Origin of the sequence: Lacisediminimonas profundi (assembly GCF_008831265.1) — a bacterium.
Classification (GTDB): Bacteria; Pseudomonadota; Gammaproteobacteria; order Burkholderiales; family Burkholderiaceae_D; genus Lacisediminimonas; species Lacisediminimonas profundi.
In genome coordinates, this window is the sequence record NZ_VTTH01000002.1 from 510558 (window position 1) to 567865 (window position 57308).

Here is a 57308-nt window from a genome sequence, read left to right on the forward strand (position 1 = left end):
CGAGAAAACGCGGGCTGCGGTTTGGGTCGCCATCGAGAAGATTGGCTATATCCCCAATCGCCTCGCTGGCGGCTTGGCCTCGAACACGTCACGCACCATTGGAATGGTGCTGCCGTTCATCGATAACCCCGCATTTGCCGAACGCGTCCAGGGCGTGACTGACGTGATCTCGGCCGAGGGCTACACCTTGCTTCTCGGCCTGAGCGGCTACTCTCCCGAAACCGAGCTCGAGCATGTGATCTCATTCCTTGGACAGCGCGTAGCCGGCCTGATACTCACCGGTGCCGTGCATGCTGAGCGCACCTACAAATTGCTGGCAAATGCGGGCATCCCCGTCGTGGAGGTTCCGCTGATCTCGGGGCGCCTGATCGACATGGCAGTGGGTTATTCCAACGTCGACGCCAGCTACGCGATGATGGAGCACCTGACACGCTGCGGCTATCGCAAGGTCGGGCTGATCTCCACCCCAGTTGAGAATGACCAGATCACGAGGGATCGCCGGGCGGGTTACGAAAAGGCCCTGGCGGATTTCGGGCTCGCCCACGATGAGACGATGAAGATCGAGGCCAGGGGTGGCGTGGTCAACGGCGAGAAGGCTTTTGTCGAACTGCTCTCGCGCCATCCGGACATTGACGCCGTGTTCTGCACCACCGACATCCATGCAATCGGCTGCATGCTGGAGGCAAAGCGGCGCGGAATCGAGGTGCCGGCGGACTTGGGCATAGCGGGCTTCGACGATATTGAGCTCGCGCAGGAATTTTTGCCGCCGCTGACTACGGTCCGGCTTCAGCGCTACGAAATTGGCCGAAACGCCGCCCGCATGCTGATGGACACTTTCCGCGGCAACAGTCCGGAGCAACGCACCATCGACCTCGGTTTCGAGGTGATCGTGCGCGGCTCCACGAAAAAGCCGCGGAAATAGCCGATCGCAGCCTTTCTCAGTTGAGCCGGGCCCCGCTGTCGGCATCGAAAAGATGCAGGCGCTCGGCGGGCAAGCGTACCGGCACCCGGTCACCGGGCTCGGCCGAGGTTCGTGTCACCAATACCCGCAAACGTTGACCATCCATGCTGCCGATCAGCAGCGTCGTCGTGCCGAGTTGCTCGCAGACTTCGACCTCCAGCCAACCGGTGGCGGTGGACGATGACGCTTCCAGCGCCAGCTCGACATGGTCCGGCCGGATTCCGACCTTGACCTGCCTGCCCCCGCTCAGGCCGTCCAGGCGTTCAGCGGAAATCGAGCAAGTCGCTCCCTTCAGCATGCCGTCCTCGACCCGCATGTCAAGAATGTTCATCTCCGGCGAACCGACAAACCCGGCCACGTAAAGGTTGTTCGGCCGGTCGAAGATTTCCAGCGGCCGCCCCACCTGCTGCACCCTGCCGTCGCGCATGATCACGATCTGGTCGGCAAGGGTCATGGCCTCGACCTGGTCGTGGGTCACGTAGATCATGCTCTTCTCGATGCGTCGCTGGAGCTTGAAGATTTCTTCGCGCATCTGCACGCGCAACTTGGCATCGAGGTTGGAAAGTGGTTCGTCGAGCAGGAACACCTCTGCGTCCCTGACGATCGCGCGCCCGAGGGCTACTCGCTGCATCTGGCCGCCCGACAATTGCTTGGGCCTGCGCGCCAGCAGTTCGGAGAGCCCGAGCAACTGTGATGCCGTGAGCACGCGCGATTCGATCTCGGATTGCGGCACGCCACGGATCTTGAGGCCGAACCCCAGGTTTTCGGCGACGGTCTTGTGCGGGTATAACGCATAGTTCTGGAACACCATGGCAATGTTCCGGTCCCTGGGATCGAGATGGGTCACGTCCTGCTCGCCGATCAGGATACGACCGCTCGACACCGATTCCAGGCCGGCGATCATGCGCAGCGTCGTCGTCTTTCCACAGCCCGACGGCCCGAGAAAAACCGTCAAGCCACCTCGCGGAAGTTCCAGGTTCACGTCCCGCACCACCTCCACGTCGCCAAACCGTTTGTACACCTGCTCCAGTCGTACTACTGACATCACATTCCTCCAGGCCTTTAGCCCTTGATACTGCCCGCCGCAAGCCCATGCACGAGGTACTTGCGCACAAAGATCGAAAACAAGACCACCGGCATCATGACGAGAGTCCCAGCCGCCGCCATCCGCCCCCACTCCCATCCGACATACTGTATGAACCCGACAATCGCCACTGGCGCTGTGGATGCCTGGGTGCGGGTGAGGATCAACGCGAAGAAGAAGTCATTCCACGACTGGATGAAACAGATCACCGCAGTGGCAGCCAGGCCGGGCCCGGCCAGGGGCAGAGTCACCTTCAGGAAGGTCTGCCAGGTGGTGCAGCCGTCAATCGCCGCGGCCTCTTCCAGTTCGCGCGGGATGGCGTCGAAAAACGGCTTCATCATCCAGATCACCAGCGCAAGGCTGAATGTGAGATAGACGATGACGAGACCGGTGCGGGTATCGTGAAGGTCGAGGTAGCGGTATGTGATGTATAGCGGAATGGTGAACGCGATCGGCGGCGCCATCCGCGTGACCAGGATCCAGAGGCCGATCTGGCGCGCGGAACGAAACTTTCCCCGTGATAGCGCATAGGCAGCCGGCACCCCGAACAGCATCGCCAATATGGTGGCCGCAGTGCTGCTGATGATGCTGTTGATGAAGGAAAGCGGGAAGTTCCCCTTCCACAGCGCCAGATAGTTCTCCAGCGTCGGCATGAACAGGAAGCTGCTGCTGAAAAGTTCTTCCTTGGGCCTGAATGACACCTGGATCAGCCAGAACAGCGGGTACAGGACCAGCAGCAGCAGGATCAGGGTCGCGACATCGCCCAGCCACTTGGGATGCCGCTGCCGCCATGTCAATTTCGGTTCAGTTCGGAGCGCCATTTTTCGGGGTAGTGAGGCCATATATGAAGTAGCTGATGAGGAACACCGCTGCCAGCATGGTCGTGGCAATCGCGCTGCCATATCCCCATAGCGAGAAGGTGAACGCCTGCCGGTAGACGTAGAAGTTGGTCACCTCGGTCACTTCACCCGGGCCACCGTCGGTCATGATGAAAATCAGCGGGAAGGCCTTCACGCTATCGATCAGGATGAAGAGGCCCGCGACGACCAGCGTCGGCATGATGAACGGCAGCCGGACATGCCAGAATATCTGCCAGCGGCTGGCGCCATCGATCCGGGCCGCCTCGATCGGACTTTCCGGCACCATCTGCAGCGCCGCCAATGACATCAGCATGGCGAAAGGAAAGTGCTCCCAGGTGCCGGCAAATACGATCGCCCAGAGCGCGGTGGATGGATTGGTCAACAGCGGCCCGACCGGCAGTCCGATCCAGGCCAGGGCCCGGTGGATCGGACTGATATCGACCGTAAACAAGGCCAGCCAGGTGATGCCCACCACGATCGGGGGCAACACCATGGGTATCAGCATTCCCGAGCGCGCCCATAGCCTCATTCTGGTGTTTTCGTTGAGCAGCAGGGCAACACCAAGGCCTGCAAGCATTTGCAGCACCACTGATGCGATGGACAGTTTGATCTGCACCACGACGGAGTGCGTAAAGCGCGGGTCCTCGAGCATCTCGACGTAGTTCGCAAAAGGCTTGTCGAAATTCCACGCCGTGCCGGGCACCGCGAGATTCAGCGGCGTCAAGGAGGTCAGCACCAGGTACAGCGCCGGCGCAGCGGTCAGGACGACAAGAATCGCCAGCGCCGGAAGCAATCCGACGAACAACTGGCGATCCCGTCTCTCGGACCAGCCGCCCGGCTTGATGCTCAAAGATGCCATTGCCACGCCCTAGATCTTGATGCCTGCGCGCTTCAGGTCGGCGATGGCAGCTACTTGCGCCTGCTTCATCGACTCCTTCGCGCTCATCTGACCCGAGATGATCCGTCCCAGGGCTTGATTGAGCTGGACGTTGATCTGCGGGTAGGCCGGGACCGTCCGATATTTCATGTGGCCCTGTTCGCCAAGCTTGATCGTGTCGAGCACGATCTGCCCGGTGTCCTGGCCGTTGACGGTGATCAGCTTGCGGTATTCGGGAGCGTCGAAGATCGATCGGCGCGTCACCGATCCGAGCCCCTTCTCCTTGACCATCCGATTGAGAAGCGCCTTTGAGGTAGCCCATTTGATGAACTCCCAGGCGGCATCCTTGTTCTTCGAGCCAACCGGAATTCCCCAGCCGTGCGACGCGATCCCGGGGAACCTGCCCTTGGGTCCACGTGGATACAAGGAGAACCGAAGCGTGGACGCCACCTTGGAGTTGGACTCCATCATGGACATGCCGCCGGAATGCGTCTGGAGCGAGTGGTTGGCCTTGCCGGCCCGGATCAGCTCCCCGGTCTGCCCATAAGACATGCCACCTGCGCCAGGCGGGCCGAACTTGCTGACGATGCGCGCCAACTGCTCGGCTGCCACGATCGCCTCGGGTGTATCGAGCGTAGGCATGAGGTCATCCGGCGGTGCGCGGAACACGTTGCCGCCATACCCTTGCAGGAACGGCGGGTACCAGAAGCCCCAGTGATTGTCAGCCAGGAAGCCGTCCACGCCGTCCTTTTTGTGAACGACGCCGAGGCTGCGTTCGAGCTCGTCGAAGGTATCGGGCATCGCCAGGCCGTTCGCCTTGAACAAGTCGAAGCGACTGGCAATGGCCATTCCCGAGTCGGTCACCCAGGGGATGCCGTGCGTGACGCCTTTCCTGTCCTTCAGGGGACTTACGGCGCCTGGCAGGAAGTCCGCGAAATCAAAGTCAGCAGCCGTTTTGTTGCGGTCGTTGATATAGGGATCAAGCGGCGTCAGCCAACCGTTCCCGATCCACCGGTTGGTGAACACGAAGGTGATGTTGAGGACGTCGTATCCGCTGCCCTTGGTCGACAGTTCGAGGTCGGCGCGCTGGTTATACACCTGCAAGCCCGGCGTGTCGTAATTGACCTTTGCGCCGGTCGCCTCGGTGAATTCACTGATGTAGTCGGCGAGCAGGGCCGGATACCGCGCGCTCCAGCACGACACATTCAGCGTCACGCCGCTGAAGCGCTTGGCCTGCGCCATGACAGCCGGCGCAGCCAGCCCAAGACCAGCCGAGGCCAGCGCCGCGGCACCTGCACCGAGCAGCTTGCGCCTGTGCGGACTGAGCGGCCCTGCATCGGGGGACAAGGACATCGCCCCCTCCCCCGCAACTGGATCGCATCCGGACTTCGAAGAAAGGGTCGTCTTGGGCACCTGCGTCATGTTCGTCTCCTGGCTATGTGTGGCCTGATCTACGGTCAGCTGCGTCGGATCGATATGCGAATCATTTTTCGCCCATCGACAAGATTAATGTTAGCGTTACCAAATCATATCCGTCAAGTGACTTTTCAGATATTTTTTTGGATCAATTTGAAGACAAATTGGCTCACCATCGCACGTATTTATCACTATGAGCGGCTGCAGAATCAGGCGCCCTGCAACCGAGTGACACACTCCAAATGATAGCGGACATCATTTTTAGGAGCATACTGTCAATCGGCCTCAGTCAAAAATCATCCGTATCGTGGTGAGCGATGCGCATGAGAACTTGTTGTGCTGTCAAATTGTAATGTCAGCGGTCAACAGGGATTGGCATTTTTCTCATTTTTTCTGGCATTTTGCAGCCCTGCCCGCAGTGAATCGCTGGTCAGCGTAAAGCGACGGTGGCGCTGCATGATCCGGTCGAGGATGGCATCGCCGCACGGCCCGGCACAGGCGCGCAGGCAGCCGAAAGCGTTCAATGCGCTGACGAAGATGTGAACAGGAAGATGTGAACAAGAAGATGTGGTCACGGCGGCCAGCGGTCCGCCCGATGCTGGAGCCGGCGTAAATCACGCAGCCGGCATGCCGCCATCGCAATCTCAGAAGGGTGTGATTTTCAGCAGCGCCAGCAAGGCCCAGGCGGTCAATACCAGGATGCAGACAATATCGAGCGCCAGGCCTGCCCGCAGCATGACCCGCTGCGGCACGTGCCCCGTCCCGAACACCAGGGCGTTAGGCGGGGTTGCCACCGGCAAGGCAAAGCCACAGGATGCCGCAAGAGCCACCACGACGACCAGGATCTCCGGGGGCAAGCCCATTTGAACCGCGACCGCCGCAAAAACCGGAACCAGCAAGGCCGCTGCGGCCGTGTTGCTGGCGAATTCGCTGAGCAGCACCATGAAGGCGGCCACGACCAGCAGCATGGTCCACGGCGCAGCGCCCTGCAATGCGCCGGCCACCTGCTGCCCAAGGACCACCGATGCGCCTGATGCGCCGAGGATCTCGCCCAGCGCCAGTCCGCCTCCGAACAGCAGCAGAACGCCCCAATCAGTATGCTCCACCACGTCCCGCCAGGTGACCAGTCCAAGCGCCACCACTGCGACGACTGCAGCCACGGCAAAGAAGGTGTCCGGGCTCTGTATGCCCATCGCCTTCAAAGGCGCGGCGCCAAAAATCCAGCCCAGCGCGGTCAGGGCGAACACCAACAGGGTCAGGACGCGCGCGCCGGTCCAGGGCACGTCATCCATGACAATCTCGATGCTCCGGTTCAGTTGTGGACGCAGCACCAGCCACAAGGTCAGCACCATCAGCGGCATCAGCGCCAGCACCAGGGGAATTCCTATCCACAGCCATTCTGCAAAATCGATGCCCGCCGCGCGCGCGGCAATGGCATTGGGTGGCGAACCCACCAATGTGCCGATGCCGCCGATGCTGGCCGCATAGGCAACGCCCAGCAGGACAAAGGCGAATGTCCGGCGGTCGCTACGGAGATCAAGTGGACTGAGTATTCCAAGGGCCAGTGGCAGCATCATGGCCGCCGTCGCGGTGTTGCTGATACCCATGGAGAGGACGGCCGTGACCGCAAACAGCAGGTAAACCGCGCGGCCCAGGTGGCCGCCCGAGAGCACCAGCAGCGCTACCGCCATCTTGCGATCCAGTTGCTGGACCCTCAGTGCGGTCGCCAGCGCGAATCCGCCGAGGAACAAAAACACAATGGGGTCGGCAAAGGGAGCAAGGGCGCTGGTGGTGGTCAGGCCCGGGAAACCCAGCAACAAGCCACCCAGCGGCACCAGTAGCGCGGTCACAGCGAGGTGCAATGCTTCAGTCAGCCAAAGCACCCCGATGAACACCAGCAGGCACAAGCCTTTCCTGACGGCAGGCTCGAAGGGCAGCCACAGGTACATGCCAGCAGCCAGGCCAAGCGCCAGCAGCACGATCAAGCCGGTGCGAAGCGCCGAAAACCGCGGGTTTGCCGCTTCGGAATCAGGATTCATGCGGGCTTGTTGGTGACCGGAATGTGGATGCAAAGAGGGAGCAGAAAGTGTACCGGACAAGTGTAGCCGACCACATGCGCATTGCCGACATCGGGCGCCCGCTTTCGGCCAACTTCCTCTGGCCAATTTCAAGAAACCCGGAAACAAAAAAGCCGACCCTTGTGGGGTCGGCTTTTTTGCTGAGCGTCGGTGAAACCGCTTCGAATGTTGGTAGGCACGATTGGACTCGAACCAACGACCCCTACCATGTCAAGGTAGTGCTCTAACCAGCTGAGCTACGCGCCTAAAGAACGAAATTATAGCGACCTTTTATTTGCCGCGCCAGTGTTTTGTTTCCTGACTGATTTTTTCGATGTGACCTATTGCCGCCGCGCCTCGTACACCCCCGTTACTTCCCTGATTGTCGACAGCGCCTTCTGCAATTGCGCGGTCGAACTGATCTCGGCGGTGAACCCCATCCGCGCCTGGCCCTTGGCGCTTTGCGTGCTGACGCCGATCACGTTGATCTTCTCGCGCAGGAATATCTCCGATATGTCGCGCAGCAGGCCTTGGCGGTCGCCGGCCAGCACGAAGATATCGACCGGATAAACTGTTTCGCTGCCGGGCGTGCCCCATTCGCAGGCGATCACCCGCTCGGGGGCGTGCTGCATCATCTCGGCAAAATTCTTGCAATTGGCGCGGTGGATGGAAACGCCCTTGCCGCGGGTAACGAAGCCGACGATGGAATCCGGCGGCGCCGGCTTGCAGCAACGCGCCAGTTGCGTCATCAGCCCTTCCGTGCCAACCACCAGCACGCCCGATTTTGCGCCCTGCACCACGCTCGATGCGCGGCTCTTGCGGGCCACCACCGCGTCGTCCGGATTGATCTCCTTCGGCGGCTCCTCGTGCAAGGCCTGCTCGACATGGCGCAGGCTGAACTGATCCTTGCCAACCGCGAGGAACAGGTCTTCCACCTTGCCGAAACCGAGCTTGTGGGCGAGTTCGTCGAGATTGACCGCAGTCCTGCCCTCGCGCTGCAGCGTCTTTTCTATGATTGCCCGCCCGGCCGACAGGGTCTCCTGCTGTTCCACCGCATTGAACCAGGCCCGGATCTTGGAGCGCGTGCGCGCGCTCGCCGCGTAGGTGGGGCTGAGCCAGTCGCGCGAGGGGCCAGCCGCCCCCGATGCCGCCTGCTCCCCTTTTGCGGTGATGATTTCAACTGTCTGGCCGTTCTTGAGCGGCGTATTCAGCGGCACCATCACGCCGTCCACGCGCGCGCCGCGGCAGCGGTGACCGACATCGCTGTGCAGGTGGTAGGCAAAGTCGATCGGCGTGGCGCCGGCCGGCAGTTCGATCACGCGCGCCTGCGGCGTCAGAACGTAGATATGGTCGTCCAGCGTCGCCGACTTCAGCTTCTCGACCCATTCGTGCTGCAAGTCGTCGGGGCCGACCACGCTGTCGACCACTTCGCTCTTCCAGGCCAGCAGTTGCCGCAGCCAGGCGATCTTCTCATCGTACTTCTTCGCCTGCGAGGTCGAGCCGCCACTCTCCTTGTAGCGCCAGTGCGCCGCCACGCCATACTCGGCGAAGTGATGCATTTCCCTGGTGCGTACCTGCACCTCCAGCGCGCGCCCGTCGTCGCCAACGACCACCGTGTGCAGCGATTGGTAGCCATTGGGCTTGGGGCGGGAGATGTAGTCGTCGAATTCCTTCGGTATTGGCGTCCAGATGTTGTGCACGATACCCAGCACCGTGTAGCAGGTGCGCACGTCATCGACGATCACGCGAAACGCGCGCACGTCGTACAACTCGGAGAATTCGAGCGACTTGCCGCGCATCTTCGACCAGATGCTGTAGATGTGCTTGGGACGTCCGTTCACTTCGGCCCTGATTCCGGCGGCCGCCAGTTCGGACTTGAGCCTTGCGATCGCCTGGGCGACGAAAGCTTCACGCTCGAGGCGCTTTTCCTCCAGCATGCGGGCGACCAGCTTGTACGATTCCGGCTCCATGAAGCGGAACGACAAATCTTCCAGTTCCCACTTCAATTGCCAGATGCCAAGCCGGTTCGCCAGCGGCGCATACAGTTCGAAGGTTTCGTGCGCGTATCTTTCGGTGCGCTCATCCTGCAGCTTGTGCTCAGCGAAAAAGCGCAGCGTCGTCAGCCGTGAGGCCAGCCGGACCAGCACCGCGCGCATGTCGGACGCCATCGCCAGCAGCATCTTGCGCAGGGCCTCGACCTGCCCGGCCGCGCCCGGCGGCAGGTCGCGTGTGCGGCCCGCCTCGCGATGCGCAAACGTCATCTCGTGCAGCCGCATCAGCCGCTGTATGCCGCCAACGAAGTCGGCAGTCTCGCGGCCGAAATGCTTCTCTATCGTGTCCAGGAATTTCGGGTCGAACACATGCAACTCGAACAGCAAGGCGGCAATGCGGGTATCAGCGTCCGAGGACAACTGCGCCAGCACCGTGGCCACCTGCTGCGAGAACTCGAGCGCATCCTGCCCGGTGCGCAACACCTGCCCGGAATAGACCGGACGAACGAACTCCAGCGCAGCCAGTACCCGGGCTGCGTCTGCTTCGGACAGCCCGGTAGTCAGCTGTGACTGTTCAGTGGCAAATGAAACCATGTCTTCTTCTCTCGATCGCAGCCGGGGCTGCGAACTATTCCTTCAGGAAGCCAGCAACAAGGCTGATCTGGTCCTGATGCTGCAGGGTCGGCGCATGGCCGACGTCCGGAATTTCCAACAGCCGCGCACGCGGCCCCCGCTGGGTCATTTCCTTGGCAGTCTCCACACCAAGCAGGTCGGATTGCTGCCCCCGTATCAGCAAGGTGGGACAGGCAATTGCATCGTAGGCCGCCCACAGCGCCGCTTCGGACTGGCTGGCAATCTCGGGCGTGATCGCCCGGATCGCGTCGGCCACGCGAAGATCGTAATTGCGGGTCCACATTCCGTCTTCATCTTGCCGCAATACATCGGTCGCCAGCTTGCGCCATTCGTCATCGCCATGTTCGCCGAAAGGTGCCGATATCATCCGGATATAGGCTATCGCTTCTTCCAGTTGCCTGAAGCGCACCGGCTGGCCAATGTACTCGCCTATGCGCGCCAGCGCAGCCGGATTGACCAGGGGACCGACATCATTGAGCACCAGCCTTGCAATCGGCGTGCCCGCCAGCGACGCCAGCAACATGCCGATCAGGCCACCCATCGAGGTACCCACCCAGGCCACCTGCTCCACCCCCAGCCGGGCCACCAGCGTAACCATGTCCGCGACATATTGCGGCAGTTGGTAATGCGCAGGATTGCGCAGCCGGTCCGAGCGTCCGCGCCCGACCACGTCGGGACAGATCACCCGGAAGTCAGCGCACAGTTCTTGTGCAAGCGCGTCGAAATCATCCGACACACGGGTCACGCCGTGAACGCAGATCACGACATCGGGATTGTCCGGCCGGCCCCATTCCTTGTATGCCATCCGATGCAAGCCGGAAGGTGACAGGCACTGGACGGTACGTTGGATGGCAGCGGTCATGTGGTGAGCAGTAGTACTACGGGTGGGCGTAGCCGCCATTTTACCGGTCGTTGCATTTAAAATCCGGGAAGGCACAACCATCATCCTCCACCACAAGGAAATAACATGCAAAGCTCATCCAGCTCATCGCTCAGGGGCAAGACCGCCCTGGTCACCGGTTCGACCTCGGGCATCGGCCTGGGGATTGCCCGCTCGCTGGCGGCACAAGGCGCCAATATCGTCTTCAACGGCTTTGGCGATGCTGCCGCAATCGCGGCATTGCAGTCCGAGGTGGCATCCGGGTTCGGGGTGAAAACTTTTTACCACGGCGCCGACATGTCGAAGCCGGAGCAGATTGCCGACATGATGCAGGCTGCGGCAAGGGAATTCGGGCAAGTCGATATCCTGGTGAATAATGCCGGCATACAGCATGTTGCCAACATCGAGGATTTTCCGGTCGAGAAATGGGATGCGATCATCGCCATCAACCTGAGCTCGGCATTCCACACCACGCGCCTGGCGCTGCCGGCAATGAAAGCCGCCAACTGGGGACGCATCATCAACATCGCGTCGGCCCACGGCCTGGTGGCATCGGCCCAGAAGTCTGCCTATGTCGCCTCCAAGCACGGCATCGTCGGCCTGACCAAGGCGACGGCGCTGGAGACCGCGACCACCGGCGTCACCTGCAATGCAATCTGCCCGGGCTGGGTGCTGACCCCGCTGGTGCAGAAGCAGGTGGACGCGCGCGCTGCGGCTGGCGGCATTTCGAATGATGAAGCGAAGAAGGACCTGCTGTCGGAAAAGCAGCCATCGGGTGAATTCGTCACGCCGGAACAACTGGGCGAACTGGCTGTGTTCATGTGCAGCGCTGCTGCCAACCAGGTGCGCGGGGTTGCCTGGAACATGGATGGTGGCTGGGTCGCGCAATAACTCTGCGCTACGCTGGGGCACAGGCTGGCAAGCCTGTGCCCGCCCTCAGGAACCGGGCGGGGGTGGGTTCAGTTCACGCCCCACCCTCCCCCTCGCCGCCCTGGATGATCAAGCCACCGCGCTGGTATCAAGCGGTGCGCCGGTCTTGGCCACGACTTCCTCGGCGGTCACGCCAGGCGCCAGCTCAACCAACTTGAGACCCTGGTCCGTGACGTCGATCACGCCAAGGTCGGTGATGATGCGGTTAATCACCCGCACGCCAGTCAGCGGCAGGTCGCACTCCTTCAGGATCTTGAACGAGGTCGAACCGTCCTTGTTCTTTGCCACGTGCTCCATCAGTACCACCACCTGCTTGACGCCGGCCACCAGGTCCATCGCGCCGCCCATCCCCTTGACCATCTTCCCCGGAATCATCCAGTTGGCGAGGTCGCCCCTCTCGGACACCTGCATCGCGCCCAGGATCGCGATATTGATCTTGCCGCCGCGGATCATGGCGAACGAGTCGGCCGAGCTGAAGTAGGAGGCGCCCGGCAATGCCGTCACCGTCTGCTTGCCGGCATTGATCAGGTCGGGGTCGACCGCGTCATCGGTCGGGAACGGGCCAATGCCCAGCAATCCGTTTTCCGACTGCAGCCACACTTCGATATCGTCGGGAACGTAGTTGGCCACCATGGTGGGCAGCCCGATCCCGAGGTTCACATAAAAACCGTCCTGCAATTCCTTCGCCGCACGCGCGGCCATTTCTTCACGAGTCCATGCCATGTCTGCTCTCCGTTTGTCTTGTCGTTCGCCGTCGCTTTACTTCGTGCGCACCGTGCGCTGCTCGATCCGCTTCTCCGGATTCGCATTGACGACGATGCGGTGAACGAAAATGCTGGGGGTGTGCACATGGTCCGGGTCGATCTCGCCGACTTCCACCAGCCTCTCGACCTCGACGATGGTGATCTTGCCGGCCATCGCCACGTTCGGATTGAAATTGCGGGACGTCTTGTTATAGACCAGGTTGCCCGCCTTGTCGGCCATGTAGGCCTTGACCAGCGAAACGTCCGGCACCAGCGAGCGCTCCAGCACATACTGCTGGCCGTCGAATTCGCGCAGGTCCTTGCCTTCGGCGACGATGGTGCCGACGCCGGTCTTGGTGAAGAATGCGGGAATGCCGGAACCGCCAGCGCGCAGCTTTTCAGCCAGCGTGCCCTGCGGCGTGAATTCCAGTTCCAGTTCGCCGGCCAGGTACTGGCGCTCGAACTCCTTGTTCTCGCCCACGTAGGAAGCGATCATTTTCCGGATCTGGCGGGTACCCAGCAGCAGGCCCAGGCCAAAGCCGTCCACGCCGGCGTTGTTGGAAATCGCCGTCAGGTTCTTCACGCCCGAATCCCGCACTGCGGCGATCAGCGCTTCCGGAATGCCGCACAGGCCGAATCCGCCCACTGCGATCGTTTGCCCATCCTTCACGACACCTGCAATTGCACTGGCGGCGTCGGGGTAAACTTTCTTCATACCAAGCCTCTTATTTTGTGTAAAGTATCAACCTGCCCGGCGTCTCCGGCCAGGCAGTCAGCAGCATAAGTTGCGCCCTGCGGCAGCACAATACCGTAGAAGTACGGAATACCGATTCTAATTCAACAATCCCGGTCCCCCGGCAAGCCCCCCGCAGACATGAGCGCTGTACTCCCGATCAACTTTGAAAGCATCTTCATGCACGCGCCGATCGGCATGTGCGCGTCCGAGAACCGCGTCATCCAGGCATGCAACCAGTTCCTGGCTGACATGTTCGGCTATCCGGCAGGCGCCCTGTGCGGGCAGTCTTTCTCGGTGCTCTACCCTTCAACCGACGAATTCGAGAGAACCGGCGCGCGCATCGTCCCGATCATGAATGCCCGTGGCCATTACTCCGACGAGCGCATCATGAAGCGTGCCAACGGCGAGCTTTTCTGGTGCCATGTCACGGGCAAGTCCCTGGTGAAGAATGATGTCCATGCGGTCGGCATCTGGACCTTCATCGACCTGAGTGCGAAGCGACCGGTCACCGCCGAACTGACGCCGCGGGAACGTGAAATCGCCGCGCTGCTGGTCGAAGGCAAGACCAGCAAGCAGATTGGCCGCCAGGTCGACCTGTCGCCGCGTACCGTGGAAATGCACCGTGCAAAGCTGATGCGCAAATTCAGCGCAGCGACCTCCAGCGAACTGGTCAACCGCTTGCTGGGCGTGACCCGTCAGGCCGCGCCGGCTTTGCCAATATCCAGCACCGACTGAGTCGGCTGCATGATCCGCGCCCGCTGCGCTTCCGACAGCGGCTGCGAGCGCTCCAGCAAATAGTTTACCCAGACCACCTTGGCAGCGCCCTGCGCGCACAGCACGGACGGCTGGTCGACCCGACGTATCTCCTGCCAGGTCTGTATGCTGCTGCGGCCGATCTCGCCGACCAGCATGCGGACCTCCACGTCGCCCGGATACTTCAACTGCTTCATGAAAGTGCAACTGGCATTGACCACAACCGGCCCCTCGCCCTGCGGATCCGGGGCGCAGCCGATTTCGCGCAACCAGTCGAGGCGCGCGTTCTCCATGTAGGTGAAGTAGACCGCATTGTTGACATGGCCCAACTCATCCATGTCAGCCCAGCGGATCCCGAGCCGGCTCACATGCACCAGCGTCCTGTCGCTCATGCCGCTGCCCTCACCAGGCCGTCATGCCGTCGTCGGCGGTCATGATCGCGCCATTGATGAAACGCGATTCATCGCCGGCCAGCAGAAGCAAAAGCCCGTCCAGGTCCGCTGGCTCACCCAGGCGCTTGCGGGGCAGCATGTTGACCAGCGCCAGGCCCTGCTCGCTGGCGAAGTGCTCGCGGTTGAGTTCGGTTTCGATATAACCGGGGCAGATTGCATTCACGTTGATGCCGTAGCGCCCCCACTCCACCGCCATCGATTTCGTCATGTGGAGCACGCCCGCCTTGCTGATGCAGTAGATGCCTATCTGCGGCAGCACCTTCAGGCCGCCGGCCGAGGCGATATTGATGATCCGGTGTTGCTTGTTGGGTTCGCCCTTGGCGCGCACGATCATGCGCTTGGCCACCTCCTGTGCGACGAAGAAGGCGCCACGCAGGTTGGTATCCATCACGTAGGCGTAATCCTCGGGCGTCACGTCGACCAGACGCTGCATCGCCGATACGCCGGAGTTGTTGACCAGGATGTCGATCGGGCCGGCCTCGGTCTCGGCATGGGCAATGGCCGCCTTGATGCTGGCGTAGTCGGTGACGTCGAGGCTGACTACATGGGCCGCGCCGCCGTTGGACTCTATCTCGGCGCGCAACTCCTTCAGCCGATCCAGCCTGCGGGCAGCGAGCACCACCTGCGCACCAGCCTGCGCCAGTATTTTCGCGAAGCGGGCGCCAAGGCCGCTGGACGCACCGGTGACCAGCGCGATCTTCCCTTCGAAATTGACTTCTATTCCCACGACATGTCTCCTCTTGCCCCCGCCAGGCAGCTGTTTAGCCAGGCCCCAGGGAACGTTATCATTGCACGAAGTCGCACCGTCCCGGCCGGTGATGCCTAGCATTCTCCCTCAAAATCCCGGACAATTCGTGCACTTGCTTTAAAACTATTCCAACGATTCCTGACTCCTCATGACCACCAACGCAGAACTCATCGAACAATTTGGCCCACGCGAAGCAATGGAGTACGACGTCGTCATCGTCGGCGGCGGTCCCGCCGGCCTGGCTGCGGCAATACGCCTGAAGCAACTGGCAGCCGAAAAGGGTGGCGAGGTCAACGTTTGCGTGCTGGAGAAAGGCGGCGAACTGGGAGCGCACATCCTGTCGGGCGCGGTAATGGATCCCCGTGCGATGAACGAACTCTTCCCGAACTGGAAAGAGCTGGGCGCCCCGCTGAACACGCCGGTGACTGAAGACCGCTTCATGTTCCTGACCGAAAGCAAGGCCTACAAGACGCCCGGCTGGATGCTTCCGGGCTGCTTCCAGAACCATGGCAACTATGTGGTCTCGCTGGCCAATGTCGTACGCTGGCTGGGACAGCAGGCGGAGGCGCTCGGGGTCGAAATCTTTCCTGGCTTTCCTGCCGCTGAAATCCTTTATAACGACGATGGCTCGGTGAAGGGCGTTGCCACCGGCAACATGGGTGTCGACCGCGAAGGAAATCCGACCGACGCCTTCCAGCTGGGCATGGAACTGCACGCGAAATACACGATGTTCGCGGAAGGCGCACGCGGGCATCTGGGCCGTCAGCTGATGAGCAAATTTGACCTCGCCCGCGATCGCGATCCGCAGACCTATGGCATCGGCATCAAGGAATTGTGGGAAATCGATCCGGCAAAACACCAGCCGGGCCTGGTGGTCCATACCGCCGGCTGGCCGCTCGATTCGGATACCTACGGCGGTTCCTTCCTCTATCACCTGGAAGACAACCTGGTTGCGGTCGGCTATGTGGTTGGCCTGGCCTACCAGAACCCTTACCTGTCGCCTTACGAGGAGTTCCAGCGCTACAAGACACATCCCGCCATCCGCCCATTCTTCGAAGGCGGCAAGCGCATCTCGTATGGTGCCCGCGCGATCGTCGCCGGTGGCCTGCAATCGCTGCCCAAGCTGAGCTTCGCCGGCGGCGTCCTGCTCGGTTGCGATGCCGGCTTCCTGAACGCCAGCCGCATCAAGGGCAGCCACGCCGCGATGAAGAGCGGCATGATGGCGGCAGAAGCGGCATTCGAGGCACTGGCAGCCGGCCGCCAGTCGGACGAGCTGGCCGCCTATCCGGCAGCCTTCGAATCGTCGTGGCTGCATGAAGAGCTGCATGTCGCCCGCAATTTCAAACCTTTCATGAGCAAGGGGCTGTACGCCGGCACGCTGCTGGTCGGCATTGACCAGGTCCTGTTCCGCGGCAAGGCGCCGTGGACCCTGCATCACCAGCATGCGGACCACGAAATGCTCAAGCCGGCGGCCAGCTTCAAGCCTATCGTCTATCCGAAGCCGGACGGCAAGCTGACCTTCGACCGACTGTCATCGGTGTTCATCTCCAACACCAATCATTCGGAAGACCAGCCGATCCACCTGACGCTGAAAAATCCGGACGTGCCGGTGCAGATCAACCTGGCAAAGTATGCGGGACCCGAGCAACGTTATTGCCCGGCCGGCGTGTATGAATTCGTGAAGACAGATGCCGGTGAGGACCGCTTGCAGATCAATGCGCAGAACTGCGTGCATTGCAAGACTTGCGACATCAAGGATCCTACGCAGAATATCGTGTGGGTGACGCCCGAAGGTGGTGGCGGGCCGAACTATCCGAACATGTAATATCCGAACATGCAATACAAATGCGGGCCGTGCAGGCCCGCATTTCATTTAACGTCGGTCAGAAGTTGCCGTGGTGGGGCGCGGCCGGCTTGGGTGCAATCACCGACGCCTGCAGCGTCAATCGCGAGCCGTCCACTCCCCGGCCAGGATCTTCTCCAGCCAGAACGTGCCGATCACCGTCTTCACGTCGGTGATTTTCCCTTCCCTCACCCACTGCAGCATGTCGTCCAGCGAGACCGAAATCGTCTCAAGGAATTCCTCTTCGTCCAGCTTCGCTTCGCCCGCAACCAGATCGCGCGCCAGGTAGATTTCGAGATGCTCGTCCGAATACGCAATCGCGTTATGGATCGTGCAAACATGCTGCCAGTTGCCAGCCGTGTAACCGGTCTCCTCGACCAGTTCACGCTGTGCGCACAGCAGCGGATCTTCCCCGGCATCGATTTTCCCGGCGGGAAATTCAATGAAGACCCTGTGCAAGGGATAGCGGAACTGCCTCTCCAGCAAGATCTTCCCGTCTGGCAGCAGCGGCAGGATGACGACAGCGCCGGGATGGCGGATATATTCGCGAGCGGCGGTGTTGCCGTCGGGCAGCCGGACCGTGTCGCGCGCAACAGTCAGGAAATGACCACTGTAGACCTGCTGGCTATCGACACAGCTTTCTTCCAGGTGCTTGTCCATGGGACTCCGTGCAGGGGAAAGAGGAACCAGGAAAAGGGAAGGAGGAAAAGCAGGGAAAGGACGCCGGCGGCAGCAAGCTTGCCACTCACTCGTGGCGCTGCCGCCTCAGGTAGCGGTAGGCAAATCCCGGGAAGGCCAGGACAAGGAAAAAACAGGCCGTGACTGCATAGAATTCCCAGTTCTGCGGGGCCACGTTGCCAGCCCGCGACTCGAGCAGGCGCGCAAGAAGGCCGACAGCGAAATACAGCACGATCAGTTCGAGAAGCCGCATCCAGAGCGGCTTGCTGCCACGCTTGAGCGCGACTGCGCCGAACAGGCGCTCATTGGCGAACGGGACGTTGGCAGCAAACGCTGCCAACAGGACCACGAACCAGCTTGAAAGGGAAATGTCCACCGATGGCGCGCCGGTGCCGGATCAGGACGCGAGCGTCCGGGTGATGGCGGCGATGCAGGCGGCCATCAGCGGGCCCGGCAGCAGGCCGAGGGCCACGATCGCCACGCCATTTGCCGACAGCGCAAAACGCATCTCGCCAGGCACGACGATGGGCGCAGTGTCGTTCGCATCGTCGAAGTACATCACCTTGATCACGCGCAGATAATAATAGGCGCCAATCAGCGAGAACAGGACCGACACCACGGCCAGCCAGACCTGCCCGGTGGCCAGCACCGACTGCAGCACTGCCAGCTTGGCGTAGAAACCGACCATCGGCGGCACACCGGCCAGCGACAGCATCAGGATCATCATGACCGCGGCAAACCACGGGCTGCGCTGGTTGAGCCCCTTGAAATCGTCGATGTTCTCGGCTTCAAAACCGGAGCGCGACAGCAGCATCACGACACCGAAGGTGCCAAGCGTGGTCAGCACATAGGTGAGCGTATAGAACAGCGATCCACTGTAGGCACTGGCTGCGGAAGCAGCATTGCTGCCGCTGAACACGCCTGCCAGCAGGCCGAGCAGCATGAAACCTGTTTGCGAGATGGTCGAATAGGCCAGCATGCGCTTGATGTTGGTCTGCACGATCGCCGTGATATTGCCGACTGCCAGCGAGAGTACGGCCAGCACCGTCAGCATCTGCTGCCAATCGACCGCCAGCGACCACAGGCCTTCCACCAGCAATCGCATGCAGATCGCGAACGCCGCCAGCTTGGGAGCACCGGCAATCAGCAGCGTGACCGAAGTCGGGGCACCCTGGTAGACGTCCGGTGCCCACATGTGGAACGGCGCGGCAACCAGTTTGAAGCCCAGGCCGGCAACCACAAACACCACACCGAACACCATTACCGTGCGGTTGACGGCACCCGAAGCTGCGGCGCGGGCGACTTCACCCAAGTCGAGCGAGCCGGTCGCTCCGTACAGCATCGAGATGCCATACAGCAGGAAGCCGGAGGCCATGGCGCCGAGCACGAAATATTTCATCGCCGCTTCGGTCGACACCGAGTGATTGCGGCGCAGCGCCACCAGCGCATAGAGCGACAGCGACATCAATTCCAGGCCGAGGTAGATGATCAGGAAGTTATTGCCCGAGATCATGACCATCTGGCCCAGCAGTGAGAACAGCGCCAGCACGTAGAACTCGCCGCCCAGGTCGCCACTCAGCATGCCGCGCTGGGTGGTGTACTGGCGCGAATAGATCAGCGTCATGCCCACTGCCAGATAGGAGAACAGCTTGAGCAGGCTGGCCATCGGATCCGAAACGAAAGCGTTGCGGAAGGTGTAGGTCGTGGCGCCTGCGCTGAAATCGGCGAACGAGAGGCAGCCGCACACGACCAGGGTCGCCAGCGCCAGCCAATAGGTCAGGTTGCGCCGGGCCGCCGGCAGGAACATGTCGATCAGCAGGATCGCGCAGGTGGCGATCAGCAGAAAGATCTCGGGATACAGCGGAGCCAGATTCAGGTTGTTCATGTTTTGCGTTTGGTTGCGTCTGCGGTCGACTACTGAGCCAGCTTGGAAACGGAAACGTGCTTGAGCAGGTCGGCGACCGAGGTCTGCAGCGTGTCGGTGACCGGCGCCGGCCAGACACCCATCACGATCACCGCAATGGCGAGCACGCCGAGCATCAGGAATTCACGCGTATTCAGGTCGGCGAGCGCCGCGACATGCGGATGCTTCACCTCGCCGAACGCCACGCGCTTGACCAGCCACAGCGAGTATGCGGCGCCAAAAATCAGCGCGGTCGCTGCCAGCAAGCCGATCCAGAAATTGAATTGCACGCTGCCCAGGATCACCATGAACTCGCCGACGAAACCGGAGGTCGCCGGCAGGCCGCAGTTGGCCAGCGAGAACAGGACGAAGAAGGTGGCAAAGCGCGGCATCACGTTCACTACCCCGCCGTAGTCGGCGATCTCGCGCGAATGCACGCGGTCGTACAACACCCCGATGCACAGGAACATGGCGGCCGACACGAAGCCGTGCGAGATCATCTGCATTACCGCGCCCTGCACGCCCATGTCATTGAAGACGAAAAAGCCAAGCGTGACGAAGCCCATGTGAGCGATCGAGGAATAGGCGACCAGCTTTTTCATGTCGGCCTGCACCAGCGCGACCAGGCCGATGTAGATGACGGCGATCAGCGACAGCGTGATCACGAACGGCGCCAGGTAGTGGCTGGCATCGGGCGTGACCGGCAGCGAGAAGCGCAGGAAGCCGTAGCCGCCCAGCTTCAGCATGATCGCAGCCAGCACGACCGAGCCGCCGGTCGGTGCTTCGACGTGGGCATCCGGCAGCCAGGTGTGTACCGGCCACATCGGCACCTTGACCGCGAACGCCATCAGGAAAGCGAGGAAGATCAGGATCTGCGTGCCCATCGCCAGCGGCAGCTTGTGCCACGTGAGGATGTCGAACGAGCCGCCCGATTTGTTATAGAGGAACAGCAATGCCACCAGCATCAGCAGCGAACCGAAGAAGGTGTAAAGGAAGAACTTCAGCGCCGCATACACCCGGTTCGGACCGCCCCAGACGCCGATGATGATGAACATCGGGATCAACGTGGCTTCGAAGAACACAAAGAACAGCATCGCGTCGACCGCGCAGAACACGCCGATCATTGCGCCCGACAGGATCAGGAAAGCACCCATGTATTGCGACACGCGCTTCTCGATCACTTCCCAAGCGGAGATCACGACGATCACGGTGATGAACGCGGTCAGCGGGACGAACCAGAGCGACAAGCCGTCGACGCCGAGGTGATAGAAGATGTTGAAACGCCCTATCCATTCGGTTTTCTCGACGAATTGCATGCCGTGCGCGGCATTGTCGAATTTCTGGATGAGCGGCAGCGTCACCAGGAAGCTGACGACGGAGCCCAACAGCGACACGCCGCGCACCAGGCCAGGATTATCATCACGGCCGAAGGCCAGTATGAACGCGCCGAACAGGATCGGCAGCCAGATCGCGAGGCTGAGATAAGGAAGAGTTGACTGCATGATTTTCTTTTCTTTTACCTGCCGTTATTTCAAGTAAGGAAGCAGCAACAGATATCCGAGATACAGCGCGATCCCGAGAATCATCGTGAATGCGTAGTGATAGATGTAGCCGGTCTGCAGCGTACGGGTGATGGCGGACAGCCAGCCGACGGCGCGTGCGCTGCCGTTGACGATCAGGCCGTCGATCAGGCTGCGGTCGCCGGCGTTCCACAGGCCGCGGCCGAGGGCGCGGGCGCCGCCGGAAAACACGACATCGTTGAACTTGTCCATGTAGTACTTGTTGTCCAGCAGCTTGTAGATGCCGCTGAAGTTACGGTAGAACCAGGCCGGGACGCGCGGATTGATCATGTAGCAGTAGTAAGAGCTGGCGACACCGGCCAGCGCCAGCCAGAACGGCGCAGTGCTCAGCCCGTGGACAGCCATAGCGACGGCGCCATGCCAGTGGCCGGCCAGCTCTTTCATGGCTTCATGCTTGTCGCTGACGAACACGACGCCTTTGAAGAAATCGCCGAACAGCATCGGGCCGATGGTGAAGAAGCCGATCAGCACCGAAGGGATGGCCAGCAAGATCAGCGGCAAGGTGACGACCAGCGGCGCCTCGTGCGGCTTCTGGCCAGGGGCCAAGCCGTGGTGATGCTCGTCAGCATGCTCGTCATGGCTGTGATCCTGGTGCTCGTCATGATGCGGCTTGCCAAAGCGCTCTTCTCCGTGGAACACCAGGAAGTACATGCGGAACGAGTAGAAGGCCGTGACGAACACGCCGGCCAGCACGGCAAAGTAGGCAAAGCCGGCGCCAGGCAGGTGGCTGGCGTGAACTGCTTCGATGATGCTGTCCTTCGAATAGAAGCCCGAGAAGAACGGCGTGCCGATCAGCGCCAGCGAACCCAGCAGCGAAGTGATCCAGGTGATCGGCATGTATTTGCGCAGGCCGCCCATGTTGCGGATGTCCTGGTCATGGTGCATGCCGATGATGACGGCACCCGCGGCAAGGAACAGCAACGCCTTGAAGAATGCGTGGGTCATCAGGTGGAACACGGCCACCGAGTAGGCGGATGCGCCCAGCGCGACGGTCATGTAACCAAGCTGGGACAGCGTGGAATACGCGACCACCCGCTTGATGTCGTTCTGGATGATGCCGAGGAAGCCCATGAACAGCGCAGTAATGGCGCCGATCACCAGCACGAACGACAAGGCCGCATCCGACAACTCGAACAGCGGCGACATGCGGGTCACCATGAAGATGCCGGCCGTGACCATGGTCGCGGCGTGGATCAGTGCGGAAATCGGGGTCGGGCCTTCCATCGAATCCGGCAGCCATACGTGCAGCGGAAACTGGGCCGACTTGCCCATGGCGCCGATGAACAGGCAGATGCAGGCGACGGTCAGCAGCATCCAGTCACTGCCCGGCAGGGTCAGTTGGGCCAGCGCCTCGCGCTTGGCGAACACTTCGGCGTAGTTCATCGAGCCCGCGTAGGCCAGCAGCAGGCCGATGCCGAGGATGAAGCCGAAATCGCCGACGCGGTTGACCAGGAAGGCCTTCATGTTGGCGAAGATTGCGGTCGGGCGGGTGTACCAGAATCCGATCAGCAGGTAGGACACCAGGCCGACAGCTTCCCAGCCGAAGAACAGTTGCAGGAAGTTGTTGCTCATGACGAGCATCAGCATCGAGAACGTAAACAGCGAGATGTAGGAGAAGAAGCGGTTGTAGCCTTCGTCCTCGGCCATGTAGCCGATCGTGTAGATGTGGACCATCAGCGAGACGAAAGTCACCACGCACATCATCATCGCGGTCAGGCTGTCGACCAGGAAGCCGATCTCCAGCTTGACCCCGGCGACAGTCATCCAGTTGTAGATGGTGCCATTGAAGCTCGCGCCGTCCATCACCGCCAGCAGGGTCTGGCACGAGATGATGAAAGCGACCAGCACGCCGAGTATGGTCACGGTATGCGAGCCGGTACGGCCGATCTTGTTGCCGAAGAACCGGGTGCCGAACAGCCCGGCTATCGCCGCCCCTGCGAGCGGTGCCAGCGGTACTGCCAGCAAGAGGTTAGGGTTGAGTTGCCCCGCCATGATGAACCTTGTGGTTATTTTGTGGTTGTCTGCTGTTTATCGATATTCGTGAGCCGGGACTAGCCCTTGAGCGCGTCCAGGTCTTCGACATTGATGGTGTCGAGATTACGGAACAGCAGCACCAGGATGGCCAGGCCGATCGCTGCCTCGGCCGCAGCCACGGTCAGGATGAAGAACACGAAAACCTGCCCGGCTGCGTCCCCGAGGTAGTACGAGAACGCGACGAAATTGGTGTTCACCGCCAGCAGCATCAGTTCGATCGCCATCAGCAGCACGATGATGTTCTTGCGGTTCAGGAAAATGCCGACCACGGACACCGAGAACAGGATGGCGCCGAGGATCAGGAAATGGGCGAGAGACAGAGTCACGATATCCCCTTATTGCTTGTCGCTGGCAGCGGCAGGCGCCGGCCGCTCGGTTTCGGATTTCATCTTCACCACGCGCAGGCGGTCGGTGCTCTTGACCTTGGATGCCGCAGCGGGATCGAAGTACTTGCTGTCCTTGCGCCGGCGCAGCGTCAGCGCTACGGCGGCAACAATGCCCAGCAGCAGGATGACCGCCGCCACTTCGAAAGCGAAGATGTACTGGGTGAAGATCAGCTTGCCCAGTTCCTTGGTGCTGCCCAGTGTGGAGGAGACAGCAGGCACCTGGGCGTCGGTGGCCAGGAAGCCGCGGAACAGCACCGCGGCCATCTCCAGCACGATGATGACGCCGATGGTGGCAGCAAACGGGAAATAGGACCAGAAATTCTCCCGCAACTTGCCAACGTCGACGTCGACCATCATCACCACGAACAGGAACAGGACCATCACCGCGCCGACATACACCAGCACCAGCACGATGGCGAGGAACTCCGCCTTGAGCAGCATCCAGATAGCGGCGGCGGTAAAGAACGTCAGCACCAGGTACAGTGCGGCTTGCACCGGATTGCGATCGGTGACGACGCGCGTCGCCGCAACCACGAGGATCGCAGAAAACACATAAAACAGCGCAGATTTGAATTCCATGATGGACCAGTCAGTACCGGTGGCGCGCCGGCTGTAGCCGGTGACGCCACCTTGTTTTATTAATCAGCGATAAGGAGCGTCGGCTGCACGGTTGGCGGCAATTTCCTTCTCGTAGCGGTCGCCGACGGCGAGCAGCATCTCTTTCGTGAAGTACAGGTCGCCGCGCTTCTCTCCGTGGTACTCCAGCACCTGGGTCTCGACGATCGAATCAACCGGGCAGGATTCTTCGCAGAATCCGCAGAAGATGCATTTGGTCAGGTCGATGTCGTAACGCGTGGTGCGGCGGCTGCCGTCATCACGTTGCTCCGACTCGATAGTGATCGCCAGTGCCGGGCAGACCGCTTCGCACAGTTTGCAGGCGATGCAGCGCTCTTCGCCGTTCGGGTACCGGCGCAACGCGTGCAGGCCACGGAAGCGCGGCGAAATCGGCGTCTTCTCTTCCGGGAACTGGACGGTGATCTTGCGAGCGAACATGTACCGGCCCGTGAGGGCCAGTCCCTTGAACAGCTCGCGCAGCATCAGGCTGCCGAAAAAATCCTTGATCGCTTCCATGTTTGTGCCTTGTATTGCTTTTGCGTTACTTCCAGATATTCCAGGGGGTCTGCATCCAGACCGCGACGATCACCAGGTAAGCCAGCGTCAGCGGAATGAACACCTTCCAGCCCAGACGCATGATCTGGTCGTAGCGATAGCGTGGGAACGATGCGCGCGCCCAGATGAAGATCGATACGACCAGGAAGGTCTTGACGCCCAGCCAGATCCAGCCCGGCACCCAGTTCAGCAGCACCGAGTTGATCGGCGACATCCAGCCGCCGAGGAACAGCAGCGAAGCCAGCGCCGAGAACAGGATCATGTTCGCGTATTCGGCAAGGAAGAACATAGCGAACGACATGCCGGAATATTCGACCATGTGGCCGGCGACGATCTCGGACTCGCCTTCGACCACGTCGAAGGGATGGCGATTGGTTTCGGCAATGCCGGAGATGATGTAGATCACGAACATCGGCAGCAGCGGCAACCAGTTCCAGGACAGGAAAGTCAGGCCACGGTCGGCGAAATAGCCGGTCCCCTGCAGCATCACGATCTCCGAAATGTTCAGCGAACCGGACACCATCAGCACGATGACCAGCACGAAGCCCATCGCGATCTCGTACGAAATCATTTGCGCCGACGCCCGCATTGCGCCAAGGAAGGCGTATTTGGAGTTGGACGCCCAACCGGCGACGATCACGCCATAGACCTCGAGCGAGGTGATCGCCATCACGAACAGCAGCCCGGCGTTCAGGTTGGCAAGCGCCATCTCCGGGCCGAACGGGATGATGACCCAGGCCACCAGCGCCGGCATGATGGTCATCACCGGCGCGATCACGAACAAGGCCTTGTTCGACTTGGCCGGCACCACGATCTCTTTCAGCAGCAGCTTGAGCGCATCGGCGATCGGTTGCAGCAGCCCCAGCGGGCCGACGCGATTCGGTCCGAGCCGGATGTGCATCCAGCCGATCAACTTGCGCTCCCACAGGGTCAGGTAGGCGACGCAACCCATCAGCGGCAGCACCACGCAGACGATCTTGATCAGGTTCCAGACGGCTGGCCAGAAATAGCCGAACACACCCTGGCCCGCGGCATTGACAGTAGCCAGAATTCCATCCATCAGACTTTCTCCACGCTGATTGCGCCAAACATGCTGCCCAATGCACTGGTCGAAGGGTGACCGGCGGCGACGCGCACGACGCTTGCCGGCAGCCGCTCATCGACGGACACGGTCAGCACCGCACTCCCCTGCCCCTGCTTCACGCGCAACTGGCTGCCGTTGGCGACGCCAAGCTGTTGCGCCAGCACTGCCGAAATGATCGCTTGCGGAGTCCGGGCGTCGTTCGTCAGTTGCAGCGAAGGCGCACGGCGGACGATGGAGTCGGTCGAATAGATCGGTACCAGTCCGACCCGTTCAAGCGACTGGCCACCTGCCACGCCACGTTGCGGCGACAAGGCAGCAATGTTATTGAGGCGGGATGCCAGGTTCACTTCGGCCGAGACAGCACCCAATACCTCGTCGCGCACCGATTCCGACGTTTCGTAGTCGAAGCCCTGCAGATCCAGCAGGTTGCCCAGCACGCGCAGCACTTTCCAGGCGGGACGGGTGTCGCCGGCAGGCTTGGCCGAACCATTGAAACTTTGCGCCCGGCCTTCGCAGTTGACATAGGTGCCGCTGGTCTCCGACCAGGGCGCCACCGGCAGCAGCACATCCGCATGGTCCATGCCATGCTTGTAGGCGGACATCACGACGACCATCTCGGCCTGGTCAAGCGCGCTGCGCGCCAGTTGCGGGTCGTGGCAATCGAGTTCCGGCTCGGCATGCAGGACCAGGTAGGCCTTGCGCGGCTGGGTGAAGAATTGCAGCGCGTTGCCGCCGTTGCGTGGCAATGCGCCGGCAATGTGGCCGCCGACCGTGTTGGCGGCTTCGGTCAGGTAACCGAAGCTGGCGCCGCTTGCCTCAGCAATCCACTGCGCAGCGGCGTGCAGTTGCGAGGCCTGCGGATGGTGTGCGACCGCATTGCCGAGCAACACCGCGCGCGGCTCGCCCGACAGCAGGCTGGCGGCAGTCTGCCTGGCTTGCGGCGATGGCTCGATGCCTTCGAACCCGGCGGGAGCGGCCACGCCCTTGGCGGCAGCCACCGCGGCGATGACGCCGCCGAGTTCTGCCAGCCAAGCGGACGGGGCTGCAATGATCTTGTTGGCGACCGGCATCAGGAGGTCGTCATCGGTTGCGTGCAGCACCGAGATGGCGCCGCCGCGCTTGGCCGACTGCCGCAGGCGTGCTGCCAGCAGCGGATGATCCTTGCGCAGGTTCGATCCGATGACGAACGCGCGCCGGAGCTGGCCGAATTCGGCGACCGACATGCCCAGCCACGGCGTGACCGTGCCAGTCAGGGTGAAATCCGACTGACGCAGGCGGAAGTCGACATTGTCAGAACCCAGTCCGCGCACGACTTTCTGCAGCAGGCTCAGCTCTTCCAGCGTTGAATTGGGTGCGGCGATGGCGGCGATCGCATCGGCGCCATGCTCGTGACGGATGTTGCGCAGGCCGTGTGCAACGTATTCCAGCGCGGTCTGCCAGTCGGTCTCTATCCATTTGCCGTCCTGCTTGAGCATCGGGCGGGTCAGGCGCTCGGCGGAATGCAGGCCTTCATAGGCAAAGCGGTCGCGATCGGACAGCCAGCATTCGTTGACATCTTCGTTCTCGAGTGGCAGCACGCGCATCACTGTGCCGGACTTGACCTGGACAATCAGGTTGGATCCCAGGCCGTCATGCGGCGAAACCGATTTGCGACGCGACAGTTCCCAGGTGCGGGCGCTGTAGCGGAACGGCTTGGAGGTCAGGGCACCAACCGGGCACAGGTCGATCATGTTGCCCGACAGTTCCGAATCCACCGTCTTGCCGACGAAAGACGTGATTTCCGAATGCTCGCCGCGGCCCAGCATGCCGAACTCCATCACGCCCGCCACTTCCTGGCCGAAGCGCACGCAGCGGGTGCAGTGGATGCAGCGGGTCATCTCTTTCATCGAGATCAGCGGACCGGCATCTTTCGGCGCCACGACACGCTTCTCTTCCGCGTAGCGGGAAGACGAAGATCCATAGCCGACCGCGAGATCCTGCAACTGGCACTCGCCGCCCTGGTCGCAGATCGGGCAATCCAGCGGATGGTTGATCAGCAGGAATTCCATCACGCCCTTCTGGGCCTTGACCGCCTTGTCGCTGTGGGTGTGCACCACCATGCCATTGGTGACAGGCGTGGCGCAGGCCGGCAGCGGCTTGGGCGCTTTTTCAACCTCGACCAGGCACATGCGGCAGTTGGCCGCAATGGACAGCTTCTTGTGATAGCAGAAATGCGGAATGTAGGTGCCGAGCTTGCTGGCAGCGTCCATCACCATGCTGCCTTCCTGCACTTCCACCTTCTTGCCGTCGATTTGGATTTCGATCATATCCTTGCTTCTCATTTCGCCCCCTCCACTTCAAGGGGAGGGTTGGGGTGGGGACGGGCTTCTGCCAAACACCTTCATCCCCCTGCAAAAAATGCTTAAGTCTGCTTTTAAGTCTGCCTATACGTAGGCCGGCACCAGACAATGTTTGTGCTCGATGTGGTACTCGAACTCGCTACGGAAGTTCTTGATCATCGCCCGCACCGGCATCGCCGCGGCATCGCCCAGCGCGCAGATGGTGCGGCCCTGGATGTTGTCGGCAATCTCGTTGAGCATGTCGAGGTCGTCCTGGCGGCCCTCGCCGTGCTCGATGCGGTGAACCATGCGATACATCCAGCCTGTTCCTTCGCGGCACGGGGTGCACTGGCCGCACGACTCTTCGTAATAGAAATAAGAGAGGCGCAGCAGCGACTTCACCATGCAGCGGGTGTCATCCATCACGATCACGGCGCCCGAACCCAGCATCGAGCCAGCCTTGGCGATCGAGTCATAGTCCAGGTCGGTGTTCATCATGACTTCACCAGTCAGCACCGGACTGGACGAACCGCCAGGGATCACGGCCTTGATCTTGCGGCCATCGCGCATTCCGCCGGCCAGTTCCATCAGCTTGGCGAACGGCGTGCCCAAGGGCACTTCGTAATTGCCGGGCCTGGCAACGTCGCCCGAAATCGAGAAAATCTTGGTGCCGCCGTTATTCGGCTTGCCCAGCGCCGCATACGCCTCGCCGCCCATCTTCAGGACAAATGGCACCGCCGCAAAAGTCTCGGTGTTGTTGATCGTGGTCGGCTTGCCGTACAGGCCGAAGCTGGCCGGGAACGGCGGCTTGAAGCGCGGCTGCCCTTTCTTGCCTTCGAGCGACTCCAGCAGCGCGGTTTCTTCGCCGCAGATATACGCGCCGTAGCCGTGAAAGGCGTGCAGCTGGAAATTGAAGCCGCTGCCGAGTATGTTGTCGCCCAGCAGGCCGGCCGCGCGGGCTTGCTCGAGCGCTTCTTCGAAGCGCGCGTAGCTATCCCAGATTTCGCCGTGGATGTAGTTGTAGCCGACCGTGATGCCCATCGCGTAGGCGCCGATTGCCATGCCTTCGATCAGGGCATGCGGGTTGTAGCGCAGGATGTCGCGGTCCTTGAATGTGCCTGGCTCGCCCTCGTCGCTGTTGCATACCAGGTATTTCTGGCCCGGGAACTGGCGCGGCATGAAGCTCCACTTCAGGCCGGTCGGAAAGCCGGCGCCGCCACGGCCGCGCAGCGAGGATGCCTTGAGCTCGGCGATGATCTGCTCGGGCGTGATCTTTTCGTTCAGGATGCGCTTGAGCGACTCGTAGCCGCCACGCTTGACGTAGTCGTCGAAGCCCCAGTTCTGGCCATCGAGTCCGGCAAGTATCAGCGGCTGGATATGACGGTCGTGCAGGCAAGTCATTTCTTCAGTTCCTCCAGCAGCGCGTCGATCTTGTCATTCGACATCCAGCTGCACATGCGCTTGTTATCCACCAGCATGACCGGTGCGTCGCCGCACGCGCCCATGCACTCACCCTCTTGCAGGGTGAACTGGCCGTCCGCCGTGGTTTCGCGGTAATCGATGCCGAGCCGCTCTTTCAGGTGATGCGCCGCGCGCTCGCCGCCGGACAGCGCGCACGGCAGGTTGGTACATACCGTCAGCTTGTGGCGGCCGACCGGCTTGGTGTTGTACATGGCGTAGAAGGTCGCGACCTCCTGCACCGCGATGGCCGGCATGCGCAGGTAGTCAGCGACTTCCTGCAACAACACCGGCGACAGCCAGCCCTGCTCGTCCTGCGCGATCGCCAATGCAGCCATCACGGCGGATTGCCGCTGGTCTTGCGGGAACTTGGCGATCTCGCGATCGATCTTTTTATACGCTTGCTCGGATAACAGCATCGTCTTGCCTTTGGGTGCGGCCGCGCCTTGCGGTCTTATCTATCAATCTCGCCGAACACGATGTCCTGGGTGCCAATGATGGTGACCGCGTCGGCGATCATATGGCCCCTGGACATGTCGTTCAGTCCCTGCAGGTGCGGAAAACCGGGTGCGCGGATCTTCAGCCGGTACGGCTTGTTGGCGCCGTCGGACACCAGGTAGATGCCGAACTCGCCCTTCGGATGTTCTATCCCCACATAGGCCTCGCCCGGCGGCACATGAAAGCCCTCGGTGAACAGCTTGAAGTGGTGGATCAGCTCTTCCATGTTGGACTTCATGTCCACGCGCGAGGGAGGCGCAACCTTGTGGTTGTCGCTCATCACCGGGCCGGGATTGTTGCGCAGCCATTCGACGCACTGCTTGATGATGCGGTTTGACTGGCGCATTTCTTCCACCCGGACCAGATAGCGGTCGTAGCAGTCGCCATTGGTGCCGACCGGGATGTCGAAATCGAGCAGGTCGTACACTTCGTACGGCTGCTTGCGGCGCAGATCCCATTCGACGCCGGAACCGCGCAGCATCGGGCCGGTAAAGCCCATCGCCAGCGCCTGCTCGGGCGACACCACGCCGATACCGACCAGCCGTTGCTTCCAGATCCGGTTGTCGGTCAGCAGCGTTTCGTACTCGTCGACATAACCCGGAAAGCGGTTGGTGAAGGCCTCGATGAAATCGAGCAGCGAGCCCTGGCGGGTTTCGTTCAGCGCGCGGATTGCCTTGTCATTGCGGATCAACGATGCCTTGTGCTGCGGCATGGTGTCAGGCAGGTCTCGGTAGACGCCGCCCGGACGGTAATACGCGGCATGCATGCGGGCGCCGGAGACGGCTTCGTAGCAGTCCATCAGGTCTTCGCGTTCGCGGAAGGCGTACAGGAACACGCCCATCGCACCGACGTCGAGCCCGTGCGCACCCAGCCACAGCAGATGGTTCAGCAAGCGCGTGATCTCGTCGAACATCACGCGGATGTACTGCGCGCGCAAGGGCACTTCGATGCCCATCAGCTTTTCGATCGCCATCACATAGGCGTGCTCGTTGCACATCATCGACACATAGTCCAGGCGGTCCATGTACGGCACCGACTGCAGGTAGGTCTTTTGCTCCGCCAGCTTTTCGGTCGCGCGGTGCAGCAGGCCGATGTGCGGATCCGCACGCTGGATGACTTCGCCGTCAAGCTCCAGCACCAGGCGCAGCACGCCGTGTGCCGCGGGATGCTGCGGTCCGAAGTTCAGGGTGTAATTCTTGATCTCAGCCATTATTTGATCCCGTAGTTCTCTTCCCGGATGATGCGCGGCACGTTCTCGCGCGGCTCGATCGTCACGGGTTGATAGATCACGCGCTTCTGATCGGCGTCGTAACGCATCTCGACATAACCGGACACCGGGAAGTCCTTGCGGAACGGATGACCGATGAAGCCATAGTCGGTGAGGATGCGACGCAGGTCGCGGTGACCTTCAAACAGCATGCCGTACAGGTCGAAAGCTTCGCGCTCGAACCAGTTGGCGGCGGGCCAGATGTCGCACAGTGAAGGCACGACCGGCAGCTCGTCGTCCGCTGCGAACACGCGCACCCGCAAACGCCAGTTATGCCTGATCGACAACAGGTGGGTAACGGCAGCAAAGCGCAAGCCGTCCCAGGCACCGTCGCCGTAGGTCGAATAGTCGACGCCGCACAAGTCAATCAACTGCTCAAAGCGCAGGTCGGCGTGGTCGCGCAGCACGCGCATGGCAGCCAGCGAATTCGACGCCTTGACGACGATCGTGATCTCGCCCAGTGCGACGGTCAGTTCCTGGATATGGTCGCCCAGCGCGTTGCGAAGGGCTGCTTCCAGTGTTTCGAGTTTGGTGGTCATGGTCGTTGGCAGCGTGGCTTTCAGCGCGCGATGGTGTTGGTGCGCTTGATCTTGTTCTGCAGCTGCATGATCCCGTACAGCAGGGCTTCTGCAGTGGGCGGACAGCCCGGCACGTAGATATCGACCGGCACGATCCGGTCGCAACCGCGCACCACCGAGTAGGAGTAATGGTAGTAGCCGCCGCCGTTGGCGCAGGAACCCATGGAAATTACCCAGCGCGGCTCGGCCATCTGGTCATACACCTTGCGCAGCGCCGGCGCCATCTTGTTGCACAGCGTTCCGGCGACGATCATCACGTCGGACTGGCGTGGCGAGGGACGGAACACGACGCCGAAACGGTCCATGTCGTAGCGCGCCGCACCGGCATGCATCATCTCGACCGCGCAGCAGGCCAGACCGAATGTCATCGGCCACATGGATCCGGTGCGGGTCCAGTTGATCAGCTTGTCAGCAGTGGTGGTGACAAACCCTTCGTTCAATACGCCTTCAATAGACATGGCTCATTCCCAATCAAGGGCACCTTTCTTCCATATGTACCAGAATCCGACCGCGAACTCGATGATGAATACCATCATCGTCAGGAATCCCTGCCAGCCCAAATCCCGCGAGGCCACGGCCCACGGGAAGAAGAAGGCTGTTTCAAGATCGAACAGGATGAACAGGATCGCCACCAGATAGTAGCGGACGTCGAATTTCATGCGCGCGTCTTCGAAGGCCTCGAAGCCGCATTCGTAGGGGGAGAGCTTGGCATCATCCGGCTTGTGCGGCGCCATCAGTCGACCAAGAACCTGGGGAGCGATACCGACACCGATGCCGACCAGGATGAACAGCAGGACGGGAAGATAGTTTTCGAGATTCACGGCATTTCCGTTTATCGGGTGGAGGTCACCCGTCGCACGACCCGCCGGGCCGCAACGACAAGTCCTTCGGCAAAAAGCCAGCAAAGGATGGACCCTCGCTGGCTTTTTTGATTCTTAATGTCTGGTGCCGACGGCGAGACTCGAACTCGCACAGCTTGCGCCACTACCCCCTCAAGATAGCGTGTCTACCAATTTCACCACGTCGGCATTAGCCTTAGATTTTAACCGCTTTTGGCACTCTTTTTCAACGAAGAATTGCATCAAAACAAGAGAGAAAGCAGTCCAAAAGCGATTATTTCGGGATTTGACCCGATTGGCCCGGCGCAGCAGGTGCTGCGCTCGCCGGAACCGGCGAATTTACAGCCGGGGCCGCTGGCGCTGCTGGCGCCGAGGCGGCGGGAGCGGCCGGTGTTGCCGGGGCTGACTGAACCGGAATGCCGCTCGCGGGAAGCTTGTCCATCACGCCGCCAGTGCCGGTTGCCGGCCGGCTTCCGAGAAAGGCCAAGGCGAGCGTGGCAACGAAAAATATTGCTGCGGCAACGGCGGTGAACCGGGAAAGGAAGTTTGACGATCCGCTCGCACCAAACAGGCTGCCGGATGCGCCCGAGCCGAAGGCCGCACCCATGTCCGCACCTTTTCCGTGCTGGATCAGCACGAGCCCGATGATGGCCAGTGCCGACAGCACCTGGACGACGACGATTATGGTGTGCATTGCATTCATTGTTTGATTCCAGTGTTTAAATTGAGCAGGCGATCTGTATTCAGCATGCCCGGATAATTGATAGAAAGTCGAGAGCCTTGAGCGCGGCGCCACCAATCAGGCCGCCATCGATGTCAGGCATCGCCAGCAACTCGGCGGCATTGTCGGGCTTCATGCTGCCGCCGTAGAGAATCGGTACGACCTCGGCAGCAGCCGGGCTTTTCTGGTTCAGGCGCGAACGCAGCAATCCGTGTACTTCCTGCGCCATTTCCGGCGTTGCGGTCTTGCCCGTGCCAATCGCCCACACCGGCTCGTAGGCTACAACGATGCGGGTGACTTGCTCGACCGACAGTGCTGCCAGCACCGCATCGAGCTGGCGCGTCACCGTGGACTCGGTCTGCCCCTGCTCGCGCTCCTGCAATGTTTCACCCACGCAAACGATGGGGACCAGTCCGGCCGCCACCGCACGCAGCGCCTTTGCTGCGACCATGTCATCGTCTTCACGATGATAGGAGCGGCGCTCGGAGTGACCGACGATCACGTAGCGGCTGCCGAAATCAAGCAACATGGAGGCCGATACTTCACCAGTGTAGGCACCGGATTCGTGAACCGACACATCCTGCCCGCCCCAGCGCACCGGCGACCCTGCCAGCGCGTCGCGGCACTGAGCCAGGTAGGGCGCAGGAACGCAGACGGCAACCTCGCAGCGCGCTTCCCCCATGCCGGAACGAATGCCAGTCAGGAGCACCGCATTCGCGGCGAGGCTTCCATTCATTTTCCAGTTGCCGGCAATGAGCTTGCGACGCATAGTCCACCGTTGTTTTGAATAACCCGTGATTCTAGCCCGGCGTGGTTGACACGGTCAAACCAAAGGGCCGGGAATGATGAGAAAACAGGCTTGAATGGCCTGTTTCCCCGCTCCTCAGGCTGGCGAGAAGCCTGGCGAGCGGATCCAGATCAGGACAGATCCGCGCAGCAGCTGCTCGCCAGGCTGTTATTGCACTTGCAGCATGATCTTGCCGATATGGGTACTGCTTTCCATCAAGGCATGGGCGGCGGCGGCCTGGTCGAGCGGGAAGGTCTTGTAAATGACCGGCTTGACCTTGCCCGATTCGAGCAGCGGCCAGGCGTGCTGCACCAGCTTCCTTGCGATCGCCGCCTTGAAAGCGACCGGACGCGGACGCAGCGTCGAGCCGGTCAGCGTGATACGCCGGCGCAGGATATGGCCAAGGTCGATCTGGGCCTTGGCGCCACCCAACAGTGCAATCAGCACAATGCGGCCGTCGTCGGCGGTGCAGCGAATCTCCCGATTGATATAGTCGCCGCCAACCATGTCCAGCACCACATCGGCCCCGCGGCCATTGGTCAGCGTCTTCACGACTTCCGCGAAATCTTCGGTCTTGTAGTTGATGCCCCGCTCGGCGCCCAACTGCTCGCAGGCGCGGCATTTGTCGTCACTGCCAGCGGTGGCAAACACGCGATGCCCCATGGCGGCGGCGAGTTGTATCGCAGCGACGCCGATGCCTGAGGTTCCGCCCTGCACCAGCAGGACTTCGCCTTCGGCGAGTTGTCCGCGATCGAACACGTTGCTCCAGACAGTAAAGAGGGTTTCCGGCAAGGATGCGCCTTCAACCGCGCTCAGGCCTTTTGGCAGGGGCAGGCACTGCTCCAGTGGCGCAGCGCAATACTCGGCATAGCCCCCGCCCTGCACCAGCGCACAGACCATGTCGCCTTTTTTCAATGCGCTGCCGGACAGGTCGCCATCGACGATTTCGCCAGCAACTTCAAGCCCCGGCAAGTCGGATGCACCGGGCGGAACCGGATAATTACCGGTGCGCTGGAACACGTCCGGGCGGTTCACTCCCGCCGCGTGGACCTTGATCAAAATCTCGCCCGCCTTCAGGGTTGGAATCGGACGGTCGCACAATTGCAGGACCTCGGGTCCACCGGGCTGGACGATCTCTATTGCACGCATGAAGCATCCTTTCATGTAAAGAGTGGCATTGTAAGCGCAGAGGGCGATCCATGCGCATCATCGGGGCCACTGCAGGTCCACTGCGGCAGCAAGCGCCCTCCCCTCCAGCGCAAAAAAAAACCCGGAACAAGATTCCGGGTTTTTCCTGAAGCTACAGGCAGGCAGCCAATCAGACTGGCTGCTGCGCCGGCTGTTCGCCAGCTTCCGCTGCCGCTGCCTTCATCGACAGCTTGAGACGGCCGCGGTCATCGGTCTCGATGACCTTGACGCGAACTTGCTGGCCTTCCTTCAGGTAGTCGGCAACGGCGTTGACACGCTCGTTGGCGATCTGGCTGATGTGCAGCAGTCCGTCCTTGCCAGGAATGACCTGGACGATGGCGCCGAAGTCGAGCAACTTGAGCACTGTGCCTTCGTAGACCTTGCCCACTTCAACTGAAGCAGTCAGTTCTTCGATGCGGCGCTTGGCTTCCTGGCCAGCAGCTGCATCAACCGAAGCGATGGTGACAACGCCTTCATCGCTGATGTCGATCTGCGTACCGGTTTCCTCGGTCAGCGCGCGGATGACTGCGCCGCCCTTGCCGATCACGTCGCGGATTTTTTCCGGATTGATCTTGACGGTGATCAGGCGCGGCGCAAAGCTCGACAACTCGCCCTTGCCAGTCGGCACGGCTTCCTGCATTTTCGACAGGATATGGATGCGGCCTTCCTTGGCCTGGGCCAGTGCGACCTGCATGATTTCCTTGGTGATGCCCTGGATCTTGATGTCCATCTGCAGCGCGGTAATGCCGTTGGCGGTACCAGCCACCTTGAAGTCCATGTCGCCCAGGTGATCTTCATCACCGAGGATGTCGGACAGGACGGCGAAACGGTTGCCTTCCTTGATCAGGCCCATCGCGATGCCAGCAACGTGCGATTTCATCGGCACGCCGGCATCCATCAGGGCCAGGCAGCCGCCGCAGACCGATGCCATCGACGACGAACCGTTCGATTCGGTGATTTCCGATACCAGGCGCACCGAGTAGCTGAACTCGTCAGCAGCAGGCAGGGCAGCGATCAATGCGCGCTTGGCCAGGCGGCCGTGGCCGATCTCGCGCCGCTTGGGCGTGCCGACGCGGCCGGTTTCACCGGTAGCGAACGGAGGCATGTTGTAATGGAGCATGAAGCGGTCGCTGTACTCGCCCATCAGGGCGTCGATCTTCTGCTCGTCACGGGCAGTGCCGAGCGTGGCAACAACCAGCGCCTGGGTTTCGCCACGGGTGAACAGTGCCGAACCGTGAGTACGCGGCAGCACGCCGGTACGGATCGAGATCGGGCGCACGGTGCGGGTGTCGCGACCGTCGATACGCGGCTCGCCTTCGAGGATCTGCGAACGGACGATCTTTGCTTCCAGGTCGAACATGATATTGCCAACAGCAGTGCTGTCGGCAGCGGGCGTGCCGTTGGCGGCAGCTTGCTCTGCAAGTCCGGCGCTGACGGCAGCCGAAACTTCTTTCAGGCGCGCGGTGCGTGCCTGCTTGTCCTTGACCTGATAGGCATCGCGCAGCTTGGCTTCAGCCAGTTGCGTGACAGCCGAAATCAGGGCTTCATTGCGGGCTGGCGGCGCCCACTGGACTTCCGGCTTGCCACCGTCACGGACCAGTTCATGGATCGCGTCGATCACCGCTTTCATTTGCTCGTGGCCGTAGACCACTGCACCCAGCATGACCTCTTCCGACAGCTCGCTGGCTTCCGATTCCACCATCAACACGGCTTGTTCGGTACCGGCGACGACCAGGTTGAGCTGCGACGTCGCCAATTGGGCAACGGTCGGGTTCAACAGGTACTGGCCATCGACATAGCCGACGCGCGCAGCACCGATCGGGCCGTTGAAAGGAAGACCGGCGACGCACAAGGCGGCCGACGTTCCGATCATTGCCGCGATGTCAGGATCGATTTCCGGATTCACGGAGAGAACGTGCACGATGACCTGCACTTCGTTCATGTAACCCTCGGGGAACAGCGGGCGGATCGGACGATCGATCAGGCGCGATGTCAGGGTTTCCTTCTCGGAGGGACGTCCCTCGCGCTTGAAGAAGCCACCCGGGATACGACCGGCAGCATAAGTTTTTTCAACGTAGTCCACGGTCAGGGGGAAGAAATCCTGGCCGGGTTTGGCATCCTTGCGCGCAACGACGGTCGCGAGGACAACGGTGTCTTCGATGGAGACGAGTACGGCTCCGGACGCCTGGCGGGCGATCTCGCCCGTTTCCAGTGTGACCTGATGCTGGCCATACTGGAAGGTTTTGGTAACTTTATTGAACACTGGGCTTCCTTTCTATTTTTGCCGACAGAATTTCAGGCGCTGTCGTTCACCTCACCACAGAAGCAGGCGCCGGACGATACCGGCAGCAGGCTTCTCAATTCGGCTTTTTCACTTCAACTACTGACTTCGGATTCTCAGTTCACCTGCTCACTTCACTTGCTCACTTCACTTGCTCACTTCGCCTGCTCACTTCGAATTCATTGCGGCCTTACAAAACACAAAATGCCTGCATCAGATTCCTGAAGCAGGCACTTTGAGCGTATTGCGAAGCAGTACAAAGAATGGACTGCAGGATTACTTGCGCAGACCCAGCTTTTCGATCAGCGCGCGGTAGCGGGTTGCATCCTTGCGCTTCAGGTAGGTCAACAGGCTCTTGCGGCGATTGACCATCATGATCAGTCCGCGACGGGAGTGGTGATCCTTGCTATGCGCCTTGAAATGCGAGTTCAGCTCGTTGATGCGAGCGGTCAGCAGTGCCACCTGGACTTCGGGAGAACCCGTATCATTGGTGCCACGGGCGTTGTCCGCGATAATACTGGCTTTGTTGCTTTTTTCGATCGTCATGATGATTACCTTTCACATGCGGTGCGAGGAGAAATTGACGAAACCCCAACACACCGTGACTGACATTAATGAAACCTGGTCAAAGACCAGACCGCGGAGTATAGCGGAATTCGCCCGCTATTCAAACACTTGGCGCCATCAAAGGAGTACTGCATGCGATTCACCCCTCTAATTCGTTATTTCCTGCTGGCATCGGCCGCAATCCTGGCCTCTGCCTGCAGCGTACTGGCGCCGCCATCGGTGGCTCCCGGCGAAAGCGAGGCTGCGGTCGTGTCCCGCATGGGCCGTCCCACCGCAATCTACCAGGACGGCCCCGATCGGCTGCTGGAATACCGGACCAATCCGGGCGGACAGAATACCTGGATGGTCAGGCTCGATGAATCGGGCCGGGCCAAAAGCATCGAGCAGGTGCTGACAGTCGAGAAATTTTCGACTGTCCGGGTCGACCAGGACAAGAAGGTCGATGTCCTGCGCAAGGTCGGCGCGCCGTTCGAGACTTCCTACCTGAATCTTCCGGACCTGGAGGTGTGGACCTACATGTACCTGGAAAACGGGGTCTGGGATTCGCTGATGCACATCCACTTCGACCGCAGCGGCACGGTGAAGATGCTGATGAATGCACCGGATTTGTGGCGGCGGCCGAATCCGGGGGCGTTCGGCAACTAGCACAACCGGGCAATGCAGGGCGGATCAGGAATGGCCTGACCCGCCCTCTTTTCAGATCTGCGGATTGAGCTTCTCGTTCTTTGACTGCAGCTTGTTGAGCGCGGAAAGATAAGCCTTGGCCGAGGCGACCACGATGTCGAGGTCGGCGCCGACGCCATTCACGATACGCCCGCCCTTCGACAGGCGCATCGTCACCTCACCTTGCGACTGCGTGCCGGTGGTGATTGCATTCACCGAAAACAGCAGCAATTCCGCCTGGCTGGCCGCCTTCGATTCGATCGCATTCACGATCGCATCGACCGGCCCGTTCCCCTCCCCGTCGCAGCTCACTTCCGCTCCGTCCATCGAGAACGTGACGCGCGCTGTCGGCTTTTCGCCGGTTTCCGAATGCTGCGACAGCGATACGAAACGATAGAACTCGTTGCCGTGCGCATGTTCCTCGTCCGACACCAGGGCGATGATGTCCTCGTCGAAAATCTCCGACTTGCGATCCGCCAGCTCCTTGAAGCGGAGGAAGGCGGCGTTCACGTCCGCTTCCGATTCGAGGGTGATATTCAGCTCTTCCAGGCGCTGCTTGAATGCATTGCGTCCCGACAGCTTGCCGAGCACGATCTTGTTGGCAGCCCAGCCGACATCCTCGGCGCGCATGATCTCGTAAGTGTCGCGCGCCTTGAGCACGCCGTCCTGGTGGATTCCGGATGCATGGGCAAAGGCATTCGCGCCGACCACTGCCTTGTTGGGCTGGACCGCAAAACCGGTGATCTGCGACACCAGCTTGGATGCCGGAACGATCTGCGTGGTGTCGATGTTGAGCGCCAGGTTGTAGTAATCCTTGCGGGTGCGGATGGCCATCACGATCTCTTCCAGCGCCGTGTTGCCGGCGCGCTCGCCAAGACCGTTGATGGTGCACTCGACCTGGCGCGCGCCGCCTATCATCACGCCGGCCAGCGAATTGGCTGTAGCCAGTCCGAGATCGTTATGACAGTGGACCGACCAGATCGCCTTGTCCGAATTGGGGATGCGCTCGCGCAGGGAGCGAATCATGGCGCCGTATTGTTCCGGCACCCCGTAGCCCACCGTATCGGGCACGTTGATGGTGGTAGCGCCCTCGGCAATCACTGCCTCCAGCACCCGGCACAGGAAATCCGGCTCCGAGCGGCTGCCGTCTTCCGAGCTGAACTCGACATCATCGGTGAACTGGCGGGCAAAACGCACTGCGAGCCGCGCTTGCTCGTAGACCTGGTCCGGCGACATCCGCAGCTTCTTTTCCATGTGCAAGGGCGAGGTTGCCAGGAAGGTGTGGATCCGCTTGCGCTGCGCCGGCGCCAGCGCCTCTGCCGCGCGGGCGATATCCTTGTCATTGGCGCGCGACAGCGAGCAAACGGTCGAATCCTTTATCAGGCCCGCAATCGACCGGATGGAATCGAAGTCCCCCTGCGAGGCGGCAGCGAATCCGGCTTCGATCACATCGACGCCCAAGCGCTCCAGCTGCTTGGCGATACGGATTTTTTCTTCCCTGGTCATCGATGCGCCGGGGGATTGCTCGCCGTCGCGCAAGGTGGTGTCGAAAATGATCAATTTGTCTGCGGCCATGCTGGGCTCCTTGGATGAATTCGAAAAGTTTGTCGTTGAATGGTATTTCGCCTGCCCTTGCTTGATTCAGCATGAGCGCGGGACTGCACGAATTGGGGGGGAAGGGGTATCTGCGCGTTAGCGCAGTAGGTCGAGCGATAGCAGCAGGCCGGCCAGCGGGCTGCTGCTCAAGAACAATGCAGATTGGGGAAACATGCGTGACATGAAAAAAACTATAAGCGGAAATCAATATTTTCGCAACCGCTGATTTTCCGCCCGTGATTTTCCGTCCATCTTCAATCCAGTCCCTCTCCTTTTCCGTTCCCTGTTTCAATGATGCTGACCGGCCTGCCCTTGGCCAGCCGCCAGAAATAGACCGCAAAGCCCGACACGCCGTAGAGGACAAAGAGTCCGAACAAGACCTTGGGCGGATCGCTCGACACCGCAACGAAGATCAGCACGATCACGAAGACTGCGATGAAAGGCACCGACTTCCTGTAATTCACATCCTTGAAGCTGTAGAAGGGAACGTTGGACACCATGGTCAGCCCGGCGTAGAGGGTGATGGCCCATGTATACCAGCTCAGGTCGGTGCCGGCAAAGCGCAGGTCGTCCATCAACCAGACGAAGCCAGCCACCAGCGCCGCTGCCGCCGGGCTGGGCAAGCCCTGGAAAAAACGCTTGTCGACCACGCCGATGTTCGTATTGAAACGGGCCAGGCGCAGCGCCGCGCCGGCGCAGTACACGAATGCCGCCAGCCACCCCCACTTGCCGAGGCCAAGCAACGACCATTCATAGACCACCAGTGCCGGCGCAGCACCGAAGGACACCATGTCCGCCAGGCTGTCATATTCGGCGCCGAATGCGCTTTGCGTATTGGTCAGGCGCGCCACCCGGCCATCGATCGCATCGAGCAGCATGGCAGCAAAGATCGCGATTGCCGCCTGGTCGAACTTCAAGTTCATCGCCATGACGATCGCGAAAAATCCGCAGAACAAGCCGGCAGTGGTAAACGCGTTGGGAAGCAGGTAGATGCTGCGGCTGCGCAATGTCGGTTGTACCGCATCCGCCGAGTCGAGCGTCGGCCGGCGCAACGAGTGCCTGAATGCGCGAGCGGCTTTTGCCGGGGTGCCACCTTTGGCTTTGCGACGGTTGAACGATGACATGAGATATTCCGTTTCGCTAATGCAGGTTCAGAGCTGGAGAATGATGTGATGCGGTGTGATGCGGATAGTTGGTCAACGCTTCTCCATTGGATCGGGCCGAAGCCCCGGGACGACCGCTATTCTAGACGAGCGGGCATCAAAAATGATGCTGCATGGCTAATAATCAACGGAACTTGAAGCGACCGACCACGCGCATCTGCAGCGTCGTTTCGCCAGGTTCGAAACTCGGCTCCTCTACTGCGGCCGGCGCCGACGCCGCGGCGCGCATCAGCGTTTTCTGAGCCGCCAGTTCCGGCGCGTAGTTTCCCGAGCCTTCGAAATCGATGGTGTCGAGCACCGCATCGCCCGGCGCGCGACCCATGGCACGGGCGATGGCACCTATCCGCTCACCCAGGTTGGCATAGGCGGCAGCAATACGCTGTTCGTCCAGCTTGCGGCGTGCCGTGTCGCTGAGTCCGAAATTCAGGCTGCTGATGGCCAGCACCGACTGGGCGCTGGCAACCATGGTGGGCAGGGCCGCCAGGTTGGTGGTGGTGACATCGAGGTACTGCCCGACACGCCAGCCGACCAACTGGCGCGTGCGCGCCTGGGCCGGACGTGCTGGTGCCTCGTCGGCATAAACTGGGAAGCTGTAGTAGCCCCGCGTCTTCAAGCGGGCGGAAGGATCTTCGCGGCGCACGATTTCGGTGCCGCGCTTCATCTTCGCGTTGACCCGCGATGCCGCCTGGGACTTGTCCTTGTCCTGCTCTTCGACCATCAGCACCAGGTGTGCCTCGTTGTTGGCCTGCTTCACCTCGCCATAGGCGGGAATCACGACCGTGGCGCCGGCGGTCTGGGGGCCGGATTGCGCATGGGCGATCGGGGAGGAAAGCAGGAGCAACGCCACGGCAATGCTGCGTAAGTGGTTCATTTCAGCCTCTCAATGAAACGGGGGCACGAATGCCCCCGTTTTTTCACGACCGACGGCACGCGATGCCGCAAAAAAGCTGCACCTGCGTGCAGCTTTCACGCCGAAAGAACTTAGTTCTTCGACTGGTCAACCAGCTTGTTTTTCGCGATCCACGGCATCATTCCGCGCAGCACGCCACCAACCTGCTCGATCTGATGCTCGGCGTTAAGACGACGACGCGAGATCAGCGTCGGAGCGCCGGCCTTGTTCTCGAGGATGAAGCTCTTGGCGTACTCGCCGGTCTGGATGTCCTTCAACACCTGGCGCATGGCGTTCTTGGTGTCTTCGGTGACGATGCGCGGACCGGTCACGTACTCGCCGTATTCGGCGTTGTTCGAGATCGAGTAGTTCATGTTGGCGATGCCGCCCTCGTAGATCAGGTCGACGATCAGCTTGAGCTCGTGCAGGCATTCGAAATAGGCCATTTCGGGCGCATAACCGGCTTCCACCAGCGTCTCGAAACCAGCCTTGATCAGTTCGACGGCACCGCCGCACAGGACAGCCTGCTCGCCGAACAGGTCGGTCTCGGTCTCTTCACGGAAGTTGGTTTCGATGATGCCGGCACGGCCGCCGCCGTTTGCCATTGCGTACGACAGGGCGATGTCACGGGCGAAGCCGGACTTGTCCTGGTAGACAGCGACCAGGTGCGGCACGCCGCCACCCTGGGCATAGGTCGAACGCACGGTATGACCCGGTGCCTTCGGCGCAATCATGATCACGTCGAGATCGGCGCGCGGCACGACCTGGCCATAATGGACATTGAAGCCGTGTGCGAATGCCAGCGTTGCGCCTTCCTTGATGTTCGGTGCAACGTTCTCGTTGTACACCTGGGCGATGTTCTCGTCCGGCAGCAGGATCATGACCACGTCCGCGGCCTTGACTGCTTCGTTCACGTCGGCGACGTTCAGGCCGGCGTTCTTGGCCTTGTTCCAGGAGGCGCCGCCCTGGCGCAGGCCAACGGTGACCTTGCAGCCGGAGTCGTTCAGGTTCTGCGCATGTGCATGGCCTTGCGAGCCGTAACCGATGATGGTGACGTTCTTGCCTTTGATGAGGGAAAGGTCACAGTCCTTGTCGTAAAAAACTTTCATTGTTCTTCCTGATGAGTTGGCGTTGCGTTGTTTGGTTGATGCTGCTGCTGTTTCTGGTACTTGTCCGGGTCAGACCTTGAGGATGCGCTCGCCACGCCCTATGCCCGATCCGCCTGTGCGGACGGTCTCGAGTATCGAGGCGCGATCGATCGAATCGATGAACGCATCCAGCTTGGACTTGTTGCCGGTCAGTTCGATCGTGTAGGTCTTCTCCGTGACGTCGATGATGCGGCCACGGAAAATATCCGCAGTGCGCTTCATCTCCTCACGCTCCTTGCCGACCGCCCTTACCTTGATCAGCATGAGTTCGCGCTCGATATGAGCGCCTTCGGTGAGGTCGACCACCTTGATCACCTCGATCAGGCGATTCAGGTGTTTGGTGATCTGTTCGATCACGTCGTCCGAGCCGGTGGTAACGACCGTCATCCGGGACAGCGTCGGATCCTCGGTCGGTGCCACAGTGAGGGTTTCGATGTTGTAACCGCGGGCGGAAAACAGTCCCACCACGCGCGACAACGCGCCGGCTTCATTTTCGAGGAGGACGGAAACTATATGTCGCATGATTACAGGTCCTCCGATCCGAGCAGCATTTCAGTAAGGCCTTTGCCCGCCTTGACCATCGGCCAGACGTTTTCGGTCTGGTCGGTGATGAAGTTCATGAACACCAGCCTGTCCTTCATGCCGAATGCTTCGCGCAACGCGCCATCGACATCGCCCGGTTTTTCGATCTTCATGCCGACATGGCCATAGGATTCGGCCAGCATGGTGAAGTCCGGGAGCGAATCCATGTAGGACTCGGAATAACGCGAGCCATAGTCAATCTGCTGCCACTGCCTGACCATGCCGAGGAAACGGTTGTTCAGCAGGATGATCTTCGGCGTCAGGTGATATTGCTTGCAGGTGGCGAGCTCCTGTATGCACATCTGGATCGAGGCTTCGCCGGTAATGCAGGCCACCGTCGCGCCCGGATTCGCCATCTGCACGCCCATCGCGTACGGCAGGCCTACGCCCATGGTGCCGAGGCCCCCGGAATTCACCCAACGACGTGGCTTGTCGAAGCCGTAGTACTGTGCAGCCCACATCTGATGTTGGCCGACATCCGATGTGACGAAGGCGTCGCCGCCGGTGATATCCCACACCTTCTGGATCACCGACTGCGGCTTGATGACCTCATCCGAGGGCGTGAAGCGCAGGCATTCGCGGCCGCGCCATTCGTTGATCTGCTGCCACCATGCCGACAATGCCTTGGGATTGGGCTTGGTTTCGGCAGCTTCGAGTTGGGCCAGCAGCTCCTGCAGCACGTCTTTCACGTTGCCGACAATCGGGATGTCGACCTTCACCCGCTTCGAAATCGAAGACGGATCGATGTCGATGTGAATGATCTTGCGCGGATTGGAGCTGAAATGCTTCGGATTGCCGATCACGCGGTCGTCGAAACGGGCGCCGATGGCAATCATCACGTCCGAGTGCTGCATCGCCATGTTGGCTTCGTAGGTGCCATGCATTCCGGGCATGCCGACGAACTTGTCGCTCGATGACGGATAGGCGCCCAGCCCCATCAGGGTGTTGGTGCACGGATAGCCGAGCAAGTCGACCAAGCGGTTCAGTTCTTCAGATGCGTTGGCAAGGATCACGCCGCCGCCCGTATAAATCATCGGCCGCTCGGCCGACAGCAGCAGCTGCACCGCCTTGCGGATCTGGCCGGAATGGCCCTTCTCGACTGGTTTGTACGAGCGCATTTCCAGCTGCTTCGGATATTCGAAGGCGCAGCGCTGTATGGTGACGTCCTTGGGAATGTCGACCAGCACCGGGCCGGGACGCCCGGTAGTGGCGATGTAGAACGCTTTCTTCATCGTCATCGCCAGGTCCTTCACATCCTTCACCAGGAAGTTGTGCTTGACGCACGGACGGGTGATGCCGACCGTGTCGCACTCCTGGAAGGCGTCCAGTCCGATCGCGGCCGTGGGCACCTGGCCGGAAATGACGACCATTGGAATCGAGTCCATGTAGGCAGTCGCCAGGCCCGTCACCGCATTGGTGACGCCTGGGCCGGAGGTGACGATCGCCACGCCGACCTTGGTCGAGCTGCGCGAATAGGCGTCGGCCGCATGGATGGCGGCTTGTTCGTGCCGCACGAGGATATGCTGGAATTTATCCTGGTTGAAGATGGCGTCGTAGATATACAGGACAGCGCCACCAGGATAGCCGAAGACGTGTTCGACACCTTCTTCAGCAAGACAGCGCACGACGATCTCTGCGCCGGTAAGTTCGGTACTCATTGCCACTTCCTTTCAAGGTCCATAGGAGATTGATCGGATGCTCTCTCCTTGCGAAACCCTTCCAGTGGCGAAGTCGCCGGTATCCCTTTTCTGTGCGTTGACGCCAACCCGTCCTCGCATCGTTAAATGCGATTCCGATTGGCGCTTGTCGCGACTCGTTCAACCGAAGTTACTGCGTTTCCGAAACAGATTTCTCACGCTTTTGGCGTGGGTTAGAGCAAACAGCTTTCAAATGAAGCGCGTTCCGGCGCAGGCGGCATCATGCGTCGCGCACAACGGAACAGAACCCTTCGAGGTGCGAAGGGAGTGATACGGTAATGCGTCGCACAATTTTGGTCAAGTCAAATCGCCCCCGCGGGCCACGAATCGCTTTTAAAATCAAGCGCTTTAGCCCCATTAATCCGGAAGGTCCCACAGGTTGGCGCATTTTTGCTAGGATTCGGACAAATTTTTGGAACTGCACCTCCGACCCACCTGATTTCGGCAACGCACCGGCAGTCCGCCGCATTGAATGGCAACTGATAAAGAACTTTCCGATTTCCTCGCTGTAGTGGAGCGACGCGCCTTCAAGCAGGCGGTGTACGCTGTCCGAAAGGACGAGTCGGCACTGGACATCGTCCAGGACGCGATGATCAAACTGTCAGAAAAATACGGCGACAAGCCCGCGTCCGAGCTGCCGCTGCTGTTCCAGCGCATACTGCAGAACACCATCCACGACTACTTTCGCCGCGAGAAGGTACGTAACACCTGGGTCAGCCTGTTCTCCAGCATGCGGCCCGCCATGGAGGATCCCGAGAATTTCGACCCACTGGAAACCCTTGAATCCGAGGCCGGGTCGGAAACCTCCGAATCCAGCGAAGACCGCGTGTCACGGGGCCAGGTGCTGAAGGCGATCGACGAGGAAGTACAGAAGCTGCCGACACGTCAACGAGAAGCATTCCTGATGCGTTATTGGGAGGATATGGACGTGGCCGAGACCGCCTCCGCGATGGGTTGCTCTGAAGGCAGCGTGAAAACGCACTGTTCGAGAGCGACTCACGCATTGGCCCAGGCACTCAAGGCAAGAGGATTACAGCTATGAACACCAAGCAGATAAATTTCGCATACAGGGTACGGCACGCCCTGAATGAACAACTCGACAACATGCCGGCGGCCACCACCGACCGGCTGGCAGCGGCGCGGGCGCGGGCGCTGGCGCGCAAGAAACCGGACGCACCCCGGCGCGCATTTGCGACGGAGCATGCCTTCGCCGGCCGTGCCGGCGGCCATTTCGGCGACCGCCTGTCCTGGCTGGCCCGCATGGGCGTGGCGATCCCAATGGTCGTAGTTGCAGCTGGCATTTTCGCGCTCTATCAGTCGGAATCCCAGCGGCGAATCAGCGATTTCGCAGAGATTGATGCCATGGTGCTGGTCGACGAACTGCCCCTGAACGCGTATCTGGACAACGGCTTCAACGCCTATCTTGCCAAAAAGGCCGAGTAGGGAAACCAATGCCCGAGCACGCAACCTCACTTGCCGCCCGCTTGCTGCGGGCGGCCTGCTTTCTGACCATCGCCGCGTTGTTGGCGCCGCAGTCGGCGATTGCGGCTGGCCCGGATGCGACCGCTCCGGTCATCAGTGGCAACACCGCTCCAGCCAGGCAAACATCGTCGCCGGCCACGGCTCCACCCGCTGCGCGCGCAACTGCCAGCACCGGAACCTCGCAACCGACGAAGCCGGTCACCCGCAAACCGGCTGCGCCGGCCGGCCCCTCATGGAACCAGCTAAGCCCACCGCAACAATCCGCGCTGTCCCCGCTGGCCTCCGAGTGGGACACCTTGAGCGCAAACCACAAGACGAAATGGCTGGGTATTGCCAACAAGTTCCCGGCAATGAAGCCCGACGAGCAACAGCGCCTGCAAGACCGGATGCGCCATTGGGCCAAACTGACGCCCGAACAACGCCGTGTAGCCCGTGAAAGCTACGCCCGCGCCAAGAAGCTGAATCCATCGGAAAAGACGGAACAGTGGCAGCAGTACCAGCAGTTGCCCGAGGACCAGAAGAAGAAGCTGGCGGCTGAAGCTGCCGCGAAGAAACGGGTCACGGCGATCCCGCCCCCATCCCAGCATGCCAAGGGAAGAGTCACGCCACCGTCCAAATCCACACTGAAATCCACGCTGGACAAGGACCAGACCAGCGCGGGGAGGCCAGCAATCAGCCCGGCAGGTGCTCCCGCAAGCCCTGCTGTGTCCGCAAAGCCAGCCACCCCCGCTACGCCGGCCGGCGTGCCCGCCCCGGCTCCTTCCCGTCCGGCGGCCACCCCCGCCAACATGGCTCCTGCCCGGTAAGTACGCTTGGATCTCGTTGCCCCACCCCTGAAAACGCGCCTCGCCTGCATGCTGTATGAGTCAATGCTGGTGCTCGGCCTGGTATTCGGCGCCGGCCTGCTGTTTTCGGTTGTAATGCAGCAGCGGCATGCGCTGTTCCTTCGGGGCGGCATGCAGGCCTGGCTCTTTTTCATCATGGCGATGTATTTCGTCTGGTTCTGGTCACACGGTCGGCAGACGCTGCCAATGAAGACCTGGTACATCCGCCTGGTGGACCGCTTCGGACAACCAGTCGGCTATGGACGGGCACTGTTGCGCTACCTTCTGTGCTGGCTATGGGTCCTGCCCGGCCTGATCCTTGTCTACCTCCTGGGCACGAAACACTGGATGTCCGTGCTGATTCCCGCAGCCAACATGGCTCTCTGGGCGCTCACCATCTACCTTGATCCCCAGCGGCAGTTCCTGCACGACAGGATCGCCGGGACCCGTCTGGTCCGGGTTGCTGCCCCCACCTGACCTGCACCCCAGACACCCTCACCCGGATATCTGATTGCACCGGAGCAAGAACCGGCTCAGAATGAGTTGTTCGCATGTTAATGGGCCCGGGGTCCCTTTGAAAAAAAAGCTCGCTCGATTCCTTCCCGGACTGATCATCCTGGCACTGCTGCTGGCGCATGCCGCCCGGGTGCTGGAGTTGCCATTCGTCAGTTCGCTCGATCAGGTGGTCTACGACATCAAGTTACGGGCCACGATGCCCAATACGGTCGACGACCGGGTGGTGATTCTCGATATCGACGAAAAGAGCCTGGCCGAGGTCGGCCGCTGGCCCTGGCGGCGCGACCGGATGGCGCAGCTGGTCAACACGCTGTTCGATCGGTATCAGGTCAGTCTGCTGGGCTTTGACATCGTGCTGGCCGAGCCCGACGACAGTTCAGGGCTGAAGACTCTGGAACAACTGGGGCGACGCGAACTGAAGGACAACCCGCAATTCCAGGCGGCATTCCGGACGCTGCGCCCGCAACTCGATGTCGACCAGGTCTTTGCCGATGCCTTGCGCAATCGGCCGGTCATCCTGGGCTATTACTTCGCCAACGAAGGCGTCAGCAATGGCGCCCTGCCGCCGCCGGCATTGACGCCACAAGCTCTGGGCGGACAAGCGATACGAATCTCCGGCTGGAAAAATTTCGGCGCCAACCTCCGGCAATTCCAGGCAAATGCATTGGGCGCGGGCCATTTCAATCCCATCATCGACACTGATGGCAGGGTGCGCCGGGTGCCGCTGCTGGTCGAGCATCAGGGCGCCTATTACGAATCCTTTTCACTGGCGATGCTGCGGGCCATGCTGGGAAATCCCCGCCTCGCCCCGGGCCTGGCGCTGGAAGATGCCTATGCATCGGTCGAATGGATCGACCTGGTCGGCCAGCAAGGCCTGTTGCGACGCATTCCGGTCGATGCCAACGTGGCCGCCCTGATCCCCTATCGCGGATACCAGCGCAGCTTTCATTACTATTCCGCCGCTGACGTCCTGGCCAATCGGATACCGCCCGAACTCCTGAAAGGCCGCGTCGTGATTGTCGGCACGTCGGCTCCCGGCCTGCGCGATTTGCGCAACACGCCGGTCGGCGAGGTCTATCCCGGGATGGAGGTACATGCCAACCTGATCGCCGGCATGCATGATGGCGCCGTCCTGGAAAAGCCGCAGTATGTGGATGCGATCGAGCTGCTGTTGCTGCTGCTGGTCGGCGCAGCAATGATCTTCCTGCTGCCATGGCGTGCGCCGCTGCGCGCCACCATCGCCACATTGGCGCTGCTGGCGGCCATGGCGGGCCTCAATCTCGCCGCATGGCACGGCGGGATGGTGCTGCCGCTGGCATCGCTGCTGCTGCTGATTTCGACGATATTCGTGCTCAACATGTCGTGGGGCTTTTTCGTCGAATCGAAGGCCAAGCGGCAGATCACCCAGCGCTTTGGCCAATACGTGCCGCCGGAACTGGTCGACAAGATGAGCCGCGATCCTGGCAGTTACAGCATGGCAAGCCGCAAGGCGCATCTCACGGTGCTGTTTTCCGATGTGCGCGGCTTCACCACGATTTCGGAAGGCATGGAGCCAGAAGCCCTGGCTCAGCTGATGAACGAATACCTGACCGAGATGACGCTGGTCATCCGGCAGCACCATGGTACGCTTGACAAGTATATCGGCGATGCCATCGTCGCATTCTGGGGAGCGCCCGTCGCCGACCCGGAGCACGCCCGTCATGGCGTGCTCACTGCGCTGGCAATGCAACAGGCGCTGACCGGACTCAACCTGCGCTTTCGCGCGCGTGGCTGGCCTGATGTGGCCATCGGGATCGGACTCAACACCGGCAACATGACGGTCGGCGACATGGGTTCCAGCATCCGGCTCGCCTACACGGTAATGGGAGATGCGGTCAATCTCGGCGCCCGGCTGGAAGCCAAGACCAAGGAATACGGCGTCGGCATCATGGCCGGTGCGGCGACGATGGAGGCGGTTCCCGAGGTCGTGTTTCGCGAGCTGGATTGCGTGCAGGTGAAGGGCAAGATGGAACCGACCACGATTTACGAGCCGATCGCACTGGCGAGTGAAATCGCGCCGTCCCTGCGTGACGATCTTGCGATCTGGTCGCAGACGCTGGCGGCATACCGGGCACGCGACTGGGACCAGGCGGAAGCGGGCCTGGCCGCCCTCTCGGGCCGCCATCCCGGGCAGAGGCTGTATCAGCTGTACCAGGAGCGGATCGCCGCTTTTCGTGCCGAGCCGCCGCCTGCCGACTGGAATGGCGTTACGCGTTTTGACAGCAAATAGGACAGGAAAGCGAATGATAGTGAAGGTTCTCGGTTGCAGCGGCGGAATTGGCGGCAGGCATTTGCATACCACGTCGATGCTGGTGGATAACGACATCCTGATCGATGCAGGTACCGGCGTGGGCGAACTCACGATTGCCGAACTCGCGATGGTTGACCATGTGTTCCTGACCCACTCGCACCTGGACCATATCTGCTGCCTGCCCTTCATCGTCGATACTGTCGGCGAGATGCGCAACCGGCCGCTGGTCGTATATGCGAGCAAGGCGACCGAAGAAATCATCCGCTCGCACATCTTCAACTGGGCCATCTGGCCCGACTTCACCACGATCCCGGACTCCGCCAATCCGTACATGCGCTTCGAGACCGTGGAAGTTGGCGATACGGTCCGACTGAATGGCCGCAAGATCACGGTGCTGCCCGCCCGCCACACTGTGCCGGCCGTCGGCTACCAGCTCGACAGCGGCCAGGGAAGCCTCGTATTTACCGGCGACACCACTGTCAATGACGACTTCTGGCGGGTGGTCAACACGATTCCCCAACTGCGTTACCTGATCATAGAGACGGCCTTCTCGAACAGCGAGCGAAGACTGGCCGAACTCTCCAAGCACCTTTGCCCCAGCATGCTCGCCAATGAACTCCAGAAGCTGCAAAGCCAGCCCGAGATCTTCATCACCCACCTGAAGCCCGGGCAAATCGAGCTGACCATGCGCGAGATCGCCGAGTACATCGGCGACTACAAGCCACGCATGCTCCAGAACAACCACTGCTTCGACTTCTAGCCCATGCACATAGACCCGATCGAGCAGTTACGACAGCATGCATCGCTAAACCCGCTGTCCGAAGGGGGATTGCAGGAAATATCCCGCCTGGGCCGGATCGTGGCTTTCCCGCGCGGCACCAACCTGCTGGCGCAGGACCAACTCGAGCGCTGCACGTTCTACCTTCTCGGCGGACAACTGCGCGTGGCCTCGGTCAGGAATGGCGGCGAGGTCATGGTCGGCAGCACCAGCTCGTCGGCCGCGCTGCGCAAGGGTCGCGACCTGCTGCTGGCCGAGGCCATCACCGAGGTCAATCTGCTCTGCATCGAGACCAACATTCTGGACGTCACCCTGATCTGGGACCAGCTCATCCATGCGCCCGCCAGCCCCCGCACCAGTCACACTGATGCCAGTCACAAGCATCGTGCGCCCGGGACAGTGTCCGCGCATTTGCTGGGCGGCGCGCTGGCCGCACTGACTCCGGATCGAATCGCCCTCCTGCTTGAGCGCTTCGAACCAGTCGAGGCGCTGCGCGGCCAGGCCGTGGTCCGCGAGGGCGATCCAGGCGACCATTACTACGTGATCGACGCCGGCCGCTGCCTGGTTACGCGGCGTATCGGCGAGACCGTGAGCGAACTGGCCGAGCTGCGCCCGGGCGACGGTTTTGGCGAAGAGGCCTTGCTAGGCGACGGGCTGCGCAACGCGACCGTCACGATGCAGAGCGACGGGCGGCTCTACCGCCTGGCGCGCGCTGACTTCGACGCCTTGCTGAAGGATCCGCTGCTGCGCGAGCTGACGCTGGAACAGGCGATGGCAAAAAAGGAGAGCGCGATCTGGATCGACGTTCGCTTCCCGAGCGAGTACAAACGCGACAAGCTGCCTTGGGCCATCAACGTTCCGCTTGGCGAGATCCGGCATACCTTCAGCGTGCTCGACAGGTCCGGTGAATACGTCATCTACTGCCATAACGGCCGGCGCAGCGCGGCCGCCGCTTTCCTGTTGGCGCAGTCCGGATTCAAAGCCTGGGTGCTGCATGACGGACTCGAGTCCTTTGCTGCGACGGCACCAACAGCACATGATGGAAAAGAAGTGAAATGAGCACCGTACTTTTGACCCCCGTCCCTGCCGCTGGCCACGACGTCCTGGCCCGGCTGGAATTTTCCAGGAAACTGCAGCAGGTCACGAACAAGATCCACGCCACCAGCAACCTCGACGAGATCATGCTGGACCTGTCGCAAGATATCTCCAGCCTGTTCAACTGCGACCGTCTCACACTGTACGCAGTCAGTGAAGACAAGCAATTCATCGTCTCCAAGATCAAGACTGGCCTGAACGCGTTCAACAGCCTCAAGCTGCGCATTTCCGAGACCAGCATCGCGGGCCACGTTGCGCTGTTCAAGAAAACGCTGCGCATCGTTGACGTCTACGACGACGACGAACTCGGACGGATATCACCCAGCCTGCACTTCCTGCGTGAAGTCGACAAGAAGACCGGCTATCGCACCCGGCAAATGCTGGTCGCGCCGCTGGTCAATCCGCAGAATGACGAGCTGGTCGGCGTGATACAGCTGATCAACAACAAGGATGGCGGCCCGTTCAGCGATGTTGCCGAGGAAGGTGTCAACGAGCTCTGTGCGACCCTGGTGATCGCGTTCGCCCAGCGGCTCAAGCCGCCGGTGGCAGTGCGGACAAAATACGACCCTCTGGTCGAGGCCGCCGTCATCTCCGGACCGGAGTTCGAACTTGCCACCCGCTCGGCCCGACGGCAGAACGCCGACATACAAGACATCCTGGCCAATGAGTTCCAGGTGCCGCTTGCCGCGATCGGCGAAGGCTTGGCGAAATTTTTCAGCGTTCCCTATGAGCCGTTCAAGCCCGAGCGAATCAAACCGCTGGACCTGCTGCGCAACCTCAAGCGCGATTTCGTCGAACAGAACCAGTGGCTGCCGGTCGAAGACAGCAAGGAGGGCATGATCATCCTCGCCACCGATCCGGAGCAAGTCCGCAGCGCACGCATGGTGCAGAACATCTTCCCGAAAGCGAAGCTGAGCTACTGCGTCACCACAAACCAGGAATTCGTGAAGACGCTCGACCAGTTCTACGGCGCCGTCGATGATCCGACCTCGGTCGACGATCTCCTGTCCGACATGGAGGACGGCAGCGACGAGGAAGGCGACACATCGGCCACCGACATTTCCGCCGCGGCGGAGAATGAGCTGGTCAAGCTGGTCAACAAGATCATCGTCGACGCCTACCGCCAGGGCGCATCGGATATCCACATCGAGCCTGCGCCCGGCAAGGGCAAGACCGTGATCCGCTTTCGCAAGGACGGCGGGCTTGAGCCCTACATCGAAATTCCGGCGAGCTATCGCAACGCCCTGCTGGCGCGCATCAAGATCATGTGCGACCTCGACATATCCGAACGCCGCAAGCCGCAAGACGGCAAGATCAAGTTCAGGAAGTACGGTCCGCTGGACATCGAACTGCGGGTTGCGACGATTCCCTCCGCCGGTGGCGTCGAGGACGTGGTCATGCGTATCCTCGCCGCGGGCGAGCCGATCCCGCTGGACAAACTGGGCGTGCTGCCGCACAACCTGGATCGCCTCAAGCAGGTGATCGAGAAGCCTTACGGCCTGTTCTTCGTCTGCGGCCCGACCGGCTCCGGCAAGACCACCACCCTGCATTCCGTGCTGGCCTGGCTGAACAAGCCTGACACCAAGATCTGGACCGCGGAGGATCCGGTCGAGATCACGCAGAAGGGCCTGCGGCAGGTGCAGGTCAATCGCAAGGCAGGGCTGGACTTTGCCACCGTGATGCGCGCCTTCCTGCGCGCAGATCCGGACATCATCATGGTCGGCGAGATGCGCGACAAGGAAACCGTGTCGATCGGCCTTGAAGCATCGCTGACCGGCCACCTGGTGCTGGCGACCCTGCATACCAACAGCGCCCCGGAATCCATTGTCCGCCTGCTCGACATGGGCATGGATCCCTTCAACTTTGCCGATGCGCTTCTCGGCGTGCTGGCGCAGCGCCTGGCCAAACGACTGTGCAGCAATTGCCGCGAAGCCTACACCCCGGACGAGGCCGAACTGAAGAGCATGCTGGGTGAGTATTGTGAAGAGCTGATGAACACGGAACATTTCCGGCAGGATCCGAAGAATGCGGTACAGGAAGTGCTGCTGCGCTGGACCGAGGACTACGCCGACGCCGATGGCAACTTCAAGCTCTACCGTGCCGTCGGTTGCGACAAATGCAACAAGGGCTACAAGGGCCGCCTTGGCCTGCATGAGTTGATGGTGGGCAGCGACAGTATCAAGAAGCTTTTGCAGGAACGGGCGCGGGTGTCACAATTGCTGGCCGGCGCCCTGCAGGACGGCATGCTGACGCTGAAGATGGATGGCATCGAGAAAGTCCTGGCCGGACTCACCGACATGAAACAGGTACGCCAGGTCTGCATCAAATAAGCTGGAATTCCGGATGCGGCCGCGCTTCACGGCGCCCGCCCCCTTCAAAGCCACCAACCACTGCGCAGCACAACGTGCAACCGAAAAGAGCAACGCCAGGAGCGGTCCGGCGCGCCACGCGCGTCTTGCTGGTGCTGCAGGCTTGCGCGGTGCTCGGCATCTACATTGCAGCGATCCGCTTTCTCGATGTGAACAGTCCCTTCCTTGCGCTCGTCGGCGGGATTGCCTGCGTCCTGCTGCTGCGCCTGCTGATCGTCGGCAATAATTTCGTGCTGGCGGTGTTCTACCAGAGCCCGACGCCGCCGGAACACCGGCTGGGCTGGACCGGGCTGCTTCGCCTGTTCTTCCACGAGTACGCGTCCAGCATGGCGAGCTCGTCCTGGACCATGGCTTTTCGCAGCTTCGACAAACGCGCTTTCAGCAATCCGGCCGGACTGCCAGTGCTGCTGATTCACGGCTACGGCTGCAATAGCGGCTACTGGCATGCGATGAGCCGTGTGCTTGTCCACGCCAGGATCACGCACTATGCGGTGGACCTGGAGCCGGTATTTTCCGACATTGACGGCTTCGTTCCGCAGGTGCATGAAGCGGTCCAGCGCGTGTGCCGGGAAACTGGCGCAGCGCAGATCATCCTGCTTGCCCACAGCATGGGCGGGCTGGTCGCCAGGGCCTACCTGCGCGATCATGGCAGCGAGCATATCCGCAAGGTGATCACGCTTGGCACGCCGCACCAGGGAACCGGCCTGGCAAATTTCGGGCTCGGCCCGAACTCTCGGCAGATGCGCTGGACCGGCCGGGCCGACAAGGGGCAAGCGAGCCAATGGCTGCAGCGGCTGGAAGCCCGGGAAGACAAACAGCGCCGCAGCCTGTTCGTTTCCATCTACTCCCATCACGACAACATCGTGTCGCCCCAGCAATCGTCGCGCTTGCCGGATGCGACCAACATCGAATTCAACGGCATCGGCCATGTCGCGCTGGGCATGTCCCCGGCGATTCACCAGGCGGTGGTCGCGGAGATCCTGCGGGCATCGCAATGACGCGCGGACATGCCTGCCCGCAAGGGATGCGGGTGTTATGCTCTGCCTCAACTGAACCAGCAGGAAATGCCGACGATGTCCATCAAAGCCCCGCGCCGTACCCGGGACCGCATACTTGAACTGTCGCTGCGCCTTTTCAATGAATTCGGCGAGCCGAGTACCACCACCAGCATGATTGCCGACGAGATGAAAATATCGCCCGGCAATCTCTACTACCATTTCCGGAACAAGGAAGACATCGTCAATTCGCTGTTTACCGAATTCGAGGTCGAAATCAACCGGATGCTGACGGTTCCGGAAACCCGCAGGCCGAATCTGGAAGACGTCTGGCTGTACCTGCACCACATGTTCGAACTGGCATGGCGCTACCGCTTCTTTTACCGGGACTTGTCCGACCTGCTGTCGCGCAACCGGACCCTCGAACTGCATTTCAAGAAAATCCTGGCGCACGAAATCAATATCGCGCGCGGGCTTTGCGACGGTCTGCGCGAGCAGAACGAACTGGAGGCGGATCAACGGGCCATCGAAGCGCTGGCCACCAACATCGTGGTCGTGGCAACCTACTGGCTGTCCTATGAATACGTCCGCAACCCACGACACTATGCCGAGCAACAGATGATGGCTGATGCGCTCGCCCGCGGTTGCTACCAGGTCCTCTCGCTGGTCGGCCCCTACCTGCGCGGGCACAGTGCGGAAATGTATCGGAAACTGGCGGACGAGCACCTGAAAACCATGCCGTGACGACCGGCATCACAATCTTGACGAACCATACATGAAATCAATTTGCGTCTATTGCGGTTCATCCATGGGCAATACCGACCGCTACCCTGCTTCGGCCCGGGCGATGGCGGCCGAACTGGTCCGACAGGGAATATCACTGGTCTATGGCGGCGGCCGGGTCGGCCTGATGGGGGTCA

At 61.0% G+C, this 57308-nt stretch carries 55 protein-coding genes and 2 tRNA genes (2 of these 57 cut by a window edge); 16 read left to right on the plus strand and 41 right to left on the minus strand.

Going from position 1 to position 57308, the window contains the following annotated elements:
- On the plus strand, nucleotides 1-922 hold the 3' portion of the coding sequence (locus tag FVE66_RS08020) for a LacI family DNA-binding transcriptional regulator (protein ID WP_151446871.1). The gene continues 128 nt to the left of window position 1, outside the view; only the last 922 of its 1050 coding nucleotides appear in the window; the start codon falls outside the window, past its left edge; the stop codon is at nucleotides 920-922.
- A 16-nt stretch (nucleotides 923-938) separates the two neighbouring features.
- On the opposite strand, the gene FVE66_RS08025 is transcribed toward FVE66_RS08020, so the two are convergent.
- The 9 genes from FVE66_RS08025 to FVE66_RS08060 all read right to left on the minus strand — a co-directional run bounded on the left by FVE66_RS08025 (nucleotide 939) and on the right by FVE66_RS08060 (nucleotide 10741).
- Nucleotides 939-2006, minus strand: a complete 1068-nt coding sequence (locus tag FVE66_RS08025; RefSeq protein WP_151446872.1) for an ABC transporter ATP-binding protein — start codon at nucleotides 2004-2006, stop codon at nucleotides 939-941.
- Between the two features lie 17 nt (nucleotides 2007-2023).
- A complete protein-coding gene (locus FVE66_RS08030; RefSeq protein ID WP_241673088.1) occupies nucleotides 2024-2842 on the minus strand; it encodes a carbohydrate ABC transporter permease in 819 nt (272 codons plus the stop codon).
- Nucleotides 2843-2849: 7 nt separating this feature from the next.
- Nucleotides 2850-3764, minus strand: a complete 915-nt coding sequence (locus tag FVE66_RS08035) for a carbohydrate ABC transporter permease (RefSeq protein WP_151446874.1) — start codon at nucleotides 3762-3764, stop codon at nucleotides 2850-2852.
- Between the two features lie 9 nt (nucleotides 3765-3773).
- On the minus strand, nucleotides 3774-5204 hold the full coding sequence (locus FVE66_RS08040) for an ABC transporter substrate-binding protein (RefSeq protein WP_241673089.1): 1431 nt from the start codon (nucleotides 5202-5204) through the stop codon (nucleotides 3774-3776).
- Nucleotides 5205-5560: 356 nt separating this feature from the next.
- Nucleotides 5561-5722, minus strand: a complete 162-nt coding sequence (locus FVE66_RS20165; RefSeq protein ID WP_161993225.1) for a hypothetical protein — start codon at nucleotides 5720-5722, stop codon at nucleotides 5561-5563.
- 120 nt (nucleotides 5723-5842) lie between these two features.
- Nucleotides 5843-7237: an SLC13 family permease gene (locus FVE66_RS08045; protein WP_151446875.1), complete on the minus strand. Its 1395-nt coding sequence runs from the start codon at nucleotides 7235-7237 to the stop codon at nucleotides 5843-5845.
- 208 nt (nucleotides 7238-7445) lie between these two features.
- Nucleotides 7446-7522, minus strand: a tRNA-Val gene (locus tag FVE66_RS08050).
- A gap of 74 nt (nucleotides 7523-7596) precedes the next feature.
- Nucleotides 7597-9840 carry a RelA/SpoT family protein gene (locus FVE66_RS08055; RefSeq protein WP_151446876.1) on the minus strand — a complete coding sequence of 748 codons (2244 nt, stop codon included), beginning with the start codon at nucleotides 9838-9840 and terminating at the stop codon, nucleotides 7597-7599.
- Nucleotides 9841-9874: 34 nt separating this feature from the next.
- Nucleotides 9875-10741, minus strand: a complete 867-nt coding sequence (locus FVE66_RS08060; protein WP_151446877.1) for an alpha/beta fold hydrolase — start codon at nucleotides 10739-10741, stop codon at nucleotides 9875-9877.
- 105 nt (nucleotides 10742-10846) lie between these two features.
- Between FVE66_RS08060 and FVE66_RS08065 the strand changes: the two genes are divergently transcribed.
- The gene (locus FVE66_RS08065) at nucleotides 10847-11650 is read left to right on the plus strand and encodes a 3-hydroxybutyrate dehydrogenase (protein WP_151446878.1); all 804 of its coding nucleotides are present in this window, start codon (nucleotides 10847-10849) and stop codon (nucleotides 11648-11650) included.
- Between the two features lie 108 nt (nucleotides 11651-11758).
- On the opposite strand, the gene FVE66_RS08070 is transcribed toward FVE66_RS08065, so the two are convergent.
- Both FVE66_RS08070 and FVE66_RS08075 read right to left on the minus strand, forming a co-directional pair.
- On the minus strand, nucleotides 11759-12412 hold the full coding sequence (locus tag FVE66_RS08070) for a CoA transferase subunit B (RefSeq protein ID WP_151446879.1): 654 nt from the start codon (nucleotides 12410-12412) through the stop codon (nucleotides 11759-11761).
- A gap of 36 nt (nucleotides 12413-12448) precedes the next feature.
- The gene (locus FVE66_RS08075) at nucleotides 12449-13147 is read right to left on the minus strand and encodes a CoA transferase subunit A (RefSeq protein ID WP_151446880.1); all 699 of its coding nucleotides are present in this window, start codon (nucleotides 13145-13147) and stop codon (nucleotides 12449-12451) included.
- Nucleotides 13148-13306: 159 nt separating this feature from the next.
- Here FVE66_RS08075 and FVE66_RS08080 point away from each other — a divergent pair, with 159 nt between their 5' ends.
- Complete coding sequence (locus FVE66_RS08080) at nucleotides 13307-13903, plus strand: LuxR C-terminal-related transcriptional regulator (RefSeq protein ID WP_151446881.1); 597 nt, start codon at nucleotides 13307-13309, stop codon at nucleotides 13901-13903.
- Here the strand turns inward: FVE66_RS08080 and FVE66_RS08085 are convergent.
- Nucleotides 13864-14313 (minus strand): acyl-CoA thioesterase, encoded by a 450-nt coding sequence (locus tag FVE66_RS08085; protein ID WP_151446882.1) that lies wholly within the window; start codon nucleotides 14311-14313, stop codon nucleotides 13864-13866. The two genes, FVE66_RS08080 and FVE66_RS08085, sit on opposite strands and share 40 nt — an antisense overlap.
- Nucleotides 14314-14323: 10 nt before the next feature.
- A complete protein-coding gene (locus FVE66_RS08090) occupies nucleotides 14324-15100 on the minus strand; it encodes an SDR family oxidoreductase (protein ID WP_151446883.1) in 777 nt (258 codons plus the stop codon).
- A gap of 169 nt (nucleotides 15101-15269) precedes the next feature.
- Between FVE66_RS08090 and FVE66_RS08095 the strand changes: the two genes are divergently transcribed.
- Complete coding sequence (locus FVE66_RS08095) at nucleotides 15270-16946, plus strand: electron transfer flavoprotein-ubiquinone oxidoreductase (protein ID WP_151446884.1); 1677 nt, start codon at nucleotides 15270-15272, stop codon at nucleotides 16944-16946.
- Nucleotides 16947-17063: 117 nt separating this feature from the next.
- Here FVE66_RS08095 and FVE66_RS08100 read toward each other — a convergent pair whose 3' ends face one another.
- The 22 genes from FVE66_RS08100 to rpsO form a co-directional block, all read right to left on the minus strand.
- Complete coding sequence (locus FVE66_RS08100) at nucleotides 17064-17624, minus strand: NUDIX domain-containing protein (RefSeq protein ID WP_151446885.1); 561 nt, start codon at nucleotides 17622-17624, stop codon at nucleotides 17064-17066.
- Nucleotides 17625-17709: 85 nt separating this feature from the next.
- The gene (locus FVE66_RS08105) at nucleotides 17710-18018 is read right to left on the minus strand and encodes a DUF2818 family protein (RefSeq protein ID WP_151446886.1); all 309 of its coding nucleotides are present in this window, start codon (nucleotides 18016-18018) and stop codon (nucleotides 17710-17712) included.
- A gap of 21 nt (nucleotides 18019-18039) precedes the next feature.
- Nucleotides 18040-19527 carry an NADH-quinone oxidoreductase subunit NuoN gene (gene nuoN, locus FVE66_RS08110; RefSeq protein ID WP_151446887.1) on the minus strand — a complete coding sequence of 496 codons (1488 nt, stop codon included), beginning with the start codon at nucleotides 19525-19527 and terminating at the stop codon, nucleotides 18040-18042.
- A 29-nt stretch (nucleotides 19528-19556) separates the two neighbouring features.
- A complete protein-coding gene (locus tag FVE66_RS08115; protein ID WP_151446888.1) occupies nucleotides 19557-21050 on the minus strand; it encodes an NADH-quinone oxidoreductase subunit M in 1494 nt (497 codons plus the stop codon).
- Nucleotides 21051-21071: 21 nt separating this feature from the next.
- Nucleotides 21072-23117: an NADH-quinone oxidoreductase subunit L gene (gene nuoL, locus FVE66_RS08120; protein ID WP_151446889.1), complete on the minus strand. Its 2046-nt coding sequence runs from the start codon at nucleotides 23115-23117 to the stop codon at nucleotides 21072-21074.
- A gap of 59 nt (nucleotides 23118-23176) precedes the next feature.
- Nucleotides 23177-23488 carry an NADH-quinone oxidoreductase subunit NuoK gene (gene nuoK / locus FVE66_RS08125; RefSeq protein ID WP_194164376.1) on the minus strand — a complete coding sequence of 104 codons (312 nt, stop codon included), beginning with the start codon at nucleotides 23486-23488 and terminating at the stop codon, nucleotides 23177-23179.
- 6 nt (nucleotides 23489-23494) lie between these two features.
- A complete protein-coding gene (locus FVE66_RS08130; RefSeq protein WP_151446891.1) occupies nucleotides 23495-24124 on the minus strand; it encodes an NADH-quinone oxidoreductase subunit J in 630 nt (209 codons plus the stop codon).
- Between the two features lie 63 nt (nucleotides 24125-24187).
- Nucleotides 24188-24676: an NADH-quinone oxidoreductase subunit NuoI gene (nuoI, locus tag FVE66_RS08135; RefSeq protein ID WP_151446892.1), complete on the minus strand. Its 489-nt coding sequence runs from the start codon at nucleotides 24674-24676 to the stop codon at nucleotides 24188-24190.
- Between the two features lie 25 nt (nucleotides 24677-24701).
- Nucleotides 24702-25775 carry an NADH-quinone oxidoreductase subunit NuoH gene (gene nuoH / locus FVE66_RS08140; protein WP_151446893.1) on the minus strand — a complete coding sequence of 358 codons (1074 nt, stop codon included), beginning with the start codon at nucleotides 25773-25775 and terminating at the stop codon, nucleotides 24702-24704.
- Entirely contained in the window at nucleotides 25775-28105 is a 2331-nt protein-coding gene (nuoG, locus tag FVE66_RS08145) for an NADH-quinone oxidoreductase subunit NuoG (RefSeq protein ID WP_151446894.1), read from the minus strand. The genes nuoH and nuoG overlap by 1 nt, the downstream gene beginning before the upstream one ends.
- A gap of 117 nt (nucleotides 28106-28222) precedes the next feature.
- Complete coding sequence (gene nuoF, locus FVE66_RS08150) at nucleotides 28223-29518, minus strand: NADH-quinone oxidoreductase subunit NuoF (RefSeq protein ID WP_151446895.1); 1296 nt, start codon at nucleotides 29516-29518, stop codon at nucleotides 28223-28225.
- Nucleotides 29515-29994 (minus strand): NADH-quinone oxidoreductase subunit NuoE, encoded by a 480-nt coding sequence (nuoE, locus tag FVE66_RS08155; RefSeq protein ID WP_151446896.1) that lies wholly within the window; start codon nucleotides 29992-29994, stop codon nucleotides 29515-29517. The genes nuoF and nuoE overlap by 4 nt, the downstream gene beginning before the upstream one ends.
- 35 nt (nucleotides 29995-30029) lie before the next feature.
- Nucleotides 30030-31283, minus strand: coding sequence for an NADH-quinone oxidoreductase subunit D (locus FVE66_RS08160; protein WP_151446897.1), 1254 nt, complete (start codon nucleotides 31281-31283; stop codon nucleotides 30030-30032).
- Nucleotides 31283-31879: an NADH-quinone oxidoreductase subunit C gene (locus tag FVE66_RS08165; RefSeq protein WP_151446898.1), complete on the minus strand. Its 597-nt coding sequence runs from the start codon at nucleotides 31877-31879 to the stop codon at nucleotides 31283-31285. The genes FVE66_RS08160 and FVE66_RS08165 overlap by 1 nt, the downstream gene beginning before the upstream one ends.
- 20 nt (nucleotides 31880-31899) lie before the next feature.
- On the minus strand, nucleotides 31900-32376 hold the full coding sequence (locus tag FVE66_RS20330) for a NuoB/complex I 20 kDa subunit family protein (RefSeq protein ID WP_194164361.1): 477 nt from the start codon (nucleotides 32374-32376) through the stop codon (nucleotides 31900-31902).
- 3 nt (nucleotides 32377-32379) lie between these two features.
- A complete protein-coding gene (locus tag FVE66_RS20335; RefSeq protein WP_194164362.1) occupies nucleotides 32380-32739 on the minus strand; it encodes an NADH-quinone oxidoreductase subunit A in 360 nt (119 codons plus the stop codon).
- A 122-nt stretch (nucleotides 32740-32861) separates the two neighbouring features.
- Nucleotides 32862-32946 (minus strand) — tRNA-Leu (locus FVE66_RS08175).
- A gap of 85 nt (nucleotides 32947-33031) precedes the next feature.
- Entirely contained in the window at nucleotides 33032-33460 is a 429-nt protein-coding gene (gene secG, locus FVE66_RS08180; RefSeq protein WP_151446899.1) for a preprotein translocase subunit SecG, read from the minus strand.
- 40 nt (nucleotides 33461-33500) lie between these two features.
- A complete protein-coding gene (gene tpiA, locus FVE66_RS08185) occupies nucleotides 33501-34247 on the minus strand; it encodes a triose-phosphate isomerase (protein ID WP_151446900.1) in 747 nt (248 codons plus the stop codon).
- Between the two features lie 186 nt (nucleotides 34248-34433).
- On the minus strand, nucleotides 34434-35414 hold the full coding sequence (locus FVE66_RS08190; RefSeq protein WP_151446901.1) for an NAD(P)H-quinone oxidoreductase: 981 nt from the start codon (nucleotides 35412-35414) through the stop codon (nucleotides 34434-34436).
- Between the two features lie 169 nt (nucleotides 35415-35583).
- A complete protein-coding gene (gene pnp / locus FVE66_RS08195) occupies nucleotides 35584-37716 on the minus strand; it encodes a polyribonucleotide nucleotidyltransferase (protein WP_151446902.1) in 2133 nt (710 codons plus the stop codon).
- A 294-nt stretch (nucleotides 37717-38010) separates the two neighbouring features.
- Nucleotides 38011-38280: a 30S ribosomal protein S15 gene (rpsO, locus tag FVE66_RS08200; protein WP_151446903.1), complete on the minus strand. Its 270-nt coding sequence runs from the start codon at nucleotides 38278-38280 to the stop codon at nucleotides 38011-38013.
- 153 nt (nucleotides 38281-38433) lie between these two features.
- Here rpsO and FVE66_RS08205 point away from each other — a divergent pair, with 153 nt between their 5' ends.
- Nucleotides 38434-38946 carry a hypothetical protein gene (locus FVE66_RS08205; protein ID WP_151446904.1) on the plus strand — a complete coding sequence of 171 codons (513 nt, stop codon included), beginning with the start codon at nucleotides 38434-38436 and terminating at the stop codon, nucleotides 38944-38946.
- A gap of 51 nt (nucleotides 38947-38997) precedes the next feature.
- On the opposite strand, the gene FVE66_RS08210 is transcribed toward FVE66_RS08205, so the two are convergent.
- The 6 genes from FVE66_RS08210 to FVE66_RS08235 form a co-directional block, all read right to left on the minus strand.
- Complete coding sequence (locus tag FVE66_RS08210; RefSeq protein ID WP_151446905.1) at nucleotides 38998-40539, minus strand: 2-isopropylmalate synthase; 1542 nt, start codon at nucleotides 40537-40539, stop codon at nucleotides 38998-39000.
- 275 nt (nucleotides 40540-40814) lie between these two features.
- Nucleotides 40815-41684 carry a CDP-diacylglycerol--serine O-phosphatidyltransferase gene (gene pssA / locus FVE66_RS08215; protein WP_151446906.1) on the minus strand — a complete coding sequence of 290 codons (870 nt, stop codon included), beginning with the start codon at nucleotides 41682-41684 and terminating at the stop codon, nucleotides 40815-40817.
- A gap of 163 nt (nucleotides 41685-41847) precedes the next feature.
- Nucleotides 41848-42594, minus strand: a complete 747-nt coding sequence (locus FVE66_RS08220; protein ID WP_151446907.1) for an SIMPL domain-containing protein — start codon at nucleotides 42592-42594, stop codon at nucleotides 41848-41850.
- 110 nt (nucleotides 42595-42704) lie between these two features.
- Nucleotides 42705-43721 (minus strand): ketol-acid reductoisomerase, encoded by a 1017-nt coding sequence (gene ilvC / locus FVE66_RS08225; RefSeq protein WP_151446908.1) that lies wholly within the window; start codon nucleotides 43719-43721, stop codon nucleotides 42705-42707.
- Nucleotides 43722-43790: 69 nt separating this feature from the next.
- On the minus strand, nucleotides 43791-44282 hold the full coding sequence (ilvN, locus tag FVE66_RS08230; RefSeq protein ID WP_151446909.1) for an acetolactate synthase small subunit: 492 nt from the start codon (nucleotides 44280-44282) through the stop codon (nucleotides 43791-43793).
- A gap of 2 nt (nucleotides 44283-44284) precedes the next feature.
- Nucleotides 44285-46000: an acetolactate synthase 3 catalytic subunit gene (locus tag FVE66_RS08235; RefSeq protein WP_151446910.1), complete on the minus strand. Its 1716-nt coding sequence runs from the start codon at nucleotides 45998-46000 to the stop codon at nucleotides 44285-44287.
- 511 nt (nucleotides 46001-46511) lie between these two features.
- On the opposite strand from FVE66_RS08235, the gene FVE66_RS08240 reads away from it, so the two are divergent.
- From FVE66_RS08240 to FVE66_RS08290, 11 genes are all read left to right on the plus strand, one after another.
- Complete coding sequence (locus FVE66_RS08240) at nucleotides 46512-47081, plus strand: RNA polymerase sigma factor (RefSeq protein WP_151446911.1); 570 nt, start codon at nucleotides 46512-46514, stop codon at nucleotides 47079-47081.
- A complete protein-coding gene (locus FVE66_RS08245; protein ID WP_151446912.1) occupies nucleotides 47078-47482 on the plus strand; it encodes a DUF3619 family protein in 405 nt (134 codons plus the stop codon). Before FVE66_RS08240 ends, FVE66_RS08245 begins: the two co-directional genes overlap by 4 nt.
- Nucleotides 47483-47490: 8 nt before the next feature.
- A complete protein-coding gene (locus tag FVE66_RS08250) occupies nucleotides 47491-48327 on the plus strand; it encodes a DUF3106 domain-containing protein (RefSeq protein ID WP_151446913.1) in 837 nt (278 codons plus the stop codon).
- A gap of 27 nt (nucleotides 48328-48354) precedes the next feature.
- Nucleotides 48355-48822 (plus strand): RDD family protein, encoded by a 468-nt coding sequence (locus FVE66_RS08255; RefSeq protein WP_277753160.1) that lies wholly within the window; start codon nucleotides 48355-48357, stop codon nucleotides 48820-48822.
- Nucleotides 48823-48919: 97 nt separating this feature from the next.
- On the plus strand, nucleotides 48920-51130 hold the full coding sequence (locus tag FVE66_RS08260; RefSeq protein ID WP_151446915.1) for a CHASE2 domain-containing protein: 2211 nt from the start codon (nucleotides 48920-48922) through the stop codon (nucleotides 51128-51130).
- A 13-nt stretch (nucleotides 51131-51143) separates the two neighbouring features.
- Nucleotides 51144-51911, plus strand: a complete 768-nt coding sequence (locus FVE66_RS08265) for a 3',5'-cyclic-nucleotide phosphodiesterase (protein WP_151446916.1) — start codon at nucleotides 51144-51146, stop codon at nucleotides 51909-51911.
- Nucleotides 51912-51914: 3 nt separating this feature from the next.
- Nucleotides 51915-52988 (plus strand): cyclic nucleotide-binding domain-containing protein, encoded by a 1074-nt coding sequence (locus FVE66_RS08270; RefSeq protein WP_151446917.1) that lies wholly within the window; start codon nucleotides 51915-51917, stop codon nucleotides 52986-52988.
- On the plus strand, nucleotides 52985-55354 hold the full coding sequence (locus FVE66_RS08275; protein ID WP_151446918.1) for a GspE/PulE family protein: 2370 nt from the start codon (nucleotides 52985-52987) through the stop codon (nucleotides 55352-55354). The genes FVE66_RS08270 and FVE66_RS08275 overlap by 4 nt, the downstream gene beginning before the upstream one ends.
- Nucleotides 55355-55428: 74 nt before the next feature.
- Entirely contained in the window at nucleotides 55429-56391 is a 963-nt protein-coding gene (locus FVE66_RS08280) for an alpha/beta fold hydrolase (protein ID WP_151446919.1), read from the plus strand.
- 75 nt (nucleotides 56392-56466) lie between these two features.
- Nucleotides 56467-57132, plus strand: coding sequence for a TetR/AcrR family transcriptional regulator (locus FVE66_RS08285; RefSeq protein WP_151446920.1), 666 nt, complete (start codon nucleotides 56467-56469; stop codon nucleotides 57130-57132).
- A gap of 31 nt (nucleotides 57133-57163) precedes the next feature.
- Nucleotides 57164-57308: the beginning of an LOG family protein gene (locus tag FVE66_RS08290; RefSeq protein WP_151446921.1), read on the plus strand. 452 nt of this gene lie beyond the right edge of the window; 145 of the gene's 597 nt are visible here — the first part of the coding sequence; it begins with the start codon at nucleotides 57164-57166; its stop codon lies off the right edge, out of view.

Excerpts from the sequence above, each read along its gene's own strand:
- FVE66_RS08025 (WP_151446872.1), bottom strand. The coding sequence starts at position 2,006 with ATGTCAGTAGTACGACTGGAGCAGGTGTACAAACGGTTTGGCGACGTG.
- FVE66_RS08035 (WP_151446874.1), bottom strand. The coding sequence starts at position 3,764 with ATGGCATCTTTGAGCATCAAGCCGGGCGGCTGGTCCGAGAGACGGGAT.
- FVE66_RS08040 (WP_241673089.1), bottom strand. The coding sequence starts at position 5,204 with ATGACGCAGGTGCCCAAGACGACCCTTTCTTCGAAGTCCGGATGCGAT.
- FVE66_RS08045 (WP_151446875.1), bottom strand. The coding sequence starts at position 7,237 with ATGAATCCTGATTCCGAAGCGGCAAACCCGCGGTTTTCGGCGCTTCGC.
- FVE66_RS08055 (WP_151446876.1), bottom strand. The coding sequence starts at position 9,840 with ATGGTTTCATTTGCCACTGAACAGTCACAGCTGACTACCGGGCTGTCC.
- FVE66_RS08060 (WP_151446877.1), bottom strand. The coding sequence starts at position 10,741 with ATGACCGCTGCCATCCAACGTACCGTCCAGTGCCTGTCACCTTCCGGC.
- FVE66_RS08065 (WP_151446878.1), top strand. The coding sequence starts at position 10,847 with ATGCAAAGCTCATCCAGCTCATCGCTCAGGGGCAAGACCGCCCTGGTC.
- FVE66_RS08070 (WP_151446879.1), bottom strand. The coding sequence starts at position 12,412 with ATGGCATGGACTCGTGAAGAAATGGCCGCGCGTGCGGCGAAGGAATTG.
- FVE66_RS08075 (WP_151446880.1), bottom strand. The coding sequence starts at position 13,147 with ATGAAGAAAGTTTACCCCGACGCCGCCAGTGCAATTGCAGGTGTCGTG.
- FVE66_RS08080 (WP_151446881.1), top strand. The coding sequence starts at position 13,307 with ATGAGCGCTGTACTCCCGATCAACTTTGAAAGCATCTTCATGCACGCG.
- FVE66_RS08085 (WP_151446882.1), bottom strand. The coding sequence starts at position 14,313 with ATGAGCGACAGGACGCTGGTGCATGTGAGCCGGCTCGGGATCCGCTGG.
- FVE66_RS08095 (WP_151446884.1), top strand. The coding sequence starts at position 15,270 with ATGACCACCAACGCAGAACTCATCGAACAATTTGGCCCACGCGAAGCA.
- FVE66_RS08100 (WP_151446885.1), bottom strand. The coding sequence starts at position 17,624 with ATGGACAAGCACCTGGAAGAAAGCTGTGTCGATAGCCAGCAGGTCTAC.
- nuoN (WP_151446887.1), bottom strand. The coding sequence starts at position 19,527 with ATGAACAACCTGAATCTGGCTCCGCTGTATCCCGAGATCTTTCTGCTG.
- nuoL (WP_151446889.1), bottom strand. The coding sequence starts at position 23,117 with ATGGCGGGGCAACTCAACCCTAACCTCTTGCTGGCAGTACCGCTGGCA.
- FVE66_RS08130 (WP_151446891.1), bottom strand. The coding sequence starts at position 24,124 with ATGGAATTCAAATCTGCGCTGTTTTATGTGTTTTCTGCGATCCTCGTG.
- nuoI (WP_151446892.1), bottom strand. The coding sequence starts at position 24,676 with ATGGAAGCGATCAAGGATTTTTTCGGCAGCCTGATGCTGCGCGAGCTG.
- nuoH (WP_151446893.1), bottom strand. The coding sequence starts at position 25,775 with ATGGATGGAATTCTGGCTACTGTCAATGCCGCGGGCCAGGGTGTGTTC.
- nuoG (WP_151446894.1), bottom strand. The coding sequence starts at position 28,105 with ATGATCGAAATCCAAATCGACGGCAAGAAGGTGGAAGTGCAGGAAGGC.
- nuoF (WP_151446895.1), bottom strand. The coding sequence starts at position 29,518 with ATGACTTGCCTGCACGACCGTCATATCCAGCCGCTGATACTTGCCGGA.
- nuoE (WP_151446896.1), bottom strand. The coding sequence starts at position 29,994 with ATGCTGTTATCCGAGCAAGCGTATAAAAAGATCGATCGCGAGATCGCC.
- FVE66_RS08160 (WP_151446897.1), bottom strand. The coding sequence starts at position 31,283 with ATGGCTGAGATCAAGAATTACACCCTGAACTTCGGACCGCAGCATCCC.
- FVE66_RS08165 (WP_151446898.1), bottom strand. The coding sequence starts at position 31,879 with ATGACCACCAAACTCGAAACACTGGAAGCAGCCCTTCGCAACGCGCTG.
- FVE66_RS20330 (WP_194164361.1), bottom strand. The coding sequence starts at position 32,376 with ATGTCTATTGAAGGCGTATTGAACGAAGGGTTTGTCACCACCACTGCT.
- secG (WP_151446899.1), bottom strand. The coding sequence starts at position 33,460 with ATGAATGCAATGCACACCATAATCGTCGTCGTCCAGGTGCTGTCGGCA.
- tpiA (WP_151446900.1), bottom strand. The coding sequence starts at position 34,247 with ATGCGTCGCAAGCTCATTGCCGGCAACTGGAAAATGAATGGAAGCCTC.
- FVE66_RS08190 (WP_151446901.1), bottom strand. The coding sequence starts at position 35,414 with ATGCGTGCAATAGAGATCGTCCAGCCCGGTGGACCCGAGGTCCTGCAA.
- rpsO (WP_151446903.1), bottom strand. The coding sequence starts at position 38,280 with ATGACGATCGAAAAAAGCAACAAAGCCAGTATTATCGCGGACAACGCC.
- FVE66_RS08205 (WP_151446904.1), top strand. The coding sequence starts at position 38,434 with ATGCGATTCACCCCTCTAATTCGTTATTTCCTGCTGGCATCGGCCGCA.
- FVE66_RS08210 (WP_151446905.1), bottom strand. The coding sequence starts at position 40,539 with ATGGCCGCAGACAAATTGATCATTTTCGACACCACCTTGCGCGACGGC.
- pssA (WP_151446906.1), bottom strand. The coding sequence starts at position 41,684 with ATGTCATCGTTCAACCGTCGCAAAGCCAAAGGTGGCACCCCGGCAAAA.
- FVE66_RS08220 (WP_151446907.1), bottom strand. The coding sequence starts at position 42,594 with ATGAACCACTTACGCAGCATTGCCGTGGCGTTGCTCCTGCTTTCCTCC.
- ilvC (WP_151446908.1), bottom strand. The coding sequence starts at position 43,721 with ATGAAAGTTTTTTACGACAAGGACTGTGACCTTTCCCTCATCAAAGGC.
- ilvN (WP_151446909.1), bottom strand. The coding sequence starts at position 44,282 with ATGCGACATATAGTTTCCGTCCTCCTCGAAAATGAAGCCGGCGCGTTG.
- FVE66_RS08235 (WP_151446910.1), bottom strand. The coding sequence starts at position 46,000 with ATGAGTACCGAACTTACCGGCGCAGAGATCGTCGTGCGCTGTCTTGCT.
- FVE66_RS08240 (WP_151446911.1), top strand. The coding sequence starts at position 46,512 with ATGGCAACTGATAAAGAACTTTCCGATTTCCTCGCTGTAGTGGAGCGA.
- FVE66_RS08245 (WP_151446912.1), top strand. The coding sequence starts at position 47,078 with ATGAACACCAAGCAGATAAATTTCGCATACAGGGTACGGCACGCCCTG.
- FVE66_RS08250 (WP_151446913.1), top strand. The coding sequence starts at position 47,491 with ATGCCCGAGCACGCAACCTCACTTGCCGCCCGCTTGCTGCGGGCGGCC.
- FVE66_RS08265 (WP_151446916.1), top strand. The coding sequence starts at position 51,144 with ATGATAGTGAAGGTTCTCGGTTGCAGCGGCGGAATTGGCGGCAGGCAT.
- FVE66_RS08270 (WP_151446917.1), top strand. The coding sequence starts at position 51,915 with ATGCACATAGACCCGATCGAGCAGTTACGACAGCATGCATCGCTAAAC.
- FVE66_RS08275 (WP_151446918.1), top strand. The coding sequence starts at position 52,985 with ATGAGCACCGTACTTTTGACCCCCGTCCCTGCCGCTGGCCACGACGTC.
- FVE66_RS08285 (WP_151446920.1), top strand. The coding sequence starts at position 56,467 with ATGTCCATCAAAGCCCCGCGCCGTACCCGGGACCGCATACTTGAACTG.